We start from the raw sequence: 56,801 nt of genomic DNA, 5'->3' as shown, positions 1-56,801 counted from the left end.
CTTTGCCATAAAAATTCGCTGTATCAATTAAATTGATCCCGGCATCCAAGGCGGTGTCCAAGATTTCCACCGAAGCCTGTTCATCAATCCAACGACCGAATGCCATGGTTCCCAAACTTAAGTTTGAAACCTGTAATCCTGTAGACCCTAACCTTCCGTACTTCATCAAATTCCTCCCTCGATTCAGAGCAATGCTGCCCGTTGTCTTTAAATTTCATTACAGCGGACGCTTTCTGCAGACTGGACAATGCGAAAAGTGAATTCCATTATTTCGCCTTCACTAGTTATTTCAATATTCTCATTGTTTTTCCCTTTAATATCTTCCATATTTTTGGTTACCCTTCTTATACAAGTGGTATGACATGAACAAAGGAAAATTTGCAAAACAGAAAGGAATGTGAGCGAAGGATGAAGAAAAACTGGTTGAACGAAGCAAATTATACCGTCGTCTTCACCGGTGCCGGGATGTCGACTGAAAGCGGCCTTCCTGATTTCCGTTCAGCAAATCAGGGCTTGTGGCAACAAAAAGATCCGAGCCAGGTAGCCAGTGTCCAGGCATTGAACGACAATGCTGAAGAATTCATCGACTTTTACCGGAAACGGGTGCTCGGAGTAAAAGAATTTGAACCAAACAAAGGCCATAGATATTTGGCTCAATGGCAAAAGCAGGGACTTGTCCAGTCAATCATCACACAGAACGTCGACGGTTTTCATCAGCAGGCAGGCAGCGAAAACGTAGCAGAACTTCACGGTACACTGCAAAAAGTCCATTGCCAATCATGTGGCACCAGTTACAACAGCGAAGAATTTTTGGACGGAGAAGCCCGTTGTACATGCGGCGGTTTACTGCGTCCGTCTGTTGTGCTGTTTGGAGAAATGCTGCCTGGAGACCCGTTTGACATGGCTTTGCAGGAAGCGGAACGAGCTGATTTATTCATTGTGCTCGGTTCATCACTGTCCGTTTCACCAGCCAATCAGTTCCCGCTGGTCGCCAAAGAAAACGGAGCACGGCTCGTCATTGTTAACCGGGAGTCCACTCCGTTCGACGATTATGCAGATGAAGTCATTCATGAGCGTAATATTGGAGAAGTGCTGGAAGAGTGGGATGGACTTTTGAAGTGAGTGAATAAGACCTGTTGTCTGGCTAAGTTTCTGATTGCCGGTAAAAGACAAGCGCTTCATATGGCCGCAGCGTGAGTCTTTTCCCTCTGGCCGGCTTACTGTAATTGCCGATCAGGACCTCTCCGTCCGGTTGTTCAAAGCTTCTTGTGTTTGTTGAAAAATTGCAGTAAACGATTAAATGCTCTGTCTCTGTCTTTCTTTCATAGGCAAAAACTTCTTCATCTTCTTTGTGAAAAAGCATAAAGTCTCCTGCAATGAGGACAGGAAGCTTTTTCCGGAGACTGATAAGTGCTTGGTAATAGGCGAAGATTGATTGTGGATGATGGCGGCTTTCAGTATTGATGCTTCTATAATTGGAGTTGATGTCAATCCATGGAACGCCTGTGGTAAAACCGGCATTCGGCCCGCTTGTCCATTGCATCGGCGTCCGTGCATTGTCACGTCCTCTGCGATAAATTTCCTGCATGATTTTCTCATGGCTCCTGCCTTGCTTCCGCTGCTCATGATAATGATTGAGCGTTTCAATATCTTTATACTTTTCAATGCCTTCATATTGAATATTGGTCATACCCAATTCTTCTCCCTGATAGATAAAAGGGGTTCCGCGCATGAAAAACAGGCAAGTCGCCAGCATTTTGGCCGATTCCACACGGTATACATGATCATCACCAAACCGGGAAACTGACCGGGGCTGGTCATGGTTGTTCCAATACAAGCTGTTCCACCCTTTTTCTTGAAAAGCCGATTGCCATTTCTCCAGGATTTTCCTCAATTCAACCAACGAATAGGTTCGGGGTTGCCATTTGTTACCCAATTCCTGATCCACCCCCATATGTTCAAACGTAAAAATCATATTCAATTCCCTGCTTTCCGGACTGGTATAGCGCAACCCTTCTTCAGGACCTGTCTGCGGAGTCTCTCCCACCGTTACAATGTCGTAATGGCAAAGCACTTCATCGTTCATCTCTTTCAGATAATGATGGATTTTAGGCCCATTGATGAAATAAGCAGTGCCGTCACCTGCCGGTCCGTCCGGAAAACGCTGATCTTTTGACAGCATATTGATGACATCCATCCGAAATCCATCAATTCCTTTATCCAGCCACCAGCGCATCATTGCATAGATTGCTTGGCGGACACCTTCTTTCTCCCAGTTTAAATCGGGTTGCTTTTTTGAAAACAAATGTAAATAATACTGTCCACGTGCTTCATCGTACTGCCAGGCAGAGCCCCCAAAAAACGAACGCCAGTTGTTCGGCTTGTCACGCCAGATATACATGTCCGGCCGGGACCGGAACCAATCGTGCTCATCTGATGTATGATTGACCACCAGATCCATAATCAGCCGCATACCTTTTTTATGCACGTTTTCGAGCAGTTCATCGAAGTCATCCATTGTGCCGAATTCTTTCATGATTTTGTGATAATGACGGACATCGTACCCGTTATCGTCGTTGGGCGAATCATAGACCGGTGACAGCCAGATCACGTCGATGCCCAGCTCTTCCAGGTAATCAAGTTTTTGGATGATGCCTTGCAAATCCCCGATTCCATCACCGTTTGAATCCTTGAAACTTCTCGGATAAATCTGGTAAACCACCGCGTTCTTCCACCATTCTTTCATACGCCTCTCCTCCCTTATGATAGGTATACCCGCTCTTCTCTTTTTAGGAGACATGAATTGCCGAAAAAGAGTTAAGAAATAAACAAATGAAAGAGCAGTATGTTTTCACTCTTTGCTTTGTGTTAACCAATACATAAATTAAGTTGACTTAAAATTTCATTTTTTCTATAATTGCATTATCACTGGTTGAGGAGGAGTCAAATGAGCACCACAGTATCCAGAACAGCAAATCATACACGCACGTTAAAACTAGTACATATTGCCATGTTTTCAGCGCTGATGGCGATCGGGGCCAATATTTCAGCATTCCTGATTATCGGGGGCGTCCCAATTACCCTCCAAACCTTCTTTGCTATCCTGGCTGGCATCTTGCTTGGCAGCCGGATGGGCGCTTTTGCCATGATTGTCTATACTTTTATCGGTTTGGCAGGCGCACCGGTCTTCGCTCAATTTTCAGGAGGCATGGATACGCTGATCAGTCCCACATTCGGTTTTGTCATTTCTTTTATTTTATTGGCATATGCAGTGGGTTTCATCGCAGAAAAATTTCTGTCCCGCAAAGGGTTCATCGCAGCCGCATTAGCGGGGCTCTTCATCAATTATTTCGTTGGTACAAATTGGATGTATGCAGCCTATAAGCTGTGGTTCGCCGCTCCGGAAGGATTCACTTATCAAATGGCGTGGGCCTGGATGGCCGCACCGCTGCCGAAAGATTTAATCCTTTCTGTCCTGGCGGGTGTTTTCGGCTACCGGCTCAGACCAATCATTCAGAAATATCTATAACAGAAAAAACCGATTGCCATCGAAGGCCAATCGGTTTTTGTATGCTCATTTTTAAGACTTTGTTTTTTTGGGTATACTGGAAGGATAGAAAGATTTAATCTGTACAGTGCAAAGGAGAATGTGCATGGCTGTTTTTGATTCAAACGGGACAGAAATCTATTACGAAGATATTGGAGAAGGTCCGGCTTTACTGCTGCTGCATGGCTTGACGAGCAATCATGCCATGTTTTACAGGGAAATCGATTTTTTCAAAAAGAATTACCGGATTATCGCACCGGATGCGCGCGGCCATGGCAATTCCGCCAAGTCGGACTCTTATTCGTTGGAAGATCATATCCAGGATGCTGTTGCGCTGCTGCGCCATCTGGAATTGGAGTCGGTTGGCATCATCGGCGTGTCCATGGGCAGTTATACTGCACAGGGAGTGGCGATCGAAGAACCGGATCGCGTCAAGAAACTTCTTCTTGTTGCTACAAAATCGCATGGGGTGCAGTCTTCTACAGCCGAATTGTTCGCTAAACACAAAGAAGAATTGAGCGGCCTGAATCCGATTGACAAAATGAACAAAGCTTCAAAGTATATTTTTCATAATCGGCGGGCTGTTGGAAAATGGCTGAAGAAAACCGCTGACAACAGCAATCAATTGACCATCAATGAGCAGGAAATTGCGGCGCAGGCATTAAAAGGCTTCGATTTCCGGGAACAGCTCCGCAAAGTGACGGCCGAGACACTGGTGATCAGCGGCAGGCATGATGGATTGAATCCGCCTGAAAAAGGGCGCGAAACGGCTTTTCTGATTCCCAACGCCACCTTTATGGAATTCAAGCGCTCAGGCCATGCACCCAACGTGGAACAGGCGCGGCTGTTTCTTGGCATTGCAGAAAATTTCCTGGAAGATTGATGCAAAGAAAAGCGGAAGTGCCCGTTCAGCCCTGAAAGGCATAAGGCGAACCAGCGAAGTGGCGTTCTTTGCCACACAGCTGGGGTGACTTAGGACCCGAAGAGCTGGGCACTGGAGACGGGACAGGAAATACCTAATTTACAAAGCCCTTTCAAGTTTGGAAACTTATATCTTCTTGCCCAATAAAAAAAGCGGCTCATCAAACCGTTGAAAAAACGGAGATGAGCCACTTCTTTTATTTTTTCCCTGGCATCGATTGCCATTGGTCTTTCAACCATTGGTCAAAACCTTCGCCTTTGTCTCCTTTATACGTGTCGTAAATGTCTACACGCGTTTTCTGCAGCTTGGCTTCAAAGTCTTCAAAACTGTGATCGGCCGGCAGGCTTTTTTTAATACGCAGCATCGCTTTGGATGTGCCTTTGATCAGTTCGTATTTATGAGGTTCCGGAAGATGGACGTTTTCTCCCAAGTCCTTCAAACTCTCGTAAGCTGCCACTTGCACCTGGCGAACCGGATCGTGTTGCATCCGGTGAAGCAAAATATCGATGGTTTGCTCACTTTTCCATTTCCCCAGCTCTTCGACCGCAGCCAAACGCTCTTTCCAGTTAGCTGTCCGGTTGGCGGCTTTTTTCAATTCCTCGTAATTCGGCGGCAGGTTGTTCGTGTTCTGTTGTTGCTTCAAACCATTCAATCTCCTTTGGTCATTTTCCTTTGCGGAAAATGGATGCTTGCATTTCCTGTACGAAATTACAGCTCTTATTGTAGTGTATCATTATCCGTGACCACTATACAGTTAAAAACATGTATTACTGCAGTGTCTTCGAACAGGTTTCCTGCATCACATAAGAACCAGAGCCGTAAGAACTTCTATCTTTGAGTAATAGAAAAGCGCTTGTGTTTTTTACCCGCATACTTTTAACTCTTCCGCCCTTAAGATTTGATTCCAACTTTACTGCTTTTCTTTGAAAAATAATAAAAAAAAGCAGTAAATCTATTGAAGTTTTAGATAATTCAATATATTATAAAAAAGTGTCATCAAAATAATGGGAATGGAGGAATTAAAAGATGAAAAAGAGTATTGCAGGAATTTTTGCGGGATTGTTTCTGGTAATGGGCTCCACTCTAAGTGTCGGAGCAGACAATGGCGACATGGATTGCGGAGATTTCAGCAGCCATGAGGAAGTTCTGGAGTTCTGGGTAGCGAATGGTTATGGTCCTGATAATGACCCCCATGATCTTGACAGAGACAATGACGGTTTAGCTTGCGAAGTAAGTCAGAGTGAATACGATAACTACATAGCTAGCCAGGATACAAACGGCGCTTCTGAAGGAACAAGTGAAGAGCAAGAAGATGCTGAAGAAGGGGCAGCTTTGCCTAATACCGCTTCAAATGGCCCCTTGATGATGTTATTTGGAGCTGGCGCTGCCGGAATGGGCTCACTTCTTTTATTCCGCCGGAAGAAACAAATGGCTTAAAGTGAATTTAAAGCGGCAGGAATCCCCTGCCGTTTTCCTTTGAGGTGATATTGCATGAGAAAGTGGTTAGGAATCTTTCTAATCATTACAGGAGTGGTTATGGGGCTTTATCACTTTTCTGAGTGGTATACAGGCCAAACAGCTGCTGAAGATCTTACCGAAGAAGAAATTGAAACATACGAAGAAATGGTAAAAGAGCCTGAAGTACTTATGCCGCCCCCACCAGATCCTTCTCCCCTCTTTACTTCGGATATCAGCCGTGAACCAGGAGAAAAAACAGCTGTTCTGCTCATTCCAAAAATTGAGCAAAAGTATTCTGTTTATTGGGGAGCGGACGATGCTACTTTGAAAAAAGGTGTAGGTATGTTTGTCAGCGATCTGACTACCGTACCAGGGGGTCATGGCCACACGGTGTTAAGCGGCCATCGCGATACGGTATTTACCGGATTGCAGGAACTGCAGAAAAAAGATGAGCTGCTTGTAGAGTACGAAGATAAAATCTATGTATACGAAATAACGGACACATGGATTACTGATCAGCACGATCGTACAGTAATTGTAGAAAAAGACAGCTCAACTTTAACTTTAACCACTTGTTATCCATTCGATTACATTGGATTTGCTCCAGATCGGTATATTGTCCAAGCGAAGTTGATATCGACAAAGGACAAAAAGCTGAATGAGTAAATGATTACGCGAAATGAAAAGTGGCTCGGGAAATCCGCATCAGGATATTTCCGAGCCACTTTCTTGTTTCATTGTAAATTTACAAGCACACCCTAAAGATTTTTCCCTTTCTTCCGCCTTCTTTTCGCATCACTTCAACCTGTGGTTTCTAATTAACCCCCACACGACAAAAGCTACGAAGAACAGACACAAAACGACAAATATCAATCCGTATCCAGAATGACCCTCTGCATAATTCAAGTACGCAAACAGGCCCATGGTCACCGCACTGATCGAAAGACTAAGTAAGATCAATGGTTGTATTTTCACGGCATTCCGTCCTGCTCCACTGGTTTTCGACTCCTTCATTACAATTCTTCCGCAGCCCGTATAAACCGCTCCACTTCTTCCAATGTGTTATACGGTGCAAGGCCTGCCCGGACCCATGCCCCGTTTTTAGTCACATCCAAGCGATCCGCTAATGTCGATGCATAGAAATGACCAAAAGCAACGAAGATGCCATGCTGCTCAGCCATAATTTTGCAAACTTCTTCCGGTGTATAACCGGTGACCTGGAAGGCGATGGTCGGTGTTTTCGGAACGTCTGGCCCTGCTTCATACAACTTCACTTTATCAATCGCAGCCAGTCCTTCTCTCAGGCGTTTGGCCAATTGATTTTCATAAGCTTCGATTTGTTCGATTCCTGTTAAGATGCGTTGTCTTCTCGTATCTCCTTCACCGAAACTTTCAAAAAACTCGATAGCCGGCTGGATGCCCGCAATGCCTTCGTGGTTTTGTGTGCCGGTTTCCAGTTTGTCCGGATAATAGCTTGGTGCCGTTGTTAACTTATAAGGGTTCAGATTTTTAAACACTTCTTCTTTAATGGTCGCAATTCCGACATGCGGCCCAAAAAATTTGTAAGCGGAACACAACAGGATGTCGATTCCCTGTTTGTCACGGTCAATCGGGATATGAGGCGCCGCATGTACGGCATCCGCCGCCACTAATGCGCCGACTTCTTTTGCGCGTTTCACAATCGGTTCGATGTCTACAATCGTCCCGATGGCGTTGGAAGCAAGTCCGACAGCCACCAGTTTTGTCTTTTCATTGATGAGCTGATCCAAGTCCTTCAGTTCAAGTGTCAACGTATCCGTGTTGACAGGAATCCAGCGTATTGTCAGTCCCCTGTCTTCTGCCATCATAATCCACGGATCGACATTTGCACGGTGGTCCATTTCGGTGACGACAATTTCGTCACCGGGCTCAAATTGTTTGCCAAGTGCATTGGCGATGGCGATGGTCAATGTCGTCATGTTGGCGCCAAACGCCACTTCGTTTTCCTGGACATTCAAAAAATCACTGACAGCGCTTTTCGCGTCCGCAATGATTTGTTCCGTTTCCCAGCTGGAAGGATAAGCGCCGTGCAGATTCGCACCGCCTCGCTCCATATAGGAAGCGATGGCTTGGATCGCTGATTGGATGACCTGCGAGCCCCCGGGACCATCAAAATAGGCCGCATTTTTTCCTTTATAGGTTCTTTGCAAAGCGGGAAATTGCTGTCTTACTTGCTCAATCGGAAAAATCGTTTCTGTTGTTTTCATCTAATTCCATCTCCTTTATTAAATATATTCTTCAAAACCTTGCCATTTCCCCCTGCTCACTGAAAAACTCTTCAAATTTTCATACATATTGTCCTCCAAACCACAGAAAGTAAGCGATGGCACCTACATTGATGATGGTTAACAAAAGGGCGGCAATGGCCATCTTCTTTTTTTCCCGTTTGTCTGAAAACGTCAGGACCGCCAATCCCAAGGAAACAAGTGACCCGATGAAAATCGTGTAGACAAGAATCACTTCCATTCCGGTATGGAGCACTGACACCAGAAAATCAATGAAGATCATCGCCAGAGATACCACAATACTGACCCCCAAAAAAGAATAGCTTTTCCATGAATAGCGGGTTTCTTTCATTTGAACCCCTCCTTTTCTTTTTTTTCTGAAAATATAAGATACGTAAACCGTACGGGTCTTGAAGTATTTTTTCAACTGTCAAACGTTGCAACCTAGTTTGTTGCATTTTTTCGGTTATTCGCATATCCTGACGTATTAGCAATCACCTACCGGGAGGAGAAAGTATGGAGCAATTCGATCAATCTCTTGAATCTTTGATCCACAGTGCCGGTTGGCTGGCACCTTTTTTGTTTATCCTGCTTCATGTACTCCGGCCAATCCTGTTTCTTCCCGTAATCGTGGTCTGTATTGCGGGCGGTGTACTGTTCGGTTTTTTTGAAGGAGCCATCCTGTCTTTTGTCGGATTGTCACTGATGACGCTGATTTCCTATATACTGGTCAATAAATTTCCGAAATTCCGGCACAAAATGTCCCGACTGAAAAAGAAATTGTTTCAAGACCGTACCATTTCAGTAAGCCAGGTCATGATTTTGCGTATTATGCCTTTCGTTCATTTCCACCTGCTTTCACTGTATTTAATGGAATCGACAAAATCCTTCAGGGAATATATGAATTATTCGGTATTGGGTGTCATTCTTCCCGCTGTGGTCTATACGGCTTTCGGTCAAATCATAACGGAACTGTCCTGGATATCGACAGCCCTCCTGTTCCTTGCCCTGGCATTGATCTACAGCCTGGCCGGCAAATTGAACAAAGCACGGCTCCATTCCCGCACGCTTGACTCGAACAGATGAACATACAAACACAGCCCTGTGCTGTGTTTTTATTTTGGAATTAATTACCAAATCTTGTATTGCCATTGTTATTGTCATATACTAATAATGTATGCACTTCTTTTAAAGTATAGAAGATGCCACATATGAATCCACAGCAAGGAGAACGACAGCAGCACATGAGTGAATTATCGAGAGAAAAACAGATTGAACAATGGATTCGATCGATTATAGAAACAGTTGGAATAGATATTGAATTGGTTTCAAAAAAACAGGGGTGAACATGAGTTACGACTTCATTAAGCATCGCGTCGGAGTGGATGTACAGCGTGTACAGCAGGCAAACAAAGAATTGCCGGCTCCCCTCCCCCTTGAACTTTATGTCAAAATACTGACTTTGCACGAGCTCGGGCATGCCCTCGACCGTCCAGCGTTACAGGCTTCATTGCCGAGAACAATTGAAATATACGAAATGAAAAAAAAGCACCCGCTGGAAGAGCAATACACTCACCCGGAGCTGCTTGCTATGCGAATTGAAGAACACAAGATGAACATCGCCTTTGAAGAAGCCGCTTGGGCAAACGCCAGAGAGATGAATGAGCGGTACCATCTTGCCGATCAACAGAGCTTTGAACAGGTCAAAGTCCACAGCCTGCAGACTTATGAGAAAAAATATCAACGGGACTTGCAGCTGTATGTGAAATTGACTGCGGCTCAAAAAGAGTTTATCGCTTGATGAATCGCTGTTATACAATATAGAACCCCATTGGTTCAGACACTGAAAAGAGCCCTATCTGGATAGGGCTCTTTCGTTTATTTTATTCAGCTATAGGCTGGCCACTTGATTCCACTCTTCGTTGAACAATGCGCAGGCGCGTGAAAAAACCGACGGCGGCGCATGTCAACCCGATGGTGATACCGATCCACAATCCGAATGGTCCAAGTCCTGTAAAAGCAGCCAGCAAATAGCCGACCGGAATGCCGATTACCCAATAGGAAGTAAACGCGATGAGAAACGGCAGCTGCACGTCTTTATAGCCCCGAAGCACTCCCTGCAGTCCGGCTTGCATAGCGTCCGATAATTGATAAAAAATCGCGATGATAAAGAACTGCCCCGCCAATACGATGACTTCCGGGTCTTGACTATAGAGAGACGCGATCGACTCTCTGAAGAAAAACAGGAACACAGCGCCTGCCGCCAGAAAGCCAACGGCCCCAAGTACCCCCAGTTTACCGTACTCCTTGGCAGCCTGGTATTTCCCTCCGCCGACCGAATAACCGACGACGATCGTCAATGCCATCGAAATGCTTAACGGAATCATGAAAATTAGCGAGGTGAAACTCAATGCAATTTGGTTAGCCGCAATGGTGACAGTCGAAAACATGATTCCCACGAGCAAAGTGACCATCGAAAAAATACTGGATTCAAAGAAAATCGACAGTCCCATCGGAATTCCGAGTGTGAGCTGTTCTTTCCACGCTTTCCAGGATGGCAACGGCCATTTGGTGAAAATCCCGTAACTTTTGACTTTCGGCAGTTGGAACGTCATCCAGATACTGAACCCCAGCATGATCCAATAAGTAAAAGCCGTCGCATAACCGGCACCGATCCCACCGAGCGCAGGCAGTCCGAAATTTCCGAAGATCAAGCCATAGTTCAACAGGATATTAAACGGCACTGCCAATACCGTAATATACATGGTGATTTTGGTGTAGCCTTGTCCGTCGAAAAAGTTACGCAGCACATTCGCCAGGAACAGCGGAATAATGCCAAGTGATAACCCAAGTAAATAGTGGAACGCGATGTGATGTACTTCGGGCGCCAGGCCCATGAATGTCAGGATGGAATCCAAAAACAAATTGCCTGCCAGCACGACCAGCAAAGCGACCACGACAGCCAGATACAACGCCTGTGTTACTGAATAGGTGATTTTATGCCGTTGGCCACTCCCCGACAATTGGGCAATAATGGCCGTAACTGCCAACAAAATTCCGTTGACGCCCGTGAACACCGGCATCCATAAACTGGACCCGATTGCCACACCCGCCAAATCGTTTGTACCGACTCGTCCGGACATCATCGTGTCGACTAAATTCATGGCATACAGGCTTAACTGTGTGACCATGAGCGGCCATACGATCGAGAGAAATAAACTTATTTTTTCTTTCTGCGACTCTGCATGATACATACATCTTCCTCCATCTTTCGAAAGTCCAGTTCTTTATTCAGGATACTGAGGAAATCCCAGCCCAGTATACCTGCCAGGCAGCCTGCAATTTCTTTTCACTTCGTTCAGTTCCTCCGTAGACGAGTTCGACACAAATCGAGTCAATCAACGCAGAAAAAGCCATATTTGCTGTGTCAGCTTCAATTTTTTTAATTTCGTTCAGTTCAATTGCCCGTTGGAAACGTTTCAAATACAAAGAATCGACCTGATCGATATACCTGTACAAATAATTCATGACTTCTTCGTATAAATGAGCGGGCGGAAAAAAAGAAACACGCAGCCAAAACTTCAGGCGGTTGTCATCCTGGAATCTTTCAATATACCTGTAGAGCGTTTTTATTAAGAAATCATGCAGCGGTTCATCCAAATGCTGTTTCAAATAATCCTGTTTATGTTGCTGTTCCACAACAAATGCATCTTCTAAAACGGCTAAAAACAAGTCATCTTTACTTGTAAAATGCGAGTAAATCGATTGTTTTTTCATGCCGATTTCTTCTCCAATTTGTGCCAGAGACGTTCCTTCGTAACCATTTTCCGCAAATAACTTCAATGCGGCTTCTTTTATTAATTGAGAACTCATCATTTCCCTCCTGACGACCGTTCGTCAGCTATTGTAGCAGGCTTTGAAGCGTTAATCAATCGGGGCATTTTCTTTGTTTATAAAGCCGATTCAAAAGAGTGTTAAACTAAAATATTGTCGTAATTTTCAGATCTTTATGTTACACTTTGATTACAAGTTAAATTTACATAGTATTACATTTTTAAAATATGATATTCTAGTATTTAACATATATTATCTTGCTTCTTGTGTATTGATACTTCCATATAGAAGGAGGATGCTCATGTCCACTGAAAGCATTAAAGAATTGCTCGAGACGGTATGCCGTTACAACACCGTGAATATTGTTCAAGTTTTCAGCAATGAAAAAGAAGACGTAGTGGCGGTTTCCTGTGTGAAAAACACCTCTACGTTGAAAATCGTCTTCCTTCAAGAACATACAACCGAGTATATTGACAGCATCGACAAAGCAACCGCTTTGATCGACCTGCACATCAACCAGAAACAAAATTCCTGATGCATAGAAAAAACCGTCTTTATCCGCTCAGTGGATAAAGACGGTTTTCATTTTTTGTCATCCGGCCAGGATTTGATCAATTTCCTCAAGCAATTCCGCTTCCAATTCAATTTCTGATGCTTCGATGTTCGACAGAACCTGCTCCGGCTTTTTTCCTCCAGGAATAACCGCATCCACCCCTGGTTGTGCCAGAAGCCAAGCCAATGCCAGGTTTGATACATCCGTTCCTTTCTTATCGGCCACTTTTTTCAGCTGTTCCACAATTTCAATGTTTTTCTCGAAATTCCCTTCTTGGAACAAAGGAACACGGTTGCGCCAATCACCTTCCTCCAACTTAAAATCTTTGGTATAGCGTCCGCCCAGAATACCAAAAGCCAAAGGTCCATAAGGTACTATGGAAATATCATTCTGGACACAATAAGGCAGAATATCGTCTTCAATTTTCCGGTCAAGCATGTGGTACTCCAGTTGGATTGCTGAAATTTCCGCATGCGCACTGGCTTCTTTCAATTGCTCGAGCGAAAAGTTGGAAACGCCGATTGCTTTGATCTTCCCTTCCTCTTTCATGCGGGAAAGCTCAGCGATCGCTTCTTTGACCGGCGTTTTTTCATCGGGCCAGTGAATGTAATACAAGTCCACATAATCGAGTTGCAGTCGCCGAAGACTGTCTTCCAACGCATTGCGAAGATAGGTTGGATCATTGTTTCGGGTGCCGGTGCGCCAATCGCTGCCGCCTTTTGTGGCGATGACGTACTGATTCCGGTCATATTCCTTCAGCACTTCGCCGACCAATTCTTCGGAACGCCCTTTTCCGTAGGCATCTGCCGTATCGACAAAGTTGATGCCGTGCTCCAGTGCTGCACGCACCAGTTCTTTTCCTTGTTCCTCGTTCAGATTGTCATAAAGATTATGTCCTCCGACTGCGTTCGTTCCAAGTCCGAGAGAAGAAATTTGAATATCCGTCTTTTTCAATGTAGAAAATTTCATTCTAACACCCTTTCTTTCCGCTGCTTGTTTTTTATAGTAGAGAACGCTTCCGCTCAGATTTATTCACATACTTTTCCTATACCTCTTTGCTTTCTTTGTAAACAAACGGTCATGATTATTTTTTCAGGAACAGGGAAGAGAAGAGAAACAGCATTACTTTATTAAGGAGGAACCGCCATGCGACGAAAAACCAAAACTAATCTGTTTTATGCCGGCAGCGCTATTGCCACCATTCTTTTGCTTCGGGCTAACAAAAGAAGAAAAGAGAAAGTATGGATTTATAATGACCACGATATGCGGAACAGTGCTGAAGTGGATAAAACGGAAAGCCCGAACGCCCCTATGGATCCCGCTGAAAAAGGCCTGACTGAACTTGATGCCGCTTACCGCTCTGAATGGGTGGGGATGGGTTATCCCCAAACACATCACGATTTGGGTGTCGAAGGAAAATCATAAAGTTCAGTACAACTCCTGCTGACGCTTAACCTGCCTGAGAACGGGTAATGAATACTGTTTCGATAATCTTTTACATTCGAGGAGGACCTTACATGGCTAAAGAACTTGCAATGCATGAAAAACTGGAAGTGCACGAAGTGCTGACTTTTAAGACAGCCTGCGTCGCCAAGAGCAAGCTGTTCGTCGACCTGATTGAAGACGACAAATTGAAGGAAATTGTACAGGAAGACCTTGAACTCTCCACTAAAGCGATCAAGGATCTGCGGAAGATTTTGGCTGATTCGGAGAAAGAATAATTCAACTGGAAAGGAAGGATCTTATGGCGAAAAAAGACAGTGAAAAACAAAAAGACAAAGAGAAGAAAAAACAGAAGAACAAAGAAAAAGAGACAAAACAGGAATTGCCTGATGTCGCGGTCATTGATGATTTAGTCATCGCTACTGACTTACTCGTTACCGCGAAGGCGGGTGTCCGCAATCTGGCAATTGCAATTACAGAGACAGCGACTCCTTCAGTGAAGAAGGTGCTGCGACGGGAATTGGACAATGCCATCGATACGCATGACAAAATTGCCCAGTATATGATCAAAAATGAGATGTATCATGCCTATGACATCGAAGAACAAGTCAAACACGATTTGAAAAAAGCGGACATGGCCATAAAGACATCGAAAAAATAATAAGTTGTCATGGCTTACTTCCAAAGAAAAAGGCCTTTTCCACGAGCATTGGCTCCTGGAAAAGGCCTTTTTCTTTATTTAAAAATCTTCTTCATTGCTTCAGCTGTTCCTTCAGCAAAAAATGAATAATCATTCATTTTTGTAAAACGTTTTATAGTATGTACAGCTCTTTTTCCATAGACTGAAGAAAATCATTTGTTACTCTACGGGCAGAAGGTTTTCCACGGAGGGGATAATGTAAGAACGCCCTTCCTTTTCTATGAGCCCTTGATGTACAAAAGAATTTATCATATTAGCTACTGTAACTCGGCTTGTGCCGATCAAATCTGCCAGTTCCTGCTGCGTAAACTGCATCAATATCTTAACAGCCCCCTCTTCCGAAGGCTGTCCAAACTGATTTGCCAGGTGAAACATCGTATAGCGGATACGTGTTTCCGAATCATAATAGGCACCCAGTAAATTCAAAATGGCAAGCGTTTGTGCTTTTCGGTTCAGAAAAGCCGTATATTGAGGGAGAAAATCCTCTTTCCCACTCACTATTGAAGCAAAAAGCGAAGCTTCCATTTTGATATACGTCGTTTTTGAAGCTGTGATGGCATTTTCAAAATAGTTGCCATGCAGATTGGAATCTCCAATGACTGTTCCTCCGCACATGATGAGCAACGCTTTTTCCCTTCCGTCACTTGAAGTATGAAAAAGCCGCACACGGCCTTCTTTTATGATATAAACATCTGAAGCTTGTTGCCCCACCGAGTAGATGGTTTCGTTTACGTCAATTGTTTTCTCAACTCCATATTGGTATACCGACGACCAGTCACAATCCGTGTTATCAAGCCACGGCGATAGTTCTCTCAACATTGCCACCACTCCCATTACAAGTACTAAATTCATCTTATCCCAGAAAGGTTGGTAAATAAAGATGACTTCTGCAGAACATTTCAGAAAAGAATTTCCCATCTTCCAAAGCAAGATCCAACTTTCCAGCTGTTCCCAGAGTGCCATGCACTTTTCCGTGAAAAACGCCGTCAATGCTTACCTGGAATCATGGGAAGAAAAAGGCATGGATTGGCACAATTGGATGGCGGCCTGTGAAAACGCCAGAAAGCTTTTTGCCAGGCAAATCAATGCGGCTGTCGATGAAATTGCCATTGTCAGCAGCGTTTCCCACGCAGCTTCCGCCATTTCCACCAGTCTGCAACCTGCGGACGGAAGAAACCGGATCGTTGTAACGGAATTTGATTTCCCGACAATCGGTCACGTTTGGCGCTCGGCAGAACCGCAATTTACAGTGGAGTTTTTCGAGAAGAACGAACAGGGCATCAATGACTGCTCAGATTATGAACAGCACCTGCCGGATGACTTACTGTTGTTTTCCACTTCCCATGTTAATTTTTATAACGGTTATAAACAGGACTTGCAGCGGATCAGTGATATGGTTCACAGAAAAGGCGGCTATGTTTTTATAGATGCCTATCAATCATTTGGCCAAACGCCTATTGACGTAAAAGAAATGGATGTCGACTTTTTAGCCGCAGGGATGCAGAAATATGGATTCGGCATTCCTGGCATTGCCTTCCTGTATGCAAAAAAAGATATTGTGGAGGATTTGACTCCGAGAATCACCGGCTGGTTCGGCCAGGCCAATCCGTTTGCCTTTGATATCCGCGGCAACGATTATGCACCGGCAACCAAACGGTTCGATTCAGGCACATTCCCCATGATCAACGGCTTTGCTGCAGAAGCCGCCCTCACTCTGATGCATCAATTGGATATGCCCACAGTTGAGCGGCATCTGGAAAAGCTGTCAACCGTGGCAGCACAGGAGATTGAACAAGCAGGGCTGATTAATCGGAGTCCCTTTGCCGCGCAGGAAAAAGGCTCCACCACAGCTGTGTATGCTGAAAATGCCAGCGAAGTTGAAAAACTGATGGCCGCAAAAGGCATCATCGTCTCTGCGCGGAATGATGTGATCCGAATCGCTCCTCATTATTACAATACGTCCGAAGACATCCGGACAGCCGTGAACGAATTAAAAAAATCAGTGAAAAAAGGAAGCACCACAAGCTGACCTTTTCTGAAAGCTGTGCAGGAAGGTTCATTACAATCCCGCCGAAGCGAAGGCGGAGCACACCGATTTTACAAGAAAAAAGCCGGCTCTGCGGAATCTTCCACAGAGCCGGCTTTCTCTCAAAAAAACTAAAGATCCACCGTCCTCAGTTCTTTGCTGGTTTGATAAGACGAGGCGGTATGCACATTCACATCTTCCGCCCAGGCAGATAACTGGCTTACATGCCCGATTTGGTGAGCTATGATATAACGCATCACTTGCCCCCATGTATTGACATCTGCATTTCCTTTTAACGCAGGGTCGATTTGTAAAAGGCGATTTTCCATGCTGTCTTCCCATCCTTCAACAAACGCTGCTACCTCCAGTCGACAACGGCTGTCGAGCTCTCTTATTTTCTCTAAGGAATTGTACCTGGAAAAACTTCTCCGGAAATAGGATTTTCCTTGAATCAACCGGATCCATCTCCATTCCATTTCCACAATAAGAAACAAGGTCTGTAAAATGTTGCCGGCTCCCCCTGTACGCTGACGGTATAATTCCTCTTCGGGCAGATTTTCACACCATTCATACCATTGTTTTCTTACCGTCCAGTTATAGCAGAAAATTGTCTGCATAGTGTCCCCCGCCTCTCCGCATAGAAAATTCTACCTGTTAAGTAATTGAAGCTGCCAAATTGATGGTGAAAACTTTGCTTAACAGCAATTTTACACAATGGTAACATAAAATTACAAGCTGTATTTTAAAATTTCTGATAATTTTGTGACAAAATGAAAAACTTCCCTTCTCACCAAACAATTATTTCTTCTCAGTTTATTTCTCCAGCTCCATTGTCCCAGTGATATCAATTCCATTTAAAGCCTGTGTCGCTAAACGGTCCGCTTCCGCATTCCTTTTTCGTGATACGAGTTCGTATTCAGGCTGTATACCGGACTTACTCATTTTTTCTTCTATCCGATCTGCCCAACGGCTCAATTCTTTTTCCATAACCGGCCATTCTCCACCCAGCCCATTGATCACCACTTTGGAATCTCCTATGAAACGGACCGGCAAGTCATGGACACCCAATACTTCAAGTTCCTGAAGGCTGAGGAAAAATGACGCGTATTCCGCCTCGTTATTTGACAGCAGATCATCAACTGCAGCATTCTGGCGCAATCGATACATTTTCCCGTTCTGCTCATAGTAAATGACGCACCCCAGGCCCGCCTGCTTTGTTGCCTTGTCAAACCCTCCATCAAAGTAAACCTCCACATTATGCGGTTCCGTTTCAATCCCTTTTAAATAGTTTCGAAGTTCTTTTACGGTCCAGGTACTGTCGAAGCGGTCATGGAATGCCACTGTTTTTACCCGTCCTGTGCGTTCCATGTCTTCCACAAGCAGCAATGCCTGTGCTGCAGGCATTTCATCCGATAAAAACACAGCTTCGTTCCCTTTGGGTGTCTTATATGTCCATTCAATGCGAAGTTTCATCTCATTACCTCCATTTTGCTTTGTATCTGTTCTATTGCCGTTCCTTTTTGGGCTAAACAATCTAAGGAAATAAAAAGTTCCATCCTCTGTTAGAGAATGAAACTTTTCACGTTTTCGTGGTTGCTCATTACAGCGCTTCAGCTGCTTTCTGGCGTCGGCGTATGACAACTTTCACCAACGGAACGATGAACACCGACAAAAACAGAATGCGAAACAGCTGAAAAGCAGTGACCACTGTAACGTCCGCATGTACCGAAGCTGCGATAATTCCCATCTGGTCCAGACCTCCTGGCACCAGGCTCAAAAAGCTCGTGGAAAAACTAAGGCCGTACTGGCTTTGTAAAACAAAACTCAAACCAAAAGCAAAGGCAATCAGGAGTGCGCCTGAGAAAAACGAATAAAAAATAAGCCGTGGCGTCAGCTTGATATTTTCCTTTCTCAACAGCAGCCCAATATATATGCCGATGAAGATCTGCGCCACATGAAGCAGGGAGGAAGGCAATACAGGAACTTCCACATTCACCAGATTCAAACACATAATCAAAAAAACCGGTCCAAGAAGATGAGCGGTCGGTACGTGGAATTTCTTGAACAATGACCCTGAACCATAACAAATCACCAATAACACAATCAAATAAAAGGAATAATGACTTTCAACCGGCTCTTCGACATGGGGAGATCCGCCACTGGCCACCATAAAAGGAACAATCGCCACAATCATTAAGACCCTCAGCACATGATAAAACGTCACAGCCGTCAAATCGATGCCTTTTTGCTCTTCTGCAAACGTGATGATTTGTGACAATCCACCCGGCACGCAACAAGTCAGAGCAGTGCCGTAATCCACTTTTGTCCGGCTCGCCATCAAATAACTGATGACGATAAATAACAGAAAGAAAGCGATATTGACAACGAGCATGGGAAGAAAATATTGTTTCATTCCTTGTATCGCTTCCAAAGTAAAGGCAAAGCCGATGACATATCCTGCAATGACCAGCCCTACATTGCGAAAACGAGTATGCCATTTCAACGAAATGGGTGTGAATAATTGGATGAGCAATACAGCAAACAATGGACCCAGCAGCCACGGCATCGGTGCACCGATTACAGTAAACAGAAAAGCTCCAGCAAGTCCTGCTGCAAAAGCTTTTCCCATCTGGATAAAGTTCATTCAGTCATCTTCTTTCTCTTATGCAAATGTCATTTTTTTATTACAGCGCCTTTAGGCCTGTCTTCTGAAATTTCTTTACAGCCTTCCACCTAATCAGTGTACTTCAAAGTCTAGTTCTTCCCCTTTTAGAAATTTGCGGATATTGGACACAGAAACTTCTCCAATCCTTGCAACCGATTCATATGTGGCTCCGCCGACATGCGGTGTTGCGATTACATTTTCAAGAAGCGGCAATTCATTTGTCACGGGCTCTTGTTCGAAAACGTCCAAAGCGGCACCTTTGATCTGCCTGTTCCGCAACGCTTCGATCAACTCTTCTTCGTTAACCAGTGGTCCACGGGAAATATTAACCAAAATCGCCGTCGGTTTCATCCAGGACAATGTTTCCTTGTTGATCAGATGCCTTGTTCTGTCACTCAGCGAAGTCGCAACCATGATGAAATCCGCTTCCCGGAATAGATATTCGCGTTCTACGAATACAGCGTTCAACGCTTCCGCCGCCGCATGGTTTTGGTAATTGCCATAGACAATCGTTTCCATATCAAAACCTTTCGCACGCTTGGCCAATGCTTGTCCAATGGCCCCGAATCCGATAATGCCAAGTTTCTTGTTATGTATTTCAAACCCCATCGTCAGTTCCCACTGCCGGTTTTTCATCTCTTTGTCTTTCCGTGGAATTTCCCTTGCTGCCGACAACAGTAAGCCAAACCCATGATCTGCAGCAGATTGTGCATTGACACCCGGGGCGTTTGTTACGCGTATTCCTTTTTGGTTTGCATAAGACACATCAATGTTGTCATATCCTGCCCCATACTTTAAGACATACTTTAATTTCGGAGCAGCATCGATGATTTCTTTATCGATCTTCACGACAGCTACAAGGATGATATCGACATCTTTCACTTCTTTTTTCAGCGTCTCTTTATCAATCCCTTCGTCTGTATACAATGTTCTTACTTCACCAAACTCTGTTAAAGTTTCCATAAGGCCTGGGTTTGCTTCATAAAAAGGGTCCCTCAACATTAACAACAACTTCATACCTGTTCCTCCAATATCCTTCTCTGCTTTTTTCATCGCTGAACTCCAAGTCATGCCCCGTATCAAAAGATAAAGCCATTTAATCAATTATTCAGCCATTTATCAATTTTATCACTTTATGGCTGTTTGTGTTATACAAGCTGTTTTCAATAGAAAAACCCGGTGTTGCCTCATAGCGGCAACACCGGGTTTTGTGTGACAGATTACTGTTCGATGGTGACATCTCTCAGTTGGTAAATACCCGTTGCATCGATATCAAATCCACTTACAGTGTCTGCAACGCCAACCAGGTAATCCTGGTGCAGCAAGTAAGCCATTGGCGCATCTTCTGCCAGGATCGCTTGTGCTTCAGCGTAAATTTCCATACGTTCTTCTGTATCTGTTGAACGGCGTCCCTGGTTCAGCAATTCATCGAACTCAGGATTGCTGTAGAAACTGCGGTTCCCCGGGTTCCCCAGTGAATCGGTGTGGAACAACGGATACAACGTGTAATCTGCATCGCCTGTAGAGTTTGACCATCCAAGGATGAACATGTCATGATCGCCAGCGGATGTGCGTTCGATATACGAACCAAACTCCATGACTTCGATGGACACGTCGATGTTCAATTCAGCAAGAGCTTCCTGCACCAATACGGCAATTGACTGGCGCTGCGGGTTGTCGTTGGTCCAGATGCTTGTCGTAAAGCCGTCTGCATAGCCAGCCTCTTCCAACAATGCACGCGCCTGGTCCATATCGTATTCAATGGACTCGACGTCATCTGTATGACCGAAGATTCCCGGCGCCACAGGCCCTTTTGCGACCGTGCCGATGCCATCATAAATACCGGTGATGATCGCTTCACGGTCTACTGCGTGAGAAATTGCTTTGCGTACTAATGGATCATCGAAAGGCGCTTTCTGCGTATTGAATCCAAGATAAGCCAAGCTGACCGATTGCTGCTGATTAATGGAAGCAACACCGGAGTTGTTAATGCGTGACACTTCGTTCGGCTGAACCGGATCGATGATGTGCACGTTTCCTGTTTCAAGGTCCGCTGCACGAACTTGAGAATCCGGGACGACACGGAATGTTGCCGAGTCCACTTTTGCTGGTTCGCCCCAATATTCTTCGTTTTTCACAAGACGGATTTCAGAACCCGGCTCCCATGAGTCGAATTTAAAGAAGCCAGTGCCAATCGGGTTTTCAGAAACGACTGAGAATGGATCTGCGCCGCCTGCCACCGCTTCGTAATCCGCTTCAATCGAAGCTGGTGAAATCATGCCGCCTCCTGCATGTGACAAGTGAGCAAGAAGTGGTGAAAATGCATACTCCGTCGTAAGCTGCACTTCGTATTCGCTGAGTACTTCCACTTCTGAAATCATGGCAAATAAATTATAGCGAGGAGAAGCCAGGTCCTCGTCTCGGATGCGATCCAAGTTGGCTTTTACGGCTTCCGCATTGAAAGCTTCGCCATCATGGAAAGTGACATCTTCTCTTAATTTAAACTTCCAGGTTACTTCATCCACCGGTTCCCACGATTCTGCAAGGCCAGGGATAATTTCATTATTTTCATCTCTGTTGACCAATGTTTCAAAAATATTTTCCTGGATTACGGATGATGGAACATCATTCGCTCCATGGGGATCCAAAGAGGAGGCATCCGAAAGTACGGCAAGCACCAAGTCTCCGCCCGGTTCTCCGCCTTCTGTTGCTGTGCCTTCTTCAGGCTCTTCTGTACCGCCACTGGTAGAACCATCATCTCCACCGCCTGCGCATGCTGCCAAAAACAATGCCAGCACCAACAACAGTAAAAATGACCAAAGTGATTTTTTCGATAACGCCATGCTCTTTCCCCCTATAACCATATTTATCAAATATTACAAACCACATAATATTCTGATAAGTATAGTAGCACAATAAATTCCAATCAACAATATATTTTTTCATAGATGTAAAAATATTTATTAGGGACAGTGAACAAAACGATGCGGCAGTACATTTTTTCTCTATAATATAAGGAGCCATGCTTCACTAGTGGAGGCTTTAAAGATTCGATATAATGATAGAATATCATTTGGCAGAGGCAGGCCTCCGCTGAGTGCCAGGATCCACTGACCGTTCAGAGCGGGACGAACATTCATCGTATACCACAAGGAGGGCACTATGAAAGAGTTGCATGAAACAAACCCGTTCAAGAAACCTTTTGGCAGCTTGAACGAATTGATAGATAACATTACGGCTGTTCTTGGTTGTCCAGTTACCATTGAAGATGCCAATCATCGCCTTCTTGCATATAGTTCCCACGAAGACGGAACAGATTCAGCAAGAGTCGGCACGATTATTTCCCAGCGGGTCCCCGAAAAAGTGATCAACCGGTTATGGAAAGAAAAAGTGATCCCCAGGCTGATGCAAACAGAAACCGCTCTTCGCATCCCCACCATTGAAGAAATTGGCCTGCGTGACCGTGTGGCCATTTCCATTCGCAAAAACCAGGAAGTGTTGGGCTATATCTGGGCCGTCGATGAACAAAAAAAGTTGTCAGCCGAGCAATTGAGCCTCCTCAAAGACGCGGCTGGTGCTGCGACTCCATTATTGCTCAAACTCCATCTGCAGCGGAAAAGGAAAAAAGAAAACTACCAGGATTTCTTCTGGCAGTTGCTGATGGGACATTACCAGTCAAACGAAGAAATTCAGCAGCAATTCTATGAACTGCAAATTACAATGCCCGCTCAATTTGCTGTTCTGGTATTTCGATTCGAGCAGGAGATTACAGGGAAAGTTGAAGAACAAATCACTTACTTGATTGCAACCAGCCAAAAAATCACCAATCATTTTCTCATCGTGATGGAAAATGAACTGATTTTGATCGCTTCTCCCCACCCTTCTCAGCCTGATGAAAAAGTTTTCAAAGAATTCATTTCCTACTTTATTATGGAGATGGATAACCGATTTTCCATCAGAGGCATCAAGGGAAGTTCAGGCACTATTTACCACAGCTTTGACCGGGCAGAAACAAGTTACCAGCAAGCCCTGAAAGTGCTGAAATTAAAAGAACAGTTTCCCGAAGATTTACAGAAGGTTTTCCATTATCATCAATTGGGCATTTTCCAATACTTAGATGCCATTTTGAAGGAAAAGAAGACATCACCATATGAGCATCCAGCCATTACAAAATTGGAGAACTATGACCGGCTGCACAATACCAATTTCCTGGAAACCCTCGAAGTTTTTGTTCAGCATGACAGCAATGCCCACGAAGCGGCCCGGCTATTGTTTGTCCATGTCAATACATTGAATTACCGTCTGAAAAGAATCCGTGAAATTGGAGATTTGGATTTGAAAAACGCTTACGAAAAAATGGCGGTGTTAGTGGATTTGAAAATTCGGCGCCTCCAATAGCTGATTCCGTTTGTGAAATTTCACAAACGAAACCATACTGATTTTCTATTTGAAACAATGAAAAAGCTTTTCTCCGGTTCTATACTTAGGGCAACCTATTAAATTGGAACTCAAGGAGGATGCGTATATGTTAATCGGGATTCCCAAGGAAATCAAAAACAACGAAAATCGTGTGGCCATTACGCCGGCAGGAGTCGACGCTCTTGTCAAAGCAGGCCATAAAGTGATGATTGAAACAGAGGCCGGCGTCGGAAGCAGCTTTACAAATGAGGATTATTCAGAGGTCGGAGCTGAAATCGTGGAAACGGCCAAACAGGCCTGGTCGGCTGAAATGGTGATGAAGGTCAAAGAGCCGATTGCTTCTGAGTACCAGTATTTTCGCGAAGACCTGACTTTGTTCACCTACTTGCATTTGGCAGCAGAACCGGAACTGGCGAAAGCATTAACCGAAAAAAATGTTACCTCGATTGCATATGAGACTGTGGAAACGAACCGTACACTCCCCTTGCTGACACCGATGAGCGAAGTGGCTGGACGCATGTCCGCCCAAATCGGTGCCCAGTTCCTTGAAAAAGTCCATGGAGGCAAAGGCATTCTCCTTGCCGGTGTGCCGGGCGTCAAGCCGGGTAAGGTAACAGTCATCGGTGGTGGCGTAGCTGGAACAAACGCCGCCAAAATGGCAGTGGGACTCGGAGCGGAAGTGACCATCGTCGATTTAAGTCCGGAGCGCTTGCGTCAACTCGACGACCTGTTCGGGAACGACGTGGTGACGTTGATGTCCAACCCGTTTAATATTGCGGAAGCTGTCAAAGACTCGGATCTGGTAATCGGAGCTGTGTTGATCCCAGGTGCAAAGGCGCCGAAGCTTGTCAGTGAAGAAATGATTCAATCGATGAAGCCAGGGTCTGTAGTCGTTGATATCGCGATTGACCAGGGCGGTATTTTTGCAACAACCGACAAAATCACCACCCATGACAATCCAACTTATGTAAAGCATGACGTGGTCCATTACGCAGTGGCCAACATGCCGGGAGCGGTGCCGAGAACATCGACCATTGCCCTGACAAACGTCACTGTATCCTATGCTTTGCAAATTGCCAATAAAGGCGTCAAAAAAGCGGTAGCTGACAACCCGGCTTTGAAGCTCGGCGTCAACACCGCAAATGGCAGCATCACCTATGAAGCAGTTGCCAAAGATTTGGGCTATGATTATGTCCCGGTCGAAACTGCACTGGAAAAAGCGGCGGCTGCCAAATAAACCGACAACACCTCCTCTTGAATCGTCTCATGAGGAGGTGTTTCTTATGGAAAAATCAAAATCTGTAATGCCGGATTCCCGCGTTTCCGCCTTTTGTAACATTACGGGGCAGTTGATGAGTTTTTTCAAGATGGCGGTTATATGACTGTTCCACTTCCATTTCGATACGAATCAGCATCCAGACTGCCAAAGCAACCTGCAAAAAGACAAGCGCCAGAAACAAAAAGTTCGAAAAGATTTCAGTTATCGAATAAAAAGCGAACAGCAGCATCAATTGAGCAAGAAAGATTTTTCCGGTGCGCATCACCAGAGAAAGCCCCAATACGAGAATTGCCATAATGTAGATCCAGCCGTGACCTGCCATAAGAGAAGTAAACGAGAAATCGAATGAAAATATGGAGACTACTGACAAGTTGATCATTGATCGACACTCCTTTTTTTATTTTTTCAGCATCCATTTCTGACGCTGTGTGATTCTTCGTTACTTTCATTATAGATTTCTGAGCGCTCTCTTCATTGACGCACATCAATTTTTCAAATCAAATGAACCCGTCAAAATAAATATTTTTTGGCCTGTATTTTCAATTGAAATCCCCTGAATTATAATGAAATGAAAAAAGCGATTTTAAAGGGGAAGACAGAATGACACAGCCACCGGCCACACAAAAACAAGTTTTATCCTGGATGATTCTGATTGTGGGAACTTTGCTGTTGCTTTACATCACTCCAAGCATTCTCATCACCGTTCTCCTTCCTTTTTGGAAACCGGAAGATTTCAGTGCGGTTTCAGCAATGTTCGCACTGGTGGCCCTCGGCTTTGCCGCTGTTACAGCATGGGCAATGAAGCGGTCCTACAGATCATTGAAGTACAGAAAAGCCAAATCTCCTGCCCCAGCCAAAACGCCAGTCCCTGCCGCCTCCGAAAAGGAAGCCTCCTTTCTTTCAACCAAGGAAGCCGCACCAACGGAAACAAAGACATTGATTTGGCCATGGCTGGTGATCGGCTGCGGTGCCTTACTTTTAATCAGTTCCGGACCAGCCGTCGTCATGCTGCCGATTGCCCCGCTTTTCCTGGCAGCCATGTCTACTGATTCCGGCAACACACCGGCTTATGTATCCGTTTCCATTGTCATGATCGGATATGGAATGATGATCGCCTATGCCGTCCTGTTGTTCTTCGCTGTCAAAGCATTGCGCGCCCGTTAAACAAAGCGAGCTTCTTTTTTAACCGTCCAACCAAAAAAATCGCTTTGCCTCAAAGGCAAAGCGATTTCTATCTACTATTTTCCGGTCACAAGTGGACAGGACGGATCGCTCGTCCATTCATTCATGGACCCATCATAAACCGCTACGTTTTCCTGTCCCAGTTTATTGAGCATCAAGGCGTTCCATGTCGCTGCAATGCCGCCTCCGCAATACGTAATCACTTTTTTACCGGAATCCAGGGCACCCGCCTGTTCGAATGTTTTGCGCAGAACCTGATCTTCATGCACTTTTCTTGTTGCCTGATCTGCATGGACTCCAAAAAATACATTGACGCTGCTTGGAATATGCCCTTTTCTTGAATAAGTCTCAGTTTCTCCTCTGAAATCTTCTGGAGACAAGCTGTTAATAAGCACAATGTTGTCGTCGTCCATGGCTCTTTTGACGTCTTCTTTTGTCGCCAGCAGCTCTGGACGGCGCTCACCGGTAAATGAGGCTGCAGGATAATCGGCAACCTCAGTCGTCACAGGCCTTCCTTCCTCTTTCCACTTCGGCAATCCACCTTCAAGGACCGCAATATGTTCAAACCCTTCGTAGCGCATCTGCCAAGCCAGCCGCGAAGCCCAGTAAGCCGCAATGACCGGGTCCCCTACCATGGCTCCCTGGTCGTAAATTACGGTATAGGTGTCATCGCCGACTCCCAGTTCCGTCATTTTGCTGATGAACTGTTGGCGGGACGGCACGGTAAACGGCAATGACGATTCAGGATCAGAGAAGTCGTTTATCAGATCCGCAAAAACAGCTCCTTTGATATGTCCTTCTTCGTAGGAATCTCTTCCTGATTGAATCGTCGGACTTCCGCCATTTTCAGGTATGGCCATAAATGTGGTAGCATCAAGAATACGCAAGTATGGATCGTCCAGTCTTTCAGCCAGCCAGTTTGTATCTACAATATATGGTACTTCTTTCACTATCGTTTCCTCCTTTTCGGGACTCCTTGGCTTCCCGTTATTTAATCCGGGTACCCTTTCAAACATAGCCTTTAAACATAACACTACTGGCAAACCACCAAGAAAAGAAGGTCTTTCACCGCATTTTCGGGAATCGCAGTTTGATCAACCGGTAAAAATTCTGCACAATCGCTTTCCCTACCGCATAAAAAGGAATAACGAGGATCATTCCGATAATTCCCGCAAAATTCGCTCCGATGTACAACAGAAAAATAATCGTGACAGGATGAGTGGCCAGTTTTTTTCCCATAACATTGGGAGAAATGAGGTTGCTTTCAATCTGCTGGATGATCAAGATGGCAATCCCCGTCCACAATGCCAGCCACGGATCTTGAAAAAAAGCCACAATCAGTACAGGGATGGCTCCAATGAACGGTCCCAGGAAAGGGATCAAGTTGGTGAACATGGAAACGAGCGCCAAAATAATGGCATATTCAAGCCCCAGCAGATTGTAGGCAATTAAACTCAAAACACCAACGAACAAGCTTACAATTGCCTGCCCCTGGATAAAAGCGCTGAGGTTCTCATCCATGTCATGCAGGATTTTCCGTCCATCTTCCCTGGAGTCCTGCGGCACGATTTTCAGGATGTTATCCGGCATCCTTTCCCCGTCTTTCAATAAGAAGAAAAGAATGAATGGAACAATGACAAGCGATGTAACGATACCGAAAAAACTTCTCAAGAGATTGAGGATTCCTCTGCCGATATCGGTAAAAGCAAGAGAAAAATTGTTGGCAATCGACTCGGGGTCCAGTTCTGGCAAAAACGCCTGTTGTTGTATATACAGCCACCAGTCACTGGAAAGCGCTTGGTCGGCCCAGAGTTGGACACGCTGAACCGCAAAAGGAAAATTGTATGCCAGCGTCATTACTTGATCGGCAAGTCTGGGGCCGAACCACACGACCAACCAGGTCACAACACCGGTAAAAGCCAGAAAGACAATGAGAATTGCCACGACCCGGTGCATCTTTTTCTCCAACAGATAAACAAGCGGCCGAAAAATATAATAAAGCACGCCCCCTATTATGACCGTCGGCGCAATTGTGGAAATGACAATTTGTATGGGATATAAGATAAACGGAACACGCATCAATAGATGGACAATGATCAGGATCAGCACTGTGCTGTACAAAAAAAGGAACCATTTGGTTTTCGGCATACTGCACCTCTCCGTTCTGCTTTTCCGCCGTTTCCCGCCCGGAATTAAGCTAATGACTTCCTGTTTTAAAGCATTCCATAAAAAGTTGTAATCTCCTTTATTATTTCGACATCCTCCTCCAGCCGGCTTTCTGTATTTGGCGACTGTCCTCCTTTATACTACAATAGAAGAAACAAATCCTATTTAGCCAATAAGAAAGGTTGTTTACTAATGAAACCAGTCAATAATGTCACAGACCTGATCGGTGGGACACCGGTAGTCAAGCTCAATCGACTCGTGCCTGAAGGAGCTGCTGACGTTTACGTGAAACTCGAAATGTTCAACCCCACCAAAAGCGTGAAAGACCGCGCCGCCTTTAATATGATAAAAATGGCGGAAGAGCAAGGCATCATCCAGGAAAACGCCACCATCATCGAACCGACAAGCGGAAATACGGGCATCGGACTTGCCATGGTGGCAGCTGCCAAAGGCTATCGCGCCATTCTTGTCCTCCCTGACAATGCAACACTGGAACGGATCAACTTGTTGAAAGCATTTGGAGCGGAAGTAGTATTGACGCCGAATGATGAAAAAATGCCGGGTGCCATCAAAAAAGCGTTGGAGCTGAAAGAGAAGATTCCGAACAGTTTCATTCCACAGCAATTTGAGAATAAAGCAAATCCGGATATCCACCGGTCCACCACCGCATTGGAAATACTTGAGCAGATGAATGGCAAGCTGGATGCTTTCGTTGCTTCAGCGGGAACCGGCGGGACCATTACAGGAACGGGTGAAACTTTGAAAGAAAATCTGCCCGACCTCCATATCGCAGTGGTCGAGCCAAAAGGTTCACCTGTTTTATCAGGCGGAAAACCCGGCAAGCACAAACTGGTCGGCACCAGTCCCGGCTTTATCCCTGATATTCTGAATACGGAGGTTTATGATGAAATCATGGCGATAGAAGATGAAGACGCCATCGATATGTTCCGCAGAACGGCGCGTGAGGAAGGCATTTTCATCGGACCTTCTGCCGGCGCCACCGTTTATGCGGCAATCGAAATCGCCAAACGGCTGGGTACCGGCAAAAAAGTATTGTGTATTGCTCCGGACACCGGCGAACGGTACCTGAGCATGAATTTATTTAATTGAAGATTGACGGGGTTGCAAAGAAGAGAGGAGAAATCCTCTCTTTTTTCTTTGTTCAGAAGACAAAGCATCTCTGCTTGACAATTTTTTCTGGTGTACTATACTTTATGAATGTATTCCGATAGGAAAGGTATGTTTTTAGAGGTGAAGGTATGTTTATTGAGGTAAAACAATTGAATAAAGTCTATTTGGATAAAGACAAAAAATCGAATACAGTTCTCCACGATATTGATTTATCGATTAAGAAAGGAGAATTCGTTTCAATTCTCGGACCTTCCGGTTGCGGAAAGTCGACGCTGCTGTCGATGATTGCAGGTCTTGTCGGTGCCACTTCCGGTGAAATTGTTGTCGATGAAAAGAAAGTGGTAAAGCCCGGAAAAGACAGAGGCATGGTATTCCAGGAAGCTGCCCTGTTTCCCTGGATGAACGTGACCGAGAATGTCATGTTCCCATTGCGGAAAGAAATGTCGAAAAAGGAAGGCCTTGATCGAGCACGCCACTTTTTGCAAATGGTGCAACTGAGCAACTACGCCAACCATTATCCGCATGAATTATCCGGCGGTATGCAGCAGCGGGTATCCATTGCCCGGTCATTGGCGATGAATCCATCCGTATTACTGATGGACGAACCATTTGGTGCGTTGGATGAACAAACGAGAACCCGCTTGCACGGACAATTGGAAAAGATTTGGATCGACACGAAAAAAACGATTGTTTTCGTCACACACAGCATTTCCGAATCGATCAAGCTGTCAGACCGGATCATCGTCATGGGTACACGTCCAGGAACCATTTTAACGGATATCAAAGTCAACATTCCCCGGCCGCGTGAAGACCATAAGAAAGACGTGGCTGAACTGGAAGAGGAAATCATGGGATTATTGAAAACGGAGATTGATAAAGTCGTAAATGAGGAACTTGCTTATGAAGCCCGCAGTTAAGCGACTGATCTTTTTCGTTGTTCTTATTGCTTTCTGGGAACTGGGTTCCCGGTTTGAATTATGGCATGAAACCATTTTGCCTTCTCCGACAAGCGTGTATGAATCACTGGCGGCCGGTTTTTCCGACATGACATTGATCTATGATTTAGCGGCCAGTTTCCGGCGGCTTGCCATTGGCCTATTGGTCGCTTTATTGATCGGCACCAGTCTTGGCATTCTGCTCGCCCGTTCGAAAACAGCCGACGATACGATTGGATCGATGGTGCTGGCACTGCAGAGTGTTCCCAGCATCGTCTGGCTGCCACTGGCCATGATGTGGTTCGGCCTTGGTGAAGGCGCCATTATCTTTGTCGTCATCCTGGGCGGAACCTTCGTCATGACACTGAATGTTCGGACCGGTATTAAAAACGTCAATCCTTTGTATATCAAAGCGGCACGGACAATGGGATCGAATGGAATCGATTTGTTTTTGAAAGTCGTCATTCCTGCGTCAGTCCCTTATCTAGTGACAGGAGCACGCCTCGCCTGGGCATTTGCATGGCGGGCATTGATGGCTGGGGAATTGCTCAGCTCGGGACCTGGTCTCGGCTACACACTCCGCTACGCATCCGATTTCGGCAATATGTCGCTCGTCATCGGAGTTATGATTATCATCGGAGTTGTTGGTGCTGTCGTCGACCAACTGATTTTCCAGCGCATTGAAAGAAACGTCCTCAGACGCTGGGGACTGGAAACGTAAGTGCTTTTTTAAACTACAATATTAGAGGAGGAATTTTACTATGAAACGCATCTTTTTACTGATTGCTCTTGTCGCATTGGCCGGCATACTGGCTGCATGCGGCTCAACAGACGCTTCCGGTGATGAAAACGGGACTTCTGAAGGCAAAACCGTCACAATCGGTTATTTCCCGAACCTTAACCACGTGCCCGCAATGGTGGCAAAAGAAAAAGAGTTTTATCAAAAAAATCTGCCTGACGGCTCATCACTTGAATACGTGACATTCCCGGATGGCGCTACATTCATGACCGCTTTAAAAACGGGTGACATTGATGCAGGCTTAGTCGGCCCTGGTCCGGCAATGAACAACTACACAAACGGCGCTGATGTGAAAATGATCGCCGGTGGATCGACTGGCGGAACTGTCGTACTGGCAAGAGAAGGCAGCGGCATCGAATCATACGAAGACCTTGCCGGTAAAACGTTCATCACACCGCGTGTAGGCTGCACACACGATGTCCAATTTGAAACGTTCATGAAAGAAATCGGCATCACGTCTGAACGTACCGGTGGAGAAATGGTTCACCAAACCGGCAAACCGGCTCAATATGAAGCAATGTTTGAAACCGGCAAGATAGATGTTGCGGTTGCTCCTGAACCATGGGGCTCTGTGTTGGAACAAAATACAGGCGCCAAAGTGATCATCCAGCCGGATGAAATTGCTTTCGGTGAAACATTGCCGGCTTCCGTATTGGTCACATCCGGAGAATTGATTGAGCAAGATCCGGAGCTTGTCCAAGGGATTGTGGATGCACACAAAGAAGCGACGACGTTTATCGCAGAAAATCCTGAAGAAGCAAAAGAAATCACGCTCAATGATATCGAAGAAGTGACAGGCCAACGATTGGAGCAATCGGTACTTGACGGTGCATGGGAAAACACTGGGTTCAACACAGCACTCATTCCAGAAGAAATCCAGGCATTCGGCGATTCTTCTTTCGATTTGAAATTCCTGAAAGAACAACCTGATTTCTCAGAACTGACAGATACGCAATTTATCGACTGATAAAACACCAAACGGCAGAAGCGAGCTTCTGCCGTTTTTCTTTGTCTTCTTATTGAACAAACTCTGGGTTTTTCATGTGCCAATCAGTGGCTCTTTGGTATGCGTACCCCACATCGATCAGTTTCTGTTCTTCATAATGCCGGCTGATGAGCTGCATGCCTAAAGGCAGGTTTTTCTTCTTTGTATATCCCATTGGAAGTGTCAGTGTCGGAACACCCGCATTGGTAAATGGTGTTATGAAAGCCGGTGAACCGGTTTTCCCAATGCCTTCCGGCGCTGCAGATGGTGTTGCCGGTGACAGCAGAACATCCACATCATCAAACAAACCGTGCAGTTCCTGCCGAAATACCTTCCGTGTCTGCTGGGCCTGTAAATAGTCATGAGCTTGGATCTGCAACCCTTCTTTGATGCGTTGCTGGAGAAATTCACCCAGCAAATGACCATTCTTTTGAAAATTATCATACTGGTAACTCGCCGTCTCCGCTTTCAGCACCGTCAATTGCGCCTCAATGGATTTCTCGAAACCGGGTGGCATAAAGACGGTCTTTACAGAAAAGCCCAGCGACTCCAGTGCTTTTATCGCTTCTTGAAAAACTGTCATCGTTTCAGGGTCTGCTTCGAAATACGCGTCACCAATCACTCCGAGTTTGTAGCCCTTCTCTTCCCGTAGAGCCAATGGCTGCTTCGGTAAAGACCATGTGGTTTCATCTTCCCTGTCATATCCCGCCAATTGGTTATAGACGATTACGGTGTCTTCGACCGTTTTTGTTATAGCACCCACATGATCAAGACTCCAGCTGGCCGGAATTATTCCGGCTTTGCTGATTCTGCCGTAGCTTGCTTTCAATACCGTCAGACCGTTGTACGCAGCAGGGCGGGATAATGACCCCGATGTCTGTGTGCCAAGCGCAAACAGAGCCATTCCGCCAGCCACTGCAGCTGCTGATCCCGTGCTGGAACCTCCTGGCGTATGGGCGAGATGCCAGGGGTTTCTTGTTTCCGGCGGGCTTTCCAGACTGGCGAATTCCGTTGTTGTCGTTTTTCCCAGTAAAATTGCTCCTGCCTGTTCGAGCAACCGAACCACTGTGGCATCGTGTTCAGGTACAAATCCTTTCAGTGTTTTGGACCCGGCTTCTGTTGCCAGTTTTTTTGTATGGATTATATCCTTCGCTCCATAAGGAATGGCGAACAATGGCGGGTATGCACTTTCCTTGTAATTGGTTTCTTCCAGCATCTTTGCCCGCTTCAAAACTGCATCTGCCTGAACAACTGTCCATGCTTTGACCAAAGGCTCTGCTGTCTCGATTTGTTTCAGAAATAATGCAGTCAGTTCGGTTGGGGAAATCTTCTTTTGTCTGAGCATTTTTCCCGTCTCTGAAATAGTCAAAGCTAAAGTCACCGCTTTTTCCATGGGATCGTCCCTTTCTTTGAATAAAATCGAATTTTAAAATAAAGCACTGGAAAGACTTTCTAAGTGTATAAGAAACACCTTACAGCACGCAAATGAATATTGAATAATCAGTTTTTTTAACTAACACTTTTGGTTTTTGAGGGCGTATACTATAGAAAAAAAGGAGTGGCGAAAGTGTTTGAGAAGATGAAGATCCGTTATTTGTTGGCGCTGCTGTTCTTGCTCTATGCTGCAGGCAGGCTCGGACCTCTTCTGTTTCCTGGCAGTGAAGAAGGAATTGCTTTGATTACTCAATTGCTCGCTTTTTTGGTCGTTCCTCTTGTTTTTTTCGGCTATTATTTCCGCAAACAGCAATTATCAGTGAGTGATGTGGCTACCAGAAAGGGCTTTAGACGCTGGATCTTTCCAATCCTCGGCTTGGCCTTGCTGCTCGTCGTCTTGTCTTTCGGCACCATGTGGCTGAAATTGTTCCTGCTGTTTCCGATTGCCCCCTCCCTCGTCGAATCATACTTTCAGGACAATGCCGCTGTCGACGGTTCTCTTTTCTTTACGCTCAATCTGCTGCTGGTAATTTTCATCTTTCCGATTGTCGATGAATTCATATTCCGTGGCGCCATATTAAAGCGATTAATCGCGAAGACGTCCAAATGGACGGGCATACTGATTGCAAGTCTTTTGTACAGTCTCCTGTTCGCCGACTTTTTCGGTGCTTTCGTCTTCAGCGTCGCAGCTTCCCTGCTGTATCTGAAAACAAATAATTTGCTTATACCGATTGCGTTGAACTTTGCCTATACCTGGATTTTTTCTGCCGGCATGCTCTTTGCTCCCCCCGATTGGCCGGCTTGGCTGATGCTTATGGAAACATCCGACATATACTCAAAAGCGCTGCCGAATGCACTGGTGCTGCTGGCAAGCCTGTTGTTGACTGCCTGGGCCATTAAACGATTGTTGAAAGCAAAGCGGACAGAGGTGGAAGAAGAAGCAGTTGCCTCTGTTTAAAAAATCATAAAAGCCGCCACACTGAAATTCTTCATTTCAGTGTGACGGCTCTTTCCAAAGAGAACCCGAAAATCTTTTTCAGAGCTTCAATGGATGGATATCCTTGAGCCATTGAAGAATTTTTTGTCGTTTGCGTTTTTCTTTCGGCAGTAGTTCCAGAGCTCGGCTCACCAAATGCTGTTTCCACTCCTCAGCATCCGTTTTTTCCGGCCAGCAATACTCAGAGAGAAAATATTCCAGCAGCCTAAGCGCTCCAAGACGGCTTTCAACAGTAGAGGAAGGCTGTAAAACATCGATTGCATTCATCATCAGGCTGGCTTCATCGTCGTCTTCAAAGTTCTCCTTGTCGGGGCCATACTGCCGGTAAAAATTCATCATTTCATCAAAAAGTGAATCCGCTTTTTCCGTGAATAATTGTTCAACATGACCGTCATTTGAATGAATCAACATTTTCTTTCCCCCTCTATTTTGTTTTAGCATACTGTTTAATGACATTATTTATTCTCCACCGCATTGAAAAATCCCTTCTATTAATTCATAAAATTACATAAAAATAAATAAATTCTTTCTAGAGCACCATTCTCTTTTCCATGAATGTCCGGCTTTGCTTAAGGTAATTCTCTGAAAGTTTTGATGAAGAACCGTGGAATATACCAAAGAAGTTCACCCAAACCCAATAGGAGATCCAGTATCCACATACGGTCTTTCTTTTCTTCTTTCTTCATCTTCTTACCCCCTTTTTGTTTTTATATACGCTATTTATACAAAAAAAGTTTCAAAATAAAAATAACCCGGCACAATGGCCGGGCTTTCGGGAAAGAGGGTTATTCTATGCGGATTTGATGTCCCCGTTCTTCTTTTTGATCTTCTTCTGATTTTGGCACTTGCAGTGTCAATACGCCATTAGTGAATGATCCGCTGATGTCTTCCTGGTTAATCTCACCAACATAGAAGACCCGCTTGAAGGAACCGTATGATCGCTCTTTTCGGATGTAATGACCTTCTTTCCCTTCCGTTTCATAACTGTGTTCTTTTTGTCCCTGGATTTCCAAATAACCATCTTTGTATTCAACTTGGATATCATCTTTGGAGAATCCCGGAAGTTCCACGTCAAATTCGTAATGCTTCTCTTTTTCCTTAATATCAACTTGTGGGAAACGGGCAGCTTTGAAGAATTTATTGAAAAAGTCAGTCTCCATATTGCTTTCAAATAGACTAGGAAAAAACTCATCGCGTCTTCTTGGCAATAGTCTTTTCATGGCCTGTCTCTCCTTAAGCATATTCTTTGTTCGTGTATCCGGAAGCCGATGCCGCAGTTTTCCTGCACGCAAAAAAGTTTCCTTTATTCCGCAAAAGGCTGATCCCGCGACAAAAAGCCTCTCCATCTTTTGCGTTTATTGCCTCTCATCAGCTTTCTTCTCCTTTCCTGCATTTCTGTGGAATCGATTGAAAGATCGTCCCAGTTAAAGCAATCTTTTTTCGATATTATTTTATTAATTTTATGTTTTATTTGTCAAATAATCGATTTTTATTTTTTAGAAATATAGAATGAAAAATCTTCAGTCATTCCTGTCCCAGCGACTAAAAGCAAAAGGCCCCCACCAATCCTCTGAACCTTCACTGGTTGTATAAATCCAACTTTTATGAGTGAAAGTCCTGACGGCAGGGGTATAAGATAAGAAGTGCTTGTTCAGAGCGGCAGCACGGGAGTAAGGGGGATCACTATGTTCATAGTCAGCATCTTTGTCATTGTTGGATTCATGATTGTGCATGTTTTTACGAATTATATTAAGTTTCTCAGTGAAGAGCCGAAAAATGTGCTGATGTCGCTGCTTTCCGGTGGATCGATTGCCTATGTATTTTTGCACCTGGTACCTGAATTGACTCATTACCAGGAAGTTGTAAGAGAAGCCGACTTGCCGCAATGGATAGAAAACATCGATTATGCCGCTTACGTCGTCACGCTGGTGGGCATTGTTTTTTTCTATGGCATCAACCAATTAAGTGAGAAATCACAGGAAAAAAACAGAAGCAGAGAAAATCTGACAAGACCAAGCAAAATCATTTTTGGAATGGAGATTTCTGCATTCGCTTTATACAATATGCTGATTGGGTATTTATTGTCCGATTTGAGCGGAGATAACCTGGCTGCTTATCTCATCTACTTCATTGTTTTTTCTTTTCACTTCATTGCCAATAACCGCATTTTGCATTTGACCCATGAAGATTTATACACAAAAGCCGGACGCTGGATTCTGGCCTTTGCCGTCTTTCTTGGATGGCTCATATACGAAACCACGGAGACAAGTGAATTAACGGTTGCCTGGTTCTCAGCTTTTCTTACCGGAGGGGTCATCCTGAATATCATGAACGATGAGTTGCCCGCTGAAAAGCAAAGCAGTTTTATTTCGTTTGTGGGAGGACTGATTTTCATCGCTTTGCTTTTGCAGCTGATACTGTGAATAATCGGGAGTTCACAAGTTCTTCGTCACAGCTATATAAGTTGAACTAATCATTTTAATCTGACGATATTCCACAAAACAGCTGCGCTTGCCGCAGGCAAGACATTGGCCGAAAGTCGTTCGGTCAATGTCTTTGCGACGAAGCAGCGCAGCGATGCAGGAGCAGTAGGGTTTTCTCCGCTGTTTTGCTCCATATCTAAGCAGGCAATCATCAAGAAGCTAACTAAATGATTCTTTATATCACAGGGTGCTTATCCAGCGCCGGCGCGTCCAGGGGCTGGGCGGAGCTGTAAGACGAGTGCTCTTCTCGGCTTATAGCGGGAAAGGTATTGGCCAAAGGTAGTTTGGCCGATGCCTTTGCGACGAAGCAGCGAAGCGATGCAGGAGCACCGGTTTAGGCCCAAAGCGACCGAAGCGGTGGGCAAAAGGATAATTCTTTAGTCCAACTTAGATGGTCACGAAAAACAAACAGAAGCATTAATCAGTAAATGATTAACGCCTCGTTTTTTCTTAATATTGAATATAATCTGCTATGACGATAAATACCGCTCCGATGATAAACCAAATGAGAATCAGCGGCCAAATAAATTTAACCCACTTGACATATGGGACCCCTGAGGCTGCCAGATAAGCCATCAACGTGGTGCCGGTCGGAAAAATCAAATTGGTGAAACCGTCCCCCAATTGAAAAGTCAGGACGCCGGTTTGTCTTGTCATGCCGATCAGGTCTCCCAGCGGAACAATAATCGGCATAGTGGCCGCCGCCTGTCCAGACCCGGAATTGATGAAAAAGTTGATGACGGTTTGGGCACCGTAAACGCCAAGAACTTGAAGCGCAGCCGGCAGCATGACGATCATGTTGGCCAATCCGTTAATTACCGAGTCGATGATCAGCCCTTCTTCCAAAGCCACCGGAATTGCCCGTGCAACCCCTACTATCAATGCGCCGAGTGTAAACGCCTTCGCTCCTTCGATAAATTCTTCCGCAATGCGGCTTGGATTCATTTTTGCACATAATCCAGCAACCACACCCATCGCGAGAAACAGCGCAGCAATATCATTGATGTACCAAGCCCGGTTCATGACGCCCCACACCAATACGCCCAGACCCAGAACAACGGAAAGCAGGACAAAATAATGCCGGGTCTGAAACTTGGAAGAACCCAATAAATTTTCGTCTATTTTAGAATTTTGCTCCATTTCCACTACATAGCTTTTTGACGGGTCTTTTTTTACTCGCTGTGCATAACGGATGATATAAACACTTGCAGCCAGTAACAGTACCACTAGGATGATTGCCCGCAGCCAAAGGCCGGAGTAAATCGGAAGTTCCGCAATCCCTTGGGCCACGCCTACGTTGAACGGGTTCAGGAGTCCCGAGATAAAGCCACTGTATACGCCAACCAGTACCATGGATAAACCTGTGATGGCATCGTATCCAAGAGAACGGGCCAATGCAATGGCCAAAGGCACCAGCGCCATTCCTTCCACCGTCATGCCGATGGTAAAGCCTCCAATGGAAAAGAGAATCAGAAATAGCGGAATAACCAGTATTTCTTTATTTCCCAACAAAGCTGTCGCTTTCCGAACCACTGCATCAAATACTCCCGTCGCTGTGATAATCTGAAAAGCACCACCTACCACAAAGATAAACAGGATGATATCTGCCGCTTCGTTCAGTCCGGTGATAAACAAGCCGGGGATCTCAAAAATTCCAACCGGATCCTGTTCCACCGCTTCATACGATCCTGCCTCAACCAGAGTCCGGCCTGTTTCGGGGTCTTCAAACCGGTCAAATTCACCGGCAGGGATCACGTAAGTAAGAACGGACGCAGCCAGTACAATGAGGAAGAGCAGCACAAACACGTGGGGGATTTTTAAAAAGGATTTCCACCCTTTCTTTCTAGCGTTGCTTTTTTCAATCTCTTCTTTTTTCATAATGGTTCAGCCTCCCTTGACTACACACTTTGGTCAAAACAAAAAAATATAAAAATAGATTAGTCGGTTTACAAAAGAAATAAAAACGTCAACTGTTATTTACACTTGTTTTTTTCAACTGTTTACAGTTTATTTTTCTGTCAGGGAGATGTCAATGCTTCAGCCGAATTTTCCTTCTTTTGTTTGTCCCGAATCCGACCAAACGACAGTTCAGGCAAATAAGCAATCACTAAACACTGCTTCTTTTTATCTCATTTCTTACATTCAGATCAAAAAAACTGCCTCCAAGGATTTGGGTTCCTCAGAGACAGTCGATGACAATCTATAAAATTCAAGGCTCGCTAATTGGGCTGATTTCAGGCAATGGACTTTTCTGGTAATTGTTGTCCTTTCGGAAATTCCCCATTACTTCCATTGTTTCACTGATGCTGACAAAGGCATTGGGATCAATGTTCTTAATAAGCGGCCGGACAAAAGCAAGTTCATAACGGCTGATGACGGTATACAGCACTGTTAGTTTTGCTGCTGAGTATGCACCTTCACCGTCTACTACTGTCACTCCTCTGTATAAATTATCAAGGAGCTCTTTCTTCACTTTATCACCCTGGTTGGTTACAACCATCAGGCTTAGCTTGATATGGCGAGTGTGGATGCGGTCAACAACCAGCCCGGTAATATAGATGGATGCCATGGTGTACATCGCCAATTCCCATGAAAAGATAAAGCCGGAAACGAAAACCACCAGACTGTTCAAACCAAAGACCAATCCTCCCAAGGGAATGTCTTTTTTCATGGTCAGTAACAAGCCGATTACATCAAAGCCTCCCGTGGAACCATAATAACGGATGATGACACCAACAGCGGCTCCGACAATGACACCACCGAATACGGAAGATAACAGCGCATCTTCTGTTACTTTGACAACCGGAATATACAGCATGGAAATGGAGGTGACAGCGACTGAAAAGACACTATTGCCGATAAAAGTCTTCCCCAATTTCATCCAGCCGATAATCAGAATCGGGATGTTCAGGATAATCAGCCAAATTCCACTATTGACAGGGGTCATCAAGCCAAAAATCATGGCGAGGCCTGTAACGCCTCCCGACAGTATTTCATGTGGAAGCAAAAACACATTAAACGCAAAACCAAGGACAATTGAAGCTGTAAAAATCAGTAATAATCGAGACAGTTTTTGCATGGTAGTTCTCCAATCTTAAGGTAACCCTTAAAAATAATTTTGCTCATTCACAAAAGGCGCCGTTTCTGTACATTGCCTTAAGACCGGTTTATATTTCTTTCTACATTTTCACTATACTGATGAAACCGAGCAGAAAATGATAAATCGTTCTTTTTATGGAGTGACACAACGTTTCGTATTATAGGGGATAGGGAAGAAGAAAAGCAAGCTTTAGTTCTTCCTGTTTCATACAAATTTTCGGTTGCTATTTTCAGCCGGATTGCATGAAGGAAGAACTGTCTTCGCTTCCTCTTTCTTAAACCATTAGGGCCACGGGATAAAATTTATTTCACAACTTTCTACTTAAATAAAAATCAAAAATTTCTAATTTTTTTCGTAATGTGGTTTAATTAAAAGAAAGAATCGTATTTTTTATAAATCCACGTAAAAGGAGTCATACATATGGCGCAACCGTTACTTAATTGCCTGGCATTAAAGGAGTTTTTTAATAAGAACCAAACAGAGTTTGAAAAGAGACTATTGGACGAAGCCGTCAATGTTAAAGATAAAATTGATGAAATACTGACGGTAGGCAACATCGATCTTGTCAACAATGCTCATAAACTGACTGTTTACATCATTGAAGGAAAAGAAGAAGAGCTGAAATTATTTGCCAAACAAGAAGGCATTGCCTGGGCAACACATTCAATTGACCTGACGTTCAAATTGGAATGGGTGCAAGCCATTCGCCGGACGCTTTGGATTTTTATCGAACGCCACAGCGAAGAGATAAAGGGACGGACGGTTTCCGACTTTTTTGAATTGGAAAAAGAAATCAATACACAAGTCGATTCGTTTTTGAACGCTTTTTTCATTAACTATTCCGCCTACAAGGATTCTTTGATTTTGTCTCATCGCCAACTGGTGGAAAACCTGTCGGTGCCAATCATCCCCATCACCAGTTCTGTCAGCATTTTGCCGTTGATCGGAACCGTCGATTCTTTCAGAAGTGCCGTTCTTGAGGAAAAGGTATTGAATGAAATAAGTGCTTCCCGCATCCAAACCCTCATCATGGATTTGTCTGGAATCGCCGAGATGGAAACGGAAGTTATCCATCAATTGATGAAAATCATCGATGGCGGCGCTATGATGGGATGCAGAACGGTGATTACGGGATTACGGGCAGACGTCGTCAGAAAGATGATTGACCTGGACTTTGCTTTCCATCAAAAGACGAAGACACTTGGCACATTGCAGCAGGCATTGAAAGAATACCTAATCGCATAACCAGGAATAGACCTGATTGCTGTTACCAGGTAAGCCCTCCTGCAGAGGGCTTACTTGTATTTCAGTTGAAAATCCGCTGTAAAGGAGGGTGAAAATTGGACCCTTTATATATCCTGGAAAATTTGCATAAAGTAAAACCTGCTTTTCAGCCTATTGTCAGTGCGGTCAAGCATACAGTAATTGGCTATGAAGTGCTCGGGCGTATCCAGTACAAGGGAGAATGGCTGAGTCTGGGAAATTTTTTCCACGACAGTGAAGTCCCGGACGACTTTAAAGCGGAAGTCGATGGACATTTGTTGAGATTGGCGATAACGAAGATGCTGGAAAGTTCCAACAAAGGCTACCTGTTCATCAACCGGAACGCCAGGCAATTATTGATTGACGGTGGAGAAAACTTTCTTCAGCCGTTGAAGGAATTTGAGCTGCAGGGATTCCCAATGGACAGAATTGTTCTGGAAATCACTGAGCATGATTTTGACGAAGATTTTGATGTATTGAATCACCTGCTCCTGTATTACAAAACCTACGGCATCCAGATTGCAGTGGATCATGTAGGCGCCAAGAGCTCCAATATTGACCGGATTCGCCAGCTCCGGCCACATATTCTGAAAATCGATACGGGCATCATCCGCAGTCACAATCCGGAGGTCTTCCAGGACATCATTTATACATTATCCGTCCTTGCCCGCCGGATCGGTGCCAGGTTTTCTTATGAAAATATTGAAGACGATCACCAATTATCGTTTGCCTGGAAACATGGCGGGCATTACTACCAGGGCTATCAATTGGCAAAACCCGATTTCGGCCTTTTATCGAACGCTGATTTGTCCATTGACATCGGCGCCAAAGTAAAGGAATTCACGCAAAGAGAGAAATCCAGAATTTCCGGCCGGCTGGCTTTTACATTAGCCTGTGAAGAAAAAGTAAAAAAGCAACTGAGTCACTGGCAAGGCCCTGAAAAAATCGATTCGTTCATTGAAGCCATCACCTGTTCTTTCCATGATTTGAGTTTCCGTATTTATTGCTGCAACAGCGATGGCGAACAGGTTTCTTCAAACTTCCGCAAACAGCATGAACAATGGGAAGTCGACCCTCAGGCAGCAGGCTCCCATTGGGCTTTCCGCCCTTATTTCCTTGAAAACATGATGCAGATGAAAACGTGGAACAAAGGAAGATTATCAGAGACCTACTCGGATATTGAAACTGGAGAAATGATCCGGACTTTCAGTTACCCTTTATCAGACCAGTATTTTTTGTTTATCGATATCAGCTACAGCTTTATTTCCGAAAACGATTTTCTTCTTTTTTGAACGGGTACCAACACAGCAAAACAAGCCATCCTCCGAAAATGGAGGATGGCTTGTTTTATTTTCAATTTAGTTTGCTTTTGTCATGTGGGTGCAAGTCCTTTACAACTTATGTTCCTTACTCATTTTCCAAAAGCCTGATTGCTTCTTCCAGTTTTTCTTTGTCTTCACCTGAAATTTCAGGGAATTGCGGATTGATTTCTTCCAGCAGCTCCACCATCACTTGCGCAATGATATAGCGTGAATACGATTCGTCATCTGCCGGAAGAACATACCAGGGCGCATGTTCAGTGGACGTATGGTTCAGCATATCCTCAAAAATCTGCTGGTAGTCATCCCAATGCTGCCGTTCTTCCACATCACTGAATGAAAACTCCCAGTTTTTATTCGGGTCTTTCATCCGGGTAAGAAGCCGCTTTTTCTGTTCTTCTTTCGAAACGTTAAAAAAGAATTTCACTACCGGAAAACCGTTTTCAGACAAATATCTTTCAAAGTCGTTGATTTGCCGGAATCGGACTGCCCAGATGTCTTCGCCAATCACATCATCCGGAATCGGCTCTTCTTTCAACAAGTCGTGGACACGCGGTGCAATCACTTCTTCATAATGTGAGCGGTTCAATATACCGATTTCGCCCCGCGCCGGCAATCCGTCATGGATTCTCCATAAATAATCATGCGCCAGTTCCGTTTCTGTCGGTTTGCCAAGCGTCATCGTCCGCAGGCCCTGTGCATTTAAATTCGAGAAAATATAGCTGATGGCTTCGTCTTTTCCTGCCGCATCCATCGCTTGCAGCACAACCAGAATCCCCTTCTCTTCCTGTGCATTCAACTTCAAATGCAGATCTTTAAGCTTTTTCACAGTTTCCGGAATCAGTTTCTTCTGCAGCTCTTCTTCATCCGGGCGGTTGTTTTCAGCTGTTGCAAATTTGGATAAATCGATTTTCTCGTTCTCTTTCACCAAGTATCTGCTTGTATTCATGATGTCCCTCCTGATCGAACAGAATCTTTCTGATCGCACAGTCAGCGGGTTAGCCCCCCTTTAACAGGCGATAAGGCTCCACTGGGTGAAGCTGCTCTTAACTTTTTACATACCACAGCCGCCCCCGACATCAAACCATTTTGTCGAAAGCGGCTGGAGATGGACTTGATATGGACGCTGAAATGGCTGAACAGCTGTTTACAACAAGTGTTGCGGCTCCTCGAGAAGATTGATGAGGTCACTTAAAAAAGAAGCAGCCGGCGCTCCGTCAATTGCCCGGTGATCAAATGTCAGACTCAGTGGCAGTCGGTATCTTTCCACCACTTCCCCGTCCTGCATCACGAGATATGGCTCTATTTTTCCAAGCCCCAATATCGCAACTTCGGGTGGATTGATGATTGGCGTAAAAAACTGGATACGATGTGCTCCCAAGCTGGTCAAGGTAAATGTGCCACCTGATGTATCTTTCTTCACAAGCTGCTTGTTTCTCGCTCTTTCAGCCAGTTCTTTTAATTGTTTTTCCAGCTCTTCAGGCGCCAATTTATCACAATCATGCACAACAGCCACCTGCAAACCGTCCGGCGTATCAATCGCAAACCCCAGATTTATGTCTGTTCTCGGAAGGATTTGATTTCCTTCAATATGAGCATTCAGCAAGGGATTTTCTGTAAGCGCCAAGGCAACGGCTTTGGCGCTTATACTTGTCCACCCAACCGCATCGGCTTGCTGTTCTTTGCGTTTTTTCAACTCCGTGACGTCCGCCCAGGCAGTTTCGGTCAACTGTGCGCTGGTATGGAGACTTTCCATCATCCGCTTGGCAATTGTACCGCGGATGCCTGAAAGCGGTATGGCTTCTTCAGTTTGATCTCCTTCCGTCGCTGCTTGGCGAATATCAGTTTCTGTGATTTTTCCGTTGCGTCCGCTTCCTTTCACATTTTCGAGCTGAACGCCCAGTTCTTTTGCAAGCTTTCGCATTCCAGGCGTGACTCGCAGAGCTTCCTTCTGTTGGGGAGTCGTTCCAGCTTGTTGCTGATTTTCTCCTTTCTCCACCATTTTCAGCTCTTCGGGCTTTTCAAGTTCCGGTTTATCGTTATCTTGTCCTTCCTGCTCAACCAATTGCTGCTCTTCGGGCACATGTTCTTCGCCACTTCCTTCTGAAGGGGCGATGGTGGCCAAGACTTCTCCCACTTTTGCGGTATCCCCCCGTTTGACACGAATTTCCTGAATGATCCCACTGACTTCCGCTTCGATTTCTGTCACTTCTTTTTCTGTCTGGATTTCAAGCAGAGGATCGCCTTTCCCTACTTCCTCCCCTTCAGAAACCAGCCAGATGACAATCAGGCTTTCATCGGCTTCATCCCGGATTTTCGGCAGCTTGACTTCAAACATTCCAACGCCTCCCGTTATTCTTCATCCATTAATTTTTTTACCTGCTGATAAATTTTTTCCGGTCCTGGAATGACAAAGTCTTCAAGCGGGCGGCTGTAGGGAATCGGAACATCCGGTACCGCAATCCGGCGCACCGGCGCTTCCAGGTCATAAAGCGCTTCTTCTGCAGCAATTGCTGCAACTTCTGCTGTCATACCATAAGACAGGTAGTCTTCATCCACCACCACCAATCGCCGCGTCTTTTTGATGGAAGAAAGGATTGTCTTTTTGTCAATCGGTGCAACAGAACGCAAATCGATCACTTCCGCTTCAATGCCATCCTCTTTTGACAGCTTCTCCGCCGCTTCTACCGCATAATGCGTCATCATCTGAATTCCTACAATAGTGACGTCCGAGCCTTCCCGGACCACTTTTGCTTTGTCCAGCGGAACCGTGTACGACTCTTCCGGCACGTGATCCACTGCGACATCCAGCTGTTCCATCCAGCCAAGTCCCTGAAGTGATTTGTGGAACATAAACAACACAGGATTGTCATCACGAATCGCTGAGATCATCATTCCTTTCAAATCGTAAGGGGTGGAAGGAGCCACCACTTTCATGCCAGGCATATGACCAAATGTTGCATACAGGGTTTGAGAATGCTGAGCTGCATCGTTGTAACCGCCGCCAACCGCTGTCATCAACACCATGGGCAACCGGACATTGCCACCCGACATATAAGGGATTTTCGCCATATGATTATAGATTTGATCCATGCACACTCCAAAGAAATCGACAAACATCAGCTCGGCGATTGGCCGCATTCCTTCTGCTGCAGCTCCGATGGCAGCGCCAATAAAAGCCGTTTCGGAAATGGGGGTGTCCAGTACCCGTTCCTGACCGAACTTGTCGATCAACCCTTGTGTCGAGCCGAAAATCCCTCCATATTTCCCAATATCCTCTCCGAGTACAAAGACGCTCGGGTCTTGTTCCATCTCCAGTGCAATCGCTTCAGCCATTGCCTTATTTCCTGTCAGTATCCTTTTTTCGCCGTTTCCATTATTGAATGGCCCCTTTCGTTTCAGGATTGGAAGACATCGTTAAGTGCAGCTTCCGGCTCAGGATAATTGCTGTCCCGCGCAAACTGATACGCTTCGTCCACTTCCTGCTTCGCGCGTTTTTCCATTTCCTCGATTTCTGCTTCGCTGACTTTTTCTGATTCGGTCAGTCTCTTTCTCAGCTTTAAAATCGGATCAAGCTGACGAAGTCCCGGCACTTCTGCTTTGTCCCGGTATAGTTCCGGATCTCCTTGAAAATGTCCCAAAAACCGGTAAGTTTCAATTTCGATGATGGTTGGCCCCTGGCCGCTCCGTGCTCTGGCAACCGCCTCTTCAGCTGCTTTGTACATCGCAATCGGATCATTGTCTTTGACATAGGCCCCCGCCACACCATAAGCAGCCGCACGCAGATCATTCGATTCAATGGCTGTTGAGTCTTTTTTTGCAACGGAAATACCATAGGAATTGTCTTCTACTACAACTATCAGCGGCAAATTCCACAAAGCGGCCAAGTTGAGCGACTCGTGAAATGCCCCCGCATTCGCTGCACCTTCACCGATAAAAGCTACAGCCACCCAATCTTTCCCTTTCATCTTACTGGTCAGCGCAGCTCCTACGGCATGCGGAATCCCGGCCGCCACAATCCCGCCGCACGAAAACTTCACTTCAGGGTCGAATAAATGCATATGCCCCCCTTTGCCTTTTCCAAGGCCGGTTTCTTTCCCGAAAATCTCAGCCGTCATCTTTTTCAAATCGACTCCTTTTGCAATGGCGTGATGATGGGGGCGGTGTGGCGCTGTTACCGTATCCTCTTTTGTCAAGTGGACACAGATACCGACTGCCGCAGGTTCCTGGCCGGTTGATAAATGCATTTCTCCAGGTACCGTTCCCGCACCAATATTGAATACAGGCACCTTTCCTTCAGTGTATACATCAACCATCTGGTCTTCGTAATACCGGCTTTTCACCATTTGTTCGTACATCCATTTCAACTTTTCAACAGATACAGCTGGCTGTTTCTCCTCGAAAGTAGTCAAAATTTTTTCCTCCTTTTCAAAGGCTGAATGATAAAAACCCACGGCGTCAACGAAAATTTATATACTCAAGCAACTCTATCGTAACTTTTTATCCTATTAATTTCAATATTCAGATAATTATTTTATTCAATAAAAACTGCTCCTGAAAGCCTTACAGGCCTTCAAAAAGCAGCAACACGGAGCAATTTATTGATTTCTTATTTCTTCTACGAGTTCAGGCAAGCCGTCCAGAAACAAATGGTCTCCGCCTTCCAGTTTCCTGATATCGGCACTCGGCAATTCTTTCGCATAGCGTTCCACATGGGAAAACGGCACGACCGGATCTCCTGCGCTGTGATACATCACCAGTTTTGGCAACAATGAATTTCTTGATGTAAAGTTTTCCGCAAGCGTGAAATCCTCTTTTTTCCAGTCATCATTGATTCCCCAGTAAGGGGCAGCAACCGTAAAAAGCGCTGTGAATTTCTTCCCCAATTCTTCTTCAGACAGGAACTTCAGCAAAGCGGAACCACCGATTGAATGGCCGACCAGTATCGCCCCGTCATCCAGCAGGCCAATTTCCTTTCTTAACTGTTCCTGCCATTCCGCATAAGCAGGATTTTCAGGATTCGGCATTTGAGGGGCAATCCATTCCAAGTCGTCTCCCAATTCTTTTTGCAGATACTCCAGCAACCCCGTGCTGCCTTCCCCTTTTCCCTGAGGACCCGCGCTGTGTATGAACAATGCTTGTTTTTTCATACTCATCGACTCCTTGATGAATCTTCATTTACGCTTTTGCGTGATTTGCCGGCTTAAGCCGAAGCCATTTTTCGGATTTCCACAGAGAGGCCATATAAGCTTCTGATTCTCCTGTATTGGCATTGATCCAAAACTCTTCCGATACATCGCCTTCCACTTCCACTTTCCATAAAGGCAAATACACTAAAAAATGCTCCACTATTTTATGTTCCGGCTTTTTTAATGCATAAGACCGGTTAATCTGTGAATGCTGAACGTCTTTAATATAATCTTTCACTTCTTCTTCATTATGAATATGTGAGATGACAATCTGTGAAACTTCGACTTCGTTCTGAACAGCATGCGGAACGCTCGACATCAATCCCCGATAACCTGAAATGGCATCGACAAAGCACATCATCGGTGTCATTTTCGGCTTGAAAGGTCTCCTGTCCGCGATAACCAGTAATTTCGCTATCCACATCGGATGGTACATCAGTTCCTGACTTCTGATGGCAGCTTTTACCGACTCTTTAGTGATTTTGCGGCTTAGTTTGGCTGACAAGCTCAATGACTTGTAGATATATAAAGCCAGTTCTTCCGGGTCAATCATCGCATTGCCGCCGAGTAAAGTGATGCTTTTTTTCATAATTGCACGCCACCTTTCCCCTTTATTCTCCTGGTCTATCGATATGCGAATGATACCGCTCGACTTGCGCCTGTATGGCTGGTGACGGTTCTTTTGTTACGAGCGACACAATTACCATCAATACCAGAGAGACCGGAGCAGCGATGATCGGTTCTGCCACCAGAGCCATCGCCTCCGTGCTGACCAGCACCAGAAATGTAATCGCTCCACCAAGCATACCTGCGAGCGCCCCTGCCGTATTGGCCCGGCTCCACCAAAGCCCAAGGACAATCGGAAAGCCGAAAGCTGACAGCAAGCCACCGCCTACCCATCCAACCATGATGGCGATCAACTGCGGAGGGTCCAAGGCGATGACGATGCCGATGATACTGGCCGCTACCATGACCAGGAACCCCAATCTTGTCACTGATTTTTCCGTAGCGTCTTTCTTGATGTACTCTTTATAGATATCCCGGGAAATTCCAGCTGAAATTGCCAATAACATCGCATCGGCCGATGACATAATAGCTGCAAGCAGACCAGCGAACATGATCCCTGCCAGAATCGGTGGCATATAGGAGTCGATGACCGAAACAAAAATCATGTCCTGATTATCCAGTGTGTCAGCGATTCCCAATGCCGCCCCTCCAGATGCCACAACCAAACCGAATACAAAAATCAATAAGTACAGCAGGCAAGCCCACATTGCAGAACGGCGCGCTGTCTTCGCGTCGCGTGCAGCAAAATTCCTCATAACAGCAGAAGGGGAAACAATGCCGAACCAAAGGAATGCCAGAAACAATCCGAAATACGACATCCACGGTTGTGTCACATCCCCGAAATTAGGGGTGACGGCTAAAGCGTCTTCGAACAGCGACAAGAAGCCGTTATGCTGAGTTAGAATAATCATGGCCAGGATAAACATCCCGATAAGCATAACGGCCCCTTGGATCAAATCGGTGTAAGTGATCGCCCACATCCCGCCAAGAGCGGCATACAGTGTAAACCCCAACCCCAGGATGATGACGGCCGTCGTATAATCGATTCCCAGCACATAAGAACCGATCAACCCGGAGGCTGTCAACTGCGGAACCATATAAAATGTCATCCCGACCACCACAATCACCACAGCGATAATTTGGACGGAATTGCCGAAACGCTGCTTGAAGAATTCAGGTAATGTGCTGACTCCAGCCCGTCTGATTTGACCCGAGACCAAAAACATTGTAAAAGGCAGGATTGCTACAGCGCCAAATCCGTAAGCAAACAGAAACGGCACGCCAAGAGCCACCCCCGACCCAACAGCTCCCATCAGTGAACTGGAACTGGCAATGGCTGCAAACAAGGCAAATGCCCCGACAAACGTATTAATGCTTTTTCCCGCTGTCCAATAATCGCTTTCTGAGGAATGTGCTCGTCTTGTGAAATAAATGCCGATGAATGTCATAGCCAGTAGATAAATACCTAATATGATGGCTTGCATCACTTGCATAGGGCTTCCCTCCGCTTCTTAGGTTTTGGAATTAGTTGGTAGTCACCATTTACTGCTTTTCCAATCGCTCAATCCAGATAACATAAATGACAGCCAACGCAAACCAGATGAAATACGTGAAGAACATTGCCCAGCCCGCCATCGAAATTCCCAACCAATAGCTGTCTGTCGGCCACCAGATCAGGACAATCGCTGCAACGAGGAGCAGCACCGATACTAAAATAATGCCGGGATCTTTAAGCTTGGACTTCGTTTGCGTTTTCATATTGATTTCCCCTTTCGGAATAGGATGAAGGTTCATCATAAGGACAATTGCGTGCCGCCCCCTTGTTCTTTTGCTTTTTCATAAACCAGATTAGCCACTACCACATCAAACAAAGCCATGCCTGTTGACTTGAAAATAATGCTGTCTTCCTTGTTGAGGGATGGACCAGCTCCGTCTGCTAGATAAGCAGCCATCGTTTGAATGGAATCATGGCTGATCCAGCCTTTTTCAAGCGGGGTGATCAAATCTCCCGATTCTTCAATCGCGTGGTCTGTATCGACGAAAATCCGGTCAGTCAATTTGTATAGTACTTCGGGGAACTCCCTCATATCAGGCTGGAAAGAACCAACCCCGATGATCAGTTTGCCTCTCAGAAGATCAGCGTCTTCCGGCAACACCGGTTGTTTGGAAGTGGTAGTGGTAATGACGATGTCTGCATCCGAAATGGCTTGTTCAACAGAGTCCGCTGTATGGAGGCGGATGTCGGGACCAATCCACTCTTCCAACGATTTTTTGAATGCCGGTATTTTACCTGGTGTCCGGTTAAAGAGACGAACATCCGTGATGTCCCTTTCCGTACACGCAGCCAGAGCCTGATACAGCCCCTGGACACCTGTCCCGATAATGGCCAGTTTTGACGCTTCCGCCTTCGCCAGATGCCGGACCGCCGAACCGCCGATTGCTCCTGTTCTGAGTCCCGTCAGAAACGAACCATCCAAAATGCCTGTAACTTGCCCATTCTCACTATTGTTCAATACGACTACGCCGTGTATGGTCGGCAACTCGGCATTGCCCGGAAACAAGGTCACAAGCTTTGTCCCAATCGCTCCAGTGGTGAAGCAGGGCATCAGCAGAAGCGTATTGCCTTTATCATTCACTTGCATCCTTGTGGGCATTTGAAAATCTCCAGATTCATACACTTTATAGGCTTCGTCAATCGCATCGATGACTTCTTTCATCGTCACCGCTTTTCGGATATCACCTTCGTTTAAAAACAACATATACACTGTCTCCTCCTTTAAAGTTTGTTCTTTAAATAATCGCTTTTTCGATCAGCAGGTCTTTTTCCGCAAAACGTTCAAAACGCAGCGGCGACAAATCCAGGGTTTCATAACGCCCCGTCTGAATGAGTTCCGATAAACCTTTTCCCACAGCCGGCGCCTGTTGCATGCCATGGCCACTGAAACCGGAAGCTATGTAATAGCCTGTCAGCTCCGGGTGCTCACCAATGATGGCATTTTGATCCAGTATGTTATGGCTGTACATTCCCGCCCAGCCTCCTCTGACTTTTGCCCGTTCAAAATTGGGCACACGATGAGCCAATATCGGCCATAAAAAATCAGTGAAATACGACCTTTTCCATGTAAAGTCAAAGCCTGGAGCCACATTTTCTGAAAATCCGGTAAGGATGGATTCTCCTTCATGACGGAAATAGACGCCGGTCGGATCGATGGTCAAAGGCAAAGGGTTCTTTAACGGTTCTGCAATATCAAACTGGATGATCTGCCGTTTCAGCGGAACGACTGGAATAGGCAGGCCGATTTTTTCGCTTAAGGCCGGAGCCCACGGCCCTGCTGCATTAATGACGATCGGCGCTTGATAAATCTCCCCGTTTTGAAGATGCACTCCTGTCACTTTTCCTTTTTCCTGGAGAATTTCAGCTACTTCTTCGTATACATAATTTCCCCCGAGCTGCTTTGTTTTGCGGATGTATCCCTGCATCACTGAATAAGGATCCAAGTAGCCATCTTCTCCGCAATAAAGCCCTACCTGCAGATCATCCACAGTCAGTTCAGGAACAATTGCCTTCAACGCCTCTGGTGCCAGTAATTCTGATGGCACGCCGTACTGGTGTTGAAGAGCCAGTTGGGCTTCCAATTCCCTTCGGCTCCCCTGTTTTGCCAGAAACAAATAACCATATTGTTTAAAATCGATTTCCGCCTTTTCCTCGCCTACTGCCATTTCTTCAGGAAAAGCCATATATTTTTTCAGGCTATACCGGCTGATCTGGATATTGACGGCAGTGGTATACAGCTGCCTGATGCCGCCTGCACTGCGTGGAGTGGAGGCATATTCATAGAGCTGGTCTTTTTCGAACAGATGAATCTCTCCTTCAAAACCGTCGTTCAGCAAGTTATAGGCAATACTGGAACCGATCACTCCGCCTCCTATAATGATGATGTGCGTTTTCTTTACCACTGAGAAATCACCTCGAATCGAAGTTTTACTATTCAGAATATTTAACTATTATTCATTATCATACCTTTACATAACCGCATAGACAACCTTGAGTTTCCCGTTGATGTACAAACCTGCTGACTGCATTTGTTTACCTGAAGGGCAGTTACGGGTAAGGGAAATTAACATCACAGAAAGCGGGGATTCATATGCGTATGTCTTGCATGGGAAGCATTATCATTTCAATCGTTCTATCAATTATTCTTACCATATTACTGAATTTGCTTTTCTTTTAGGTTTGATTTGTCAGGAGAGCCAACTACACAATAAAAGCAGATTCCCTTCTCTCTATAATTGAAGGGGATCTGCTTTTAGCTATTACTTCAGTTCTGCCCGTGTATATCCGCTATAGTGTTTTTCCACCCATTCACCTAAAGTGAACAAGGCTTCTTCATTGCCATTTCTGCTGATCAATTGGATTCCGATCGGCATGCCGTCTTTATCCTGTCCCACCGGCACCGTCAAGGAAGGAAGACCCCATACATTCGCAAAAGCAACATAAGGCATGTATTTTCGGAAGGTTTTATTCAAAGAAAAAATTTCGTTGAAGACGACGCCGTGTTTGGGTGCCGCTGTATGATAAACCGGAAAAACCAAAATCCGTTCATCCAGGTAATAGTCGAGCAGGTGGTCGCCTTCCCGGATAAGCCGCCTGATTTTCTTTAAGCGTTTTTCCGAAGGTTTGAAGAGCGATGTGCCGGTCAGTCCCCAGGACAAATACCGGTGGATGGGTGAATTCCCTGTCAGCCGTTCGGTTACATACGCCCGCATAGGACGTACCGCAGCTTCGCCGAAAGCTTCCTGTGCCACTTTCTCTGCGCCGTCGATTGACATGATTTCCTGCCATAGAAGAGACGACTCATGGAAAAACGCCGGAACCTCCCTCTCCATCGGAAAGTGGCCAAAACCGGCTGCGTAAACTGAATCCAGCAGATGGGCAGTAGCCAGGGACAGCGGGTAGTCAGTTTCCGGCAGCACATTCACAGTGAAGGTCTCCAGCTCTTTTTCTCTTGCCGGTTCTTCAGCGACGATGTAATACATCATTCTCGCATCCCGTACTGTTTTCGTAATGGGGCCGATGCCCAGCATGCGCTCCTGAAGGTCATGATGGATCGCTGGATAACTGCCGGCAGAAGAAACTCGCCCTTTGCCGGACTTAAACCCGACCACACCGTTGAAATGGCTGGGAAACCGGATGGAACCCCCAATATCCGAGCCGAGCCCTGCTGCTGCGCCGCCGACTGCGATCAATGCAGCTTCTCCGCCGCTTGACCCTCCCACTGTGCGCGTCAGATCATGCGGATTGTTGGTCCGGCCATACAGTTTATTATCTGTTTCCTGGCAAAAACATAATTCCGGTGTGTTGGTTTTTCCAAGAATGATGGCACCTTCAGCTTTCAGCTTTCGGACCACTTCTGCGTCTTTATATGATATTGCCCCTTGTCGCCGCAGCAAACCGCCGGTTGTTTGCATGCCTTCCACATCGAACGCTTCTTTCATGCCGATCGGTACGCCGAACAATTTGCCGCCTGAATGTCCGGCTGCAATCCGGCGATCCACTTCGTCCGCTTCCAGCATTGCTTTTCCGAAACGGTTTTCCACCATGCAATTCACAATGGGATTGACTTTATTGATCTGCTCGATGAATGCTTCCGTCGCTTGACGGGAAGTGATTTCCTTATTGGCTATTTTTCCGGCCAATTCCGTTGCGTCCATGTCCAATATGGTTTGCACAGGTTGTCTGATTGATTTCACATAATCCGCTCCTTTATTTGATCGCTTCGAGTCGTTTAGTTGTAAATGTTTGTTAATTGTTGAAGAGGAAATGGAGAACAGAGGAAGAAAGGTGGCGAATAGAATGTCAGCCCACCCGTTAACGACCAAACAAAAAATGAATGCCTTTTTGCTGCGACCTCTCGTAATGAGCTTGAGCGCATTTGTACTCATTTACTTTCTCGAGTCCGGGTCTCCGAACTGGAACTCCTTAATCGGCATCGCCCTCGGGTTTTTTATCGGCAGTATAGCAGTAGGCTTGTTGTTTCCACAATGGATTCAGAAGATGGACAATAACAACTCCACAAAAAAACAGAAACGAATCGGTGTGATTGTGTTTGCGGGAAGCATTGCCGTCATCCTGCTGTTATTTTTTTTGGATACGTAATGATGAACCGCCCAGAAATCGATTCGCCATAAAACGTCAATCAACCATCCATGTCAGCTGCTTCTTGACTTAGATGGTCGATCTGATTGGCTTTATTCCATTGTCTTGGCCCACATTTTTACTTAATGGCCGCTGTGTCAGGTGAAGTGGCAGGCTTTGTTCTGGCCAGCAGGACATTGGCAAGCACCAGGCCAGCTGCAGCGGCGATGACCATAGTGACCAATGAACCGAGCAACGGAAGTTTTACTGCCATGAGAAAAAGAATTCCCACTGTCAGCATGGTCATGATGGAGACCGAACTCCACAGTACGCGGTCCCGTACCTTTCCCATCAGAGCGGTAGATAGAACAGAATCAGTTTCTGAATTGGCTGCCTGTAAAATCACTTTCAGACGACGCAGATTAACAATCGGTCCCACTATGCTGTTTGCCACCAGGATAGCCAGTGAAACGTTGATCCAGGCAATACCCCACCCCCAACCGGCAAATACGAGATATACAGCCGGCACGAGAATAAGCAGGGTGCTCAAGGGCATCAATCCATCAAGCTTCACCGCCAGTGACGACCACTGGACAATCTGTTCCCTCCCCTTTGCATGGAGCATCGATATCATCGCTGTAAACAAAATACCTATTGCCATAAACATGACCACCGCTCCAAAGATGTGAACAAACAGCACAACATTGTAGAGCATGTCCTTCTTCCCCTTTGTCGTTAAGTTACTTTCATAATATCAGAATTTTCAATAATCCAATAGATTTTTCTCTCAGGAATGAATATAATTTAAGAAACTTTTGCAAAGGAGTGTTTTTATGCAGTTTACAGTAGAAGAAGCGATGGAAGTTCTGGAAAGGACGCCGCGCACGCTGCAGTATTTTCTGTCCGGGCTCTCCGACTCCTGGCTGCAATCCAACGAAGGCGAAGGCACCTGGAACCCTTCGCAAGTCGTCGGACACCTCATTGAAGGGGAAAAGAACGATTGGATCTCCCGAATGGAAATCATCCTGAAAGAAGGCGAAAACAAAGTCTTTCCGCCGTTTGACCGGCAAGCCCATTTAACTGAGCCGGAAAAACCATTGGATCAGAAACTCGAGATATTCCAAGAGCTGCGTGCAGAGAATATCAGGAAGCTCAAGTCTTACCTGAATGAGGAATCCCAACTTGAACTCACCGGCCAGCATCCCGAATTCGGACAAGTAACATTAAGAGAATTGCTGTCGACATGGGTCGTTCATGATTTGACCCATATCGCCCAAATTGTCCGCGTGATGGCTGAACGCTATCGTCAGGACGTTGGCCCCTGGAAAGCGTATTTGGGAATATTGAACAGGAAATAATCAGCATGGAACAGCTTTGCATCCCCATCCTTCATTCCTTTATAATGAACAGAGAAACCCAATCGCCGAAATGGAAGAAGGAGTGGCAACAGATGGAAAAACAACTGCGGCAGCTGACCGTGCAAGACTTTGGGCACGTGGAAGCAATGGAGACCGGTATAACAGATGACTATGTCAAACGGGTTTTCCCCCGTATTTCAAGCGGTCATAACCGGCTATACGGCTTGTTTCTGGACGGGCAGCTGGTCAGCATGGGCGGCTATTCCATTTTCGCGGACTGCTATGCCATGCTTGGAAGAATGCGCAGCGACCGTCGTTTTAGAGGAAAAGATCTGTCTACCCAGTTAATGACGTACATTATAGACGAAGTTTTCAAGCTGCCGAACATCCAATGGGTTGGCGCAAATACACAAAGAGAGAACGCACCTGCCCGCCGTGTCCTGGACAAACTGGGGCTTACTCCAAACGCCACTCTGGTCGGTGCCACCGCTCAGGACGTATCCATGCTAGAAGCCGGCGGTCACTGCTGGAAGGAAATAAACAGCGTTGCTCAAAAAAAGCATTGGATAAATGAAGCATATGTAAAAACCGGCAAAGTCTTCCCTTATGAATGTTACTACCCTTTTCCGGCCTCTGCTGCGTTATTC

Annotated in this window: 61 protein-coding genes (2 of these 61 cut by a window edge); 27 read left to right on the top strand and 34 right to left on the bottom strand. The window is 45.5% G+C overall.

The genetic code is table 11. The features are described 5' to 3' along the window. On the bottom strand, positions 1–166 hold the beginning of the coding sequence (locus EEX84_RS11760; protein WP_123165837.1) for an aldo/keto reductase. It extends 794 nt beyond the left edge of the window; 166 of the gene's 960 nt are visible here — the first part of the coding sequence; the start codon lies at positions 164–166; its stop codon lies beyond the left edge, outside the window. Between the two features lie 242 nt (positions 167–408). Between EEX84_RS11760 and EEX84_RS11755 the strand changes: the two genes are divergently transcribed. After that, positions 409–1,122 (top strand): NAD-dependent protein deacylase, encoded by a 714-nt coding sequence (locus EEX84_RS11755; protein WP_123165836.1) that lies wholly within the window; start codon positions 409–411, stop codon positions 1,120–1,122. Positions 1,123–1,144: 22 nt separating this feature from the next. Here the strand turns inward: EEX84_RS11755 and EEX84_RS11750 are convergent, their stop codons facing one another. Beyond that, positions 1,145–2,746 carry a glycoside hydrolase family 13 protein gene (locus EEX84_RS11750; RefSeq protein WP_123165835.1) on the bottom strand — a complete coding sequence of 534 codons (1,602 nt, stop codon included), beginning with the start codon at positions 2,744–2,746 and terminating at the stop codon, positions 1,145–1,147. Between the two features lie 201 nt (positions 2,747–2,947). Between EEX84_RS11750 and EEX84_RS11745 the strand changes: the two genes are divergently transcribed. Further along, positions 2,948–3,529: a biotin transporter BioY gene (locus EEX84_RS11745; protein ID WP_123165834.1), complete on the top strand. Its 582-nt coding sequence runs from the start codon at positions 2,948–2,950 to the stop codon at positions 3,527–3,529. Positions 3,530–3,653: 124 nt separating this feature from the next. Next, positions 3,654–4,430, top strand: a complete 777-nt coding sequence (locus EEX84_RS11740) for an alpha/beta fold hydrolase (protein WP_123165833.1) — start codon at positions 3,654–3,656, stop codon at positions 4,428–4,430. 235 nt (positions 4,431–4,665) lie between these two features. Here EEX84_RS11740 and EEX84_RS11735 read toward each other — a convergent pair whose 3' ends face one another. Beyond that, positions 4,666–5,112, bottom strand: coding sequence for a HEAT repeat domain-containing protein (locus tag EEX84_RS11735; protein WP_123165832.1), 447 nt, complete (start codon positions 5,110–5,112; stop codon positions 4,666–4,668). A 383-nt stretch (positions 5,113–5,495) separates the two neighbouring features. Between EEX84_RS11735 and EEX84_RS11730 the strand changes: the two genes are divergently transcribed. Together EEX84_RS11730 and EEX84_RS11725 are read left to right on the top strand one after the other, a co-directional pair. Then, on the top strand, positions 5,496–5,906 hold the full coding sequence (locus tag EEX84_RS11730; protein ID WP_123165831.1) for an LPXTG cell wall anchor domain-containing protein: 411 nt from the start codon (positions 5,496–5,498) through the stop codon (positions 5,904–5,906). A gap of 54 nt (positions 5,907–5,960) precedes the next feature. Then, the gene (locus tag EEX84_RS11725; protein WP_123165830.1) at positions 5,961–6,593 is read left to right on the top strand and encodes a class D sortase; all 633 of its coding nucleotides are present in this window, start codon (positions 5,961–5,963) and stop codon (positions 6,591–6,593) included. Positions 6,594–6,940: 347 nt separating this feature from the next. Here EEX84_RS11725 and EEX84_RS11715 read toward each other — a convergent pair whose 3' ends face one another. Both EEX84_RS11715 and EEX84_RS11710 read right to left on the bottom strand, forming a co-directional pair. After that, entirely contained in the window at positions 6,941–8,173 is a 1,233-nt protein-coding gene (locus tag EEX84_RS11715; protein WP_123165828.1) for a cysteine desulfurase-like protein, read from the bottom strand. A gap of 79 nt (positions 8,174–8,252) precedes the next feature. Continuing rightward, positions 8,253–8,543 carry a hypothetical protein gene (locus EEX84_RS11710; protein ID WP_123165827.1) on the bottom strand — a complete coding sequence of 97 codons (291 nt, stop codon included), beginning with the start codon at positions 8,541–8,543 and terminating at the stop codon, positions 8,253–8,255. A 164-nt stretch (positions 8,544–8,707) separates the two neighbouring features. On the opposite strand from EEX84_RS11710, the gene EEX84_RS11705 reads away from it, so the two are divergent. From EEX84_RS11705 to EEX84_RS11700, 3 genes are all read left to right on the top strand, one after another. After that, a complete protein-coding gene (locus tag EEX84_RS11705) occupies positions 8,708–9,277 on the top strand; it encodes a TVP38/TMEM64 family protein (protein ID WP_123165826.1) in 570 nt (189 codons plus the stop codon). A 125-nt stretch (positions 9,278–9,402) separates the two neighbouring features. Beyond that, positions 9,403–9,537: a hypothetical protein gene (locus tag EEX84_RS16745; protein ID WP_275669733.1), complete on the top strand. Its 135-nt coding sequence runs from the start codon at positions 9,403–9,405 to the stop codon at positions 9,535–9,537. A gap of 2 nt (positions 9,538–9,539) precedes the next feature. After that, positions 9,540–9,992 (top strand): integrase, encoded by a 453-nt coding sequence (locus EEX84_RS11700; protein ID WP_240033970.1) that lies wholly within the window; start codon positions 9,540–9,542, stop codon positions 9,990–9,992. Positions 9,993–10,074: 82 nt separating this feature from the next. Here EEX84_RS11700 and EEX84_RS11695 read toward each other — a convergent pair whose 3' ends face one another. Next, a complete protein-coding gene (locus EEX84_RS11695) occupies positions 10,075–11,445 on the bottom strand; it encodes an MATE family efflux transporter (RefSeq protein ID WP_123165825.1) in 1,371 nt (456 codons plus the stop codon). Between the two features lie 37 nt (positions 11,446–11,482). Continuing rightward, positions 11,483–12,064: a TetR/AcrR family transcriptional regulator gene (locus tag EEX84_RS11690; protein WP_123165824.1), complete on the bottom strand. Its 582-nt coding sequence runs from the start codon at positions 12,062–12,064 to the stop codon at positions 11,483–11,485. Positions 12,065–12,326: 262 nt separating this feature from the next. Here EEX84_RS11690 and EEX84_RS11685 point away from each other — a divergent pair, with 262 nt between their 5' ends. Further along, positions 12,327–12,560: a hypothetical protein gene (locus EEX84_RS11685; RefSeq protein ID WP_123165823.1), complete on the top strand. Its 234-nt coding sequence runs from the start codon at positions 12,327–12,329 to the stop codon at positions 12,558–12,560. Positions 12,561–12,617: 57 nt separating this feature from the next. Here EEX84_RS11685 and EEX84_RS11680 read toward each other — a convergent pair whose 3' ends face one another. Beyond that, positions 12,618–13,547, bottom strand: a complete 930-nt coding sequence (locus EEX84_RS11680; protein ID WP_123165822.1) for an aldo/keto reductase — start codon at positions 13,545–13,547, stop codon at positions 12,618–12,620. 177 nt (positions 13,548–13,724) lie between these two features. Here EEX84_RS11680 and EEX84_RS11675 point away from each other — a divergent pair, with 177 nt between their 5' ends. The 3 genes from EEX84_RS11675 to EEX84_RS11665 all read left to right on the top strand — a co-directional run bounded on the left by EEX84_RS11675 (position 13,725) and on the right by EEX84_RS11665 (position 14,682). After that, the gene (locus EEX84_RS11675) at positions 13,725–14,003 is read left to right on the top strand and encodes a hypothetical protein (RefSeq protein ID WP_123165821.1); all 279 of its coding nucleotides are present in this window, start codon (positions 13,725–13,727) and stop codon (positions 14,001–14,003) included. Between the two features lie 92 nt (positions 14,004–14,095). Next, positions 14,096–14,299 carry a spore coat protein gene (locus tag EEX84_RS11670; RefSeq protein ID WP_123165820.1) on the top strand — a complete coding sequence of 68 codons (204 nt, stop codon included), beginning with the start codon at positions 14,096–14,098 and terminating at the stop codon, positions 14,297–14,299. 23 nt (positions 14,300–14,322) lie between these two features. Further along, complete coding sequence (locus EEX84_RS11665; RefSeq protein WP_123165819.1) at positions 14,323–14,682, top strand: spore coat protein; 360 nt, start codon at positions 14,323–14,325, stop codon at positions 14,680–14,682. Between the two features lie 198 nt (positions 14,683–14,880). On the opposite strand, the gene EEX84_RS11660 is transcribed toward EEX84_RS11665, so the two are convergent. Then, a complete protein-coding gene (locus EEX84_RS11660) occupies positions 14,881–15,540 on the bottom strand; it encodes a Crp/Fnr family transcriptional regulator (protein ID WP_158599113.1) in 660 nt (219 codons plus the stop codon). Positions 15,541–15,601: 61 nt separating this feature from the next. Here EEX84_RS11660 and EEX84_RS11655 point away from each other — a divergent pair, with 61 nt between their 5' ends. Next, positions 15,602–16,750 carry an aminotransferase class V-fold PLP-dependent enzyme gene (locus EEX84_RS11655; RefSeq protein WP_123165817.1) on the top strand — a complete coding sequence of 383 codons (1,149 nt, stop codon included), beginning with the start codon at positions 15,602–15,604 and terminating at the stop codon, positions 16,748–16,750. 128 nt (positions 16,751–16,878) lie between these two features. Here the strand turns inward: EEX84_RS11655 and EEX84_RS11650 are convergent, their stop codons facing one another. The 5 genes from EEX84_RS11650 to EEX84_RS11630 all read right to left on the bottom strand — a co-directional run bounded on the left by EEX84_RS11650 (position 16,879) and on the right by EEX84_RS11630 (position 22,255). Next, positions 16,879–17,364: a DinB family protein gene (locus EEX84_RS11650; protein ID WP_123165816.1), complete on the bottom strand. Its 486-nt coding sequence runs from the start codon at positions 17,362–17,364 to the stop codon at positions 16,879–16,881. 196 nt (positions 17,365–17,560) lie between these two features. Further along, entirely contained in the window at positions 17,561–18,220 is a 660-nt protein-coding gene (locus tag EEX84_RS11645; RefSeq protein WP_123165815.1) for a ribonuclease H family protein, read from the bottom strand. A gap of 127 nt (positions 18,221–18,347) precedes the next feature. After that, entirely contained in the window at positions 18,348–19,391 is a 1,044-nt protein-coding gene (locus EEX84_RS11640; protein WP_123165814.1) for an AbrB family transcriptional regulator, read from the bottom strand. Positions 19,392–19,484: 93 nt separating this feature from the next. Beyond that, positions 19,485–20,429: a phosphoglycerate dehydrogenase gene (locus tag EEX84_RS11635; RefSeq protein ID WP_123165866.1), complete on the bottom strand. Its 945-nt coding sequence runs from the start codon at positions 20,427–20,429 to the stop codon at positions 19,485–19,487. Between the two features lie 203 nt (positions 20,430–20,632). Continuing rightward, on the bottom strand, positions 20,633–22,255 hold the full coding sequence (locus tag EEX84_RS11630) for a glutathione ABC transporter substrate-binding protein (protein WP_123165813.1): 1,623 nt from the start codon (positions 22,253–22,255) through the stop codon (positions 20,633–20,635). 319 nt (positions 22,256–22,574) lie between these two features. Here EEX84_RS11630 and EEX84_RS11625 point away from each other — a divergent pair, with 319 nt between their 5' ends. Continuing rightward, the gene (locus EEX84_RS11625; protein ID WP_123165812.1) at positions 22,575–23,810 is read left to right on the top strand and encodes a PucR family transcriptional regulator; all 1,236 of its coding nucleotides are present in this window, start codon (positions 22,575–22,577) and stop codon (positions 23,808–23,810) included. Positions 23,811–23,937: 127 nt separating this feature from the next. After that, a complete protein-coding gene (gene ald, locus EEX84_RS11620; RefSeq protein ID WP_123165811.1) occupies positions 23,938–25,068 on the top strand; it encodes an alanine dehydrogenase in 1,131 nt (376 codons plus the stop codon). Between the two features lie 55 nt (positions 25,069–25,123). On the opposite strand, the gene EEX84_RS11615 is transcribed toward ald, so the two are convergent. After that, the gene (locus EEX84_RS11615) at positions 25,124–25,489 is read right to left on the bottom strand and encodes a hypothetical protein (RefSeq protein WP_123165810.1); all 366 of its coding nucleotides are present in this window, start codon (positions 25,487–25,489) and stop codon (positions 25,124–25,126) included. A gap of 221 nt (positions 25,490–25,710) precedes the next feature. Here EEX84_RS11615 and EEX84_RS11610 point away from each other — a divergent pair, with 221 nt between their 5' ends. Then, positions 25,711–26,274, top strand: a complete 564-nt coding sequence (locus EEX84_RS11610) for a hypothetical protein (protein WP_123165809.1) — start codon at positions 25,711–25,713, stop codon at positions 26,272–26,274. A 74-nt stretch (positions 26,275–26,348) separates the two neighbouring features. On the opposite strand, the gene EEX84_RS11605 is transcribed toward EEX84_RS11610, so the two are convergent. Together EEX84_RS11605 and EEX84_RS11600 are read right to left on the bottom strand one after the other, a co-directional pair. Beyond that, entirely contained in the window at positions 26,349–27,242 is an 894-nt protein-coding gene (locus EEX84_RS11605; protein ID WP_123165808.1) for a sulfurtransferase, read from the bottom strand. Between the two features lie 115 nt (positions 27,243–27,357). Next, positions 27,358–28,440, bottom strand: a complete 1,083-nt coding sequence (locus tag EEX84_RS11600; RefSeq protein WP_123165807.1) for an AI-2E family transporter — start codon at positions 28,438–28,440, stop codon at positions 27,358–27,360. Between the two features lie 210 nt (positions 28,441–28,650). On the opposite strand from EEX84_RS11600, the gene cysK reads away from it, so the two are divergent. The 4 genes from cysK (at position 28,651) to EEX84_RS11580 (ending at position 32,290) form a co-directional block, all read left to right on the top strand. Then, on the top strand, positions 28,651–29,568 hold the full coding sequence (cysK, locus tag EEX84_RS11595; protein ID WP_123165806.1) for a cysteine synthase A: 918 nt from the start codon (positions 28,651–28,653) through the stop codon (positions 29,566–29,568). 149 nt (positions 29,569–29,717) lie between these two features. Continuing rightward, complete coding sequence (locus EEX84_RS11590) at positions 29,718–30,506, top strand: ABC transporter ATP-binding protein (protein ID WP_123165805.1); 789 nt, start codon at positions 29,718–29,720, stop codon at positions 30,504–30,506. Beyond that, complete coding sequence (locus tag EEX84_RS11585; protein ID WP_123165804.1) at positions 30,490–31,245, top strand: ABC transporter permease; 756 nt, start codon at positions 30,490–30,492, stop codon at positions 31,243–31,245. The genes EEX84_RS11590 and EEX84_RS11585 overlap by 17 nt, the downstream gene beginning before the upstream one ends. Positions 31,246–31,285: 40 nt before the next feature. Beyond that, positions 31,286–32,290, top strand: coding sequence for an ABC transporter substrate-binding protein (locus EEX84_RS11580; protein ID WP_123165803.1), 1,005 nt, complete (start codon positions 31,286–31,288; stop codon positions 32,288–32,290). 49 nt (positions 32,291–32,339) lie between these two features. On the opposite strand, the gene EEX84_RS11575 is transcribed toward EEX84_RS11580, so the two are convergent. Further along, complete coding sequence (locus EEX84_RS11575; RefSeq protein ID WP_123165802.1) at positions 32,340–33,701, bottom strand: amidase; 1,362 nt, start codon at positions 33,699–33,701, stop codon at positions 32,340–32,342. A 174-nt stretch (positions 33,702–33,875) separates the two neighbouring features. Between EEX84_RS11575 and EEX84_RS11570 the strand changes: the two genes are divergently transcribed. Beyond that, a complete protein-coding gene (locus tag EEX84_RS11570; RefSeq protein ID WP_123165801.1) occupies positions 33,876–34,700 on the top strand; it encodes a CPBP family intramembrane glutamic endopeptidase in 825 nt (274 codons plus the stop codon). Between the two features lie 78 nt (positions 34,701–34,778). On the opposite strand, the gene EEX84_RS11565 is transcribed toward EEX84_RS11570, so the two are convergent. Both EEX84_RS11565 and EEX84_RS11560 read right to left on the bottom strand, forming a co-directional pair. Further along, entirely contained in the window at positions 34,779–35,150 is a 372-nt protein-coding gene (locus tag EEX84_RS11565) for a hypothetical protein (RefSeq protein WP_123165800.1), read from the bottom strand. Between the two features lie 374 nt (positions 35,151–35,524). Further along, complete coding sequence (locus EEX84_RS11560) at positions 35,525–35,959, bottom strand: Hsp20/alpha crystallin family protein (RefSeq protein ID WP_158599112.1); 435 nt, start codon at positions 35,957–35,959, stop codon at positions 35,525–35,527. 465 nt (positions 35,960–36,424) lie between these two features. Here EEX84_RS11560 and EEX84_RS11555 point away from each other — a divergent pair, with 465 nt between their 5' ends. Further along, positions 36,425–37,162 (top strand): hypothetical protein, encoded by a 738-nt coding sequence (locus EEX84_RS11555; RefSeq protein WP_123165798.1) that lies wholly within the window; start codon positions 36,425–36,427, stop codon positions 37,160–37,162. A gap of 510 nt (positions 37,163–37,672) precedes the next feature. Here the strand turns inward: EEX84_RS11555 and EEX84_RS11550 are convergent. Beyond that, positions 37,673–39,100: a YfcC family protein gene (locus tag EEX84_RS11550; protein WP_240033969.1), complete on the bottom strand. Its 1,428-nt coding sequence runs from the start codon at positions 39,098–39,100 to the stop codon at positions 37,673–37,675. A 331-nt stretch (positions 39,101–39,431) separates the two neighbouring features. Further along, positions 39,432–40,301, bottom strand: a complete 870-nt coding sequence (locus EEX84_RS11545) for a YitT family protein (protein WP_123165797.1) — start codon at positions 40,299–40,301, stop codon at positions 39,432–39,434. 441 nt (positions 40,302–40,742) lie between these two features. Between EEX84_RS11545 and EEX84_RS11540 the strand changes: the two genes are divergently transcribed. Together EEX84_RS11540 and EEX84_RS11535 are read left to right on the top strand one after the other, a co-directional pair. After that, positions 40,743–41,567: an STAS domain-containing protein gene (locus EEX84_RS11540; protein ID WP_123165796.1), complete on the top strand. Its 825-nt coding sequence runs from the start codon at positions 40,743–40,745 to the stop codon at positions 41,565–41,567. 95 nt (positions 41,568–41,662) lie between these two features. Next, positions 41,663–42,877, top strand: a complete 1,215-nt coding sequence (locus EEX84_RS11535; protein WP_123165795.1) for an EAL domain-containing protein — start codon at positions 41,663–41,665, stop codon at positions 42,875–42,877. 115 nt (positions 42,878–42,992) lie between these two features. Here EEX84_RS11535 and EEX84_RS11530 read toward each other — a convergent pair whose 3' ends face one another. The 11 genes from EEX84_RS11530 to EEX84_RS11480 all read right to left on the bottom strand — a co-directional run bounded on the left by EEX84_RS11530 (position 42,993) and on the right by EEX84_RS11480 (position 54,411). Then, the gene (locus tag EEX84_RS11530; RefSeq protein WP_123165794.1) at positions 42,993–43,853 is read right to left on the bottom strand and encodes a PPK2 family polyphosphate kinase; all 861 of its coding nucleotides are present in this window, start codon (positions 43,851–43,853) and stop codon (positions 42,993–42,995) included. Between the two features lie 198 nt (positions 43,854–44,051). Continuing rightward, positions 44,052–45,242, bottom strand: a complete 1,191-nt coding sequence (locus tag EEX84_RS11525; RefSeq protein WP_123165793.1) for a dihydrolipoamide acetyltransferase family protein — start codon at positions 45,240–45,242, stop codon at positions 44,052–44,054. Positions 45,243–45,256: 14 nt separating this feature from the next. Continuing rightward, a complete protein-coding gene (locus tag EEX84_RS11520) occupies positions 45,257–46,306 on the bottom strand; it encodes an alpha-ketoacid dehydrogenase subunit beta (protein WP_275669735.1) in 1,050 nt (349 codons plus the stop codon). Then, entirely contained in the window at positions 46,303–47,262 is a 960-nt protein-coding gene (locus tag EEX84_RS11515; protein WP_123165864.1) for a thiamine pyrophosphate-dependent dehydrogenase E1 component subunit alpha, read from the bottom strand. The genes EEX84_RS11520 and EEX84_RS11515 overlap by 4 nt, the downstream gene beginning before the upstream one ends. A 240-nt stretch (positions 47,263–47,502) precedes the next feature. Next, the gene (locus tag EEX84_RS11510) at positions 47,503–48,054 is read right to left on the bottom strand and encodes an alpha/beta hydrolase (RefSeq protein ID WP_123165791.1); all 552 of its coding nucleotides are present in this window, start codon (positions 48,052–48,054) and stop codon (positions 47,503–47,505) included. A gap of 28 nt (positions 48,055–48,082) precedes the next feature. Beyond that, positions 48,083–48,682: a hypothetical protein gene (locus tag EEX84_RS11505; RefSeq protein ID WP_123165790.1), complete on the bottom strand. Its 600-nt coding sequence runs from the start codon at positions 48,680–48,682 to the stop codon at positions 48,083–48,085. A 22-nt stretch (positions 48,683–48,704) separates the two neighbouring features. After that, positions 48,705–50,153, bottom strand: a complete 1,449-nt coding sequence (locus EEX84_RS11500) for a sodium:solute symporter family protein (protein WP_123165789.1) — start codon at positions 50,151–50,153, stop codon at positions 48,705–48,707. A gap of 49 nt (positions 50,154–50,202) precedes the next feature. After that, entirely contained in the window at positions 50,203–50,418 is a 216-nt protein-coding gene (locus EEX84_RS11495; RefSeq protein WP_123165863.1) for a hypothetical protein, read from the bottom strand. 35 nt (positions 50,419–50,453) lie between these two features. Then, on the bottom strand, positions 50,454–51,419 hold the full coding sequence (locus EEX84_RS11490) for an ornithine cyclodeaminase family protein (protein WP_123165788.1): 966 nt from the start codon (positions 51,417–51,419) through the stop codon (positions 50,454–50,456). A gap of 31 nt (positions 51,420–51,450) precedes the next feature. Next, positions 51,451–52,617: an NAD(P)/FAD-dependent oxidoreductase gene (locus EEX84_RS11485; RefSeq protein WP_123165787.1), complete on the bottom strand. Its 1,167-nt coding sequence runs from the start codon at positions 52,615–52,617 to the stop codon at positions 51,451–51,453. Between the two features lie 357 nt (positions 52,618–52,974). Next, positions 52,975–54,411: an amidase gene (locus tag EEX84_RS11480; RefSeq protein ID WP_240033968.1), complete on the bottom strand. Its 1,437-nt coding sequence runs from the start codon at positions 54,409–54,411 to the stop codon at positions 52,975–52,977. A gap of 91 nt (positions 54,412–54,502) precedes the next feature. On the opposite strand from EEX84_RS11480, the gene EEX84_RS11475 reads away from it, so the two are divergent. Beyond that, entirely contained in the window at positions 54,503–54,817 is a 315-nt protein-coding gene (locus EEX84_RS11475; RefSeq protein WP_148039022.1) for a hypothetical protein, read from the top strand. Positions 54,818–54,935: 118 nt separating this feature from the next. On the opposite strand, the gene EEX84_RS11470 is transcribed toward EEX84_RS11475, so the two are convergent. Continuing rightward, positions 54,936–55,511, bottom strand: coding sequence for a hypothetical protein (locus EEX84_RS11470; protein WP_123165785.1), 576 nt, complete (start codon positions 55,509–55,511; stop codon positions 54,936–54,938). A 118-nt stretch (positions 55,512–55,629) separates the two neighbouring features. On the opposite strand from EEX84_RS11470, the gene EEX84_RS11465 reads away from it, so the two are divergent. Continuing rightward, a complete protein-coding gene (locus EEX84_RS11465) occupies positions 55,630–56,154 on the top strand; it encodes a DinB family protein (protein WP_123165784.1) in 525 nt (174 codons plus the stop codon). A gap of 92 nt (positions 56,155–56,246) precedes the next feature. Next, positions 56,247–56,801 carry the 5' portion of a GNAT family N-acetyltransferase gene (locus EEX84_RS11460; protein ID WP_123165783.1) on the top strand. It continues 360 nt past the right edge of the window, so 555 of the gene's 915 nt are visible here — the first part of the coding sequence; its start codon is at positions 56,247–56,249; its stop codon lies beyond the right edge, outside the window.

It is taken from the genome of Planococcus salinus (assembly GCF_003719725.1).
GTDB classification, from domain to species: Bacteria; Bacillota; Bacilli; order Bacillales_A; family Planococcaceae; genus Planococcus; species Planococcus salinus.
This window is presented reverse-complemented; position numbering and strand designations above follow the sequence as displayed.

Excerpts from the sequence above, each read along its gene's own strand:
- EEX84_RS11755 (WP_123165836.1), top strand. The coding sequence starts at position 409 with ATGAAGAAAAACTGGTTGAACGAAGCAAATTATACCGTCGTCTTCACC.
- EEX84_RS11750 (WP_123165835.1), bottom strand. The coding sequence starts at position 2,746 with ATGAAAGAATGGTGGAAGAACGCGGTGGTTTACCAGATTTATCCGAGA.
- EEX84_RS11745 (WP_123165834.1), top strand. The coding sequence starts at position 2,948 with ATGAGCACCACAGTATCCAGAACAGCAAATCATACACGCACGTTAAAA.
- EEX84_RS11740 (WP_123165833.1), top strand. The coding sequence starts at position 3,654 with ATGGCTGTTTTTGATTCAAACGGGACAGAAATCTATTACGAAGATATT.
- EEX84_RS11730 (WP_123165831.1), top strand. The coding sequence starts at position 5,496 with ATGAAAAAGAGTATTGCAGGAATTTTTGCGGGATTGTTTCTGGTAATG.
- EEX84_RS11725 (WP_123165830.1), top strand. The coding sequence starts at position 5,961 with ATGAGAAAGTGGTTAGGAATCTTTCTAATCATTACAGGAGTGGTTATG.
- EEX84_RS11715 (WP_123165828.1), bottom strand. The coding sequence starts at position 8,173 with ATGAAAACAACAGAAACGATTTTTCCGATTGAGCAAGTAAGACAGCAA.
- EEX84_RS11710 (WP_123165827.1), bottom strand. The coding sequence starts at position 8,543 with ATGAAAGAAACCCGCTATTCATGGAAAAGCTATTCTTTTTTGGGGGTC.
- EEX84_RS11705 (WP_123165826.1), top strand. The coding sequence starts at position 8,708 with ATGGAGCAATTCGATCAATCTCTTGAATCTTTGATCCACAGTGCCGGT.
- EEX84_RS16745 (WP_275669733.1), top strand. The coding sequence starts at position 9,403 with ATGAATCCACAGCAAGGAGAACGACAGCAGCACATGAGTGAATTATCG.
- EEX84_RS11700 (WP_240033970.1), top strand. The coding sequence starts at position 9,540 with ATGAGTTACGACTTCATTAAGCATCGCGTCGGAGTGGATGTACAGCGT.
- EEX84_RS11695 (WP_123165825.1), bottom strand. The coding sequence starts at position 11,445 with ATGTATCATGCAGAGTCGCAGAAAGAAAAAATAAGTTTATTTCTCTCG.
- EEX84_RS11690 (WP_123165824.1), bottom strand. The coding sequence starts at position 12,064 with ATGAGTTCTCAATTAATAAAAGAAGCCGCATTGAAGTTATTTGCGGAA.
- EEX84_RS11685 (WP_123165823.1), top strand. The coding sequence starts at position 12,327 with ATGTCCACTGAAAGCATTAAAGAATTGCTCGAGACGGTATGCCGTTAC.
- EEX84_RS11680 (WP_123165822.1), bottom strand. The coding sequence starts at position 13,547 with ATGAAATTTTCTACATTGAAAAAGACGGATATTCAAATTTCTTCTCTC.
- EEX84_RS11675 (WP_123165821.1), top strand. The coding sequence starts at position 13,725 with ATGCGACGAAAAACCAAAACTAATCTGTTTTATGCCGGCAGCGCTATT.
- EEX84_RS11670 (WP_123165820.1), top strand. The coding sequence starts at position 14,096 with ATGGCTAAAGAACTTGCAATGCATGAAAAACTGGAAGTGCACGAAGTG.
- EEX84_RS11665 (WP_123165819.1), top strand. The coding sequence starts at position 14,323 with ATGGCGAAAAAAGACAGTGAAAAACAAAAAGACAAAGAGAAGAAAAAA.
- EEX84_RS11660 (WP_158599113.1), bottom strand. The coding sequence starts at position 15,540 with ATGTTGAGAGAACTATCGCCGTGGCTTGATAACACGGATTGTGACTGG.
- EEX84_RS11655 (WP_123165817.1), top strand. The coding sequence starts at position 15,602 with ATGACTTCTGCAGAACATTTCAGAAAAGAATTTCCCATCTTCCAAAGC.
- EEX84_RS11650 (WP_123165816.1), bottom strand. The coding sequence starts at position 17,364 with ATGCAGACAATTTTCTGCTATAACTGGACGGTAAGAAAACAATGGTAT.
- EEX84_RS11645 (WP_123165815.1), bottom strand. The coding sequence starts at position 18,220 with ATGAAACTTCGCATTGAATGGACATATAAGACACCCAAAGGGAACGAA.
- EEX84_RS11640 (WP_123165814.1), bottom strand. The coding sequence starts at position 19,391 with ATGAACTTTATCCAGATGGGAAAAGCTTTTGCAGCAGGACTTGCTGGA.
- EEX84_RS11635 (WP_123165866.1), bottom strand. The coding sequence starts at position 20,429 with ATGAAGTTGTTGTTAATGTTGAGGGACCCTTTTTATGAAGCAAACCCA.
- EEX84_RS11630 (WP_123165813.1), bottom strand. The coding sequence starts at position 22,255 with ATGGCGTTATCGAAAAAATCACTTTGGTCATTTTTACTGTTGTTGGTG.
- EEX84_RS11625 (WP_123165812.1), top strand. The coding sequence starts at position 22,575 with ATGAAAGAGTTGCATGAAACAAACCCGTTCAAGAAACCTTTTGGCAGC.
- ald (WP_123165811.1), top strand. The coding sequence starts at position 23,938 with ATGTTAATCGGGATTCCCAAGGAAATCAAAAACAACGAAAATCGTGTG.
- EEX84_RS11615 (WP_123165810.1), bottom strand. The coding sequence starts at position 25,489 with ATGATCAACTTGTCAGTAGTCTCCATATTTTCATTCGATTTCTCGTTT.
- EEX84_RS11610 (WP_123165809.1), top strand. The coding sequence starts at position 25,711 with ATGACACAGCCACCGGCCACACAAAAACAAGTTTTATCCTGGATGATT.
- EEX84_RS11600 (WP_123165807.1), bottom strand. The coding sequence starts at position 28,440 with ATGCCGAAAACCAAATGGTTCCTTTTTTTGTACAGCACAGTGCTGATC.
- cysK (WP_123165806.1), top strand. The coding sequence starts at position 28,651 with ATGAAACCAGTCAATAATGTCACAGACCTGATCGGTGGGACACCGGTA.
- EEX84_RS11590 (WP_123165805.1), top strand. The coding sequence starts at position 29,718 with ATGTTTATTGAGGTAAAACAATTGAATAAAGTCTATTTGGATAAAGAC.
- EEX84_RS11585 (WP_123165804.1), top strand. The coding sequence starts at position 30,490 with ATGAAGCCCGCAGTTAAGCGACTGATCTTTTTCGTTGTTCTTATTGCT.
- EEX84_RS11580 (WP_123165803.1), top strand. The coding sequence starts at position 31,286 with ATGAAACGCATCTTTTTACTGATTGCTCTTGTCGCATTGGCCGGCATA.
- EEX84_RS11575 (WP_123165802.1), bottom strand. The coding sequence starts at position 33,701 with ATGGAAAAAGCGGTGACTTTAGCTTTGACTATTTCAGAGACGGGAAAA.
- EEX84_RS11565 (WP_123165800.1), bottom strand. The coding sequence starts at position 35,150 with ATGTTGATTCATTCAAATGACGGTCATGTTGAACAATTATTCACGGAA.
- EEX84_RS11560 (WP_158599112.1), bottom strand. The coding sequence starts at position 35,959 with ATGAAAAGACTATTGCCAAGAAGACGCGATGAGTTTTTTCCTAGTCTA.
- EEX84_RS11555 (WP_123165798.1), top strand. The coding sequence starts at position 36,425 with ATGTTCATAGTCAGCATCTTTGTCATTGTTGGATTCATGATTGTGCAT.
- EEX84_RS11550 (WP_240033969.1), bottom strand. The coding sequence starts at position 39,100 with ATGAAAAAAGAAGAGATTGAAAAAAGCAACGCTAGAAAGAAAGGGTGG.
- EEX84_RS11545 (WP_123165797.1), bottom strand. The coding sequence starts at position 40,301 with ATGCAAAAACTGTCTCGATTATTACTGATTTTTACAGCTTCAATTGTC.
- EEX84_RS11540 (WP_123165796.1), top strand. The coding sequence starts at position 40,743 with ATGGCGCAACCGTTACTTAATTGCCTGGCATTAAAGGAGTTTTTTAAT.
- EEX84_RS11530 (WP_123165794.1), bottom strand. The coding sequence starts at position 43,853 with ATGAATACAAGCAGATACTTGGTGAAAGAGAACGAGAAAATCGATTTA.
- EEX84_RS11525 (WP_123165793.1), bottom strand. The coding sequence starts at position 45,242 with ATGTTTGAAGTCAAGCTGCCGAAAATCCGGGATGAAGCCGATGAAAGC.
- EEX84_RS11515 (WP_123165864.1), bottom strand. The coding sequence starts at position 47,262 with ATGTACGAACAAATGGTGAAAAGCCGGTATTACGAAGACCAGATGGTT.
- EEX84_RS11510 (WP_123165791.1), bottom strand. The coding sequence starts at position 48,054 with ATGAAAAAACAAGCATTGTTCATACACAGCGCGGGTCCTCAGGGAAAA.
- EEX84_RS11505 (WP_123165790.1), bottom strand. The coding sequence starts at position 48,682 with ATGAAAAAAAGCATCACTTTACTCGGCGGCAATGCGATGATTGACCCG.
- EEX84_RS11500 (WP_123165789.1), bottom strand. The coding sequence starts at position 50,153 with ATGCAAGTGATGCAAGCCATCATATTAGGTATTTATCTACTGGCTATG.
- EEX84_RS11495 (WP_123165863.1), bottom strand. The coding sequence starts at position 50,418 with ATGAAAACGCAAACGAAGTCCAAGCTTAAAGATCCCGGCATTATTTTA.
- EEX84_RS11490 (WP_123165788.1), bottom strand. The coding sequence starts at position 51,419 with ATGTTGTTTTTAAACGAAGGTGATATCCGAAAAGCGGTGACGATGAAA.
- EEX84_RS11470 (WP_123165785.1), bottom strand. The coding sequence starts at position 55,511 with ATGCTCTACAATGTTGTGCTGTTTGTTCACATCTTTGGAGCGGTGGTC.
- EEX84_RS11465 (WP_123165784.1), top strand. The coding sequence starts at position 55,630 with ATGCAGTTTACAGTAGAAGAAGCGATGGAAGTTCTGGAAAGGACGCCG.